The sequence below is a fragment of the Neorhizobium turbinariae genome (assembly GCF_023223505.1).
In the GTDB taxonomy this organism is placed as follows: domain Bacteria; phylum Pseudomonadota; class Alphaproteobacteria; order Rhizobiales; family Rhizobiaceae; genus Neorhizobium; species Neorhizobium turbinariae.
Map to the genome: position 1 here is coordinate 1 of NZ_JALPRY010000023.1, position 56,773 is coordinate 56,773.

The following is a 56,773-nucleotide window of genomic DNA, read 5'->3' on the forward strand; positions in this document are numbered from 1 at the left end:
ATCCTAAAAACATAAATCCCGGACACCTCATAAGCCCCTGGCGGGGCTTTTTGCGTTGCGGCTAGCGCTTCTCGGTATCCAGGACGGGTTCTAGGCGCGGCGCCTGACGCACCGAATCCATCTTAAGATCATCACCGTGCTGCGCCCCCCGTCGCATCGAGTTTTTAGGGCTCGGTCGTCAGACCCAACGGTAGTTCAAGCCGGCGGCCGGGTGCCCGCGGAAAAGGTTGCTGCCGGCGCGCGCGCGTTGCTGCAAGGCAGCCGATGTTGTCGCGATAGAACAGATGATCCGCAGCGCGCCGGTCATACCGGTAACCAGCTTCGATATCACGTAAGGCTAAACGACGTCGTCACCTTGAGCCGAATGCTTCGCCTCGTTAGGCTGCCACCTCCGCCAGCGGACTTGGGAGGAGCAAGGCATTGAACGGGTTCATCTTCAACACCACGAAAAGCATCATCTTTCGCGCAGGCGCGGCTGGGGAGATCGGGGCCCTCTGCCGGCAGGTGCTTGGCGCTCGCGTGCTTGTTGTCACGGATGCGGGAATTCGGCGGCTAGGGCTGCTTGATCCGGTGCTCGACTCGATGAGGAAGCAAGGTGCTGAGGTCACGGTGTTCGATGCGGTAGAAGCCGATCCTTCCCTGCAGACGCTGATGAACGCGGTGGCGGCAGGACGCGAGTTTCGCGCAACGGCCGTCGTTGGTTTCGGCGGCGGGTCATCCATGGACGTAGCCAAGCTCGTGGCGCTGCTGCTCGGCTCGGGTGAGGCGCTGGATGATGCCTGGGGTGTGGGAAATGCCAAGGGCCCGCGACTTCCGCTGGTTCTCGTGCCGACGACCGCCGGAACTGGATCGGAAGTAACCCCGGTCGCGATCATCACCGTGGGGGAAGAAGAAAAACGCGGCGTCTCCAGTCCTCTCCTGCTGCCTGATGTCGCGCTGCTTGATCCTGAGCTGACGCTTGGCCTGCCGCCGGCAATCACCGCGGCAACGGGCGTTGATGCCATGGTCCATGCGATCGAGGCTTTTGCCTCGATTAACCCCAACAATAACCCCCTGTCCAAGATGCTGGCCCTTGAGGCGTTGCGGCTTCTCGGCGCCCACCTCGAAAAGGCCGTCCTTGATGGCCGGGACCGGCACGCGCGCGGCGCGATGCTTCTCGGTTCGATGCTGGCAGGCCGGGCCTTTGCGAATTCGCCCGTGGCGGCCGTGCATGCGCTTGCTTACCCGATCGGCGGCAGCTTCCACATTCCGCATGGGTTGTCGAACGCGCTTGTGCTGCCGCATGTGCTACGCTTTAATGCCGAAGTCGCATCGCAAGTCTATGCGCAGATCGCGGCAGACGCCTTCCCGTCGCTCGGAGATATTCCCGTAGGCGCCCGTTGCGGCGCCTTCATCAACGAACTTCAGCAACTCGGTAGCCGGCTTGGACTGCCGCCGCGGCTGCGGGATGTTGGTATCCCTGAAGACGCGCTTCCCAAGATGGCGACCGATGCGATGAAGCAGCAGCGCCTGCTCGTCAACAATCCCCGGCCGGTCGGTGAAGAGGACGCGCTGGCGATCTATCGCGCCGCCTGGTGAGAGGAAGACCCGGCTCCGTCTCGTAAATTGGTCTATGTTGGCGTTCTTTGGTTTCCTCCGCAGCCTTCAGGCGCTAGATAAACCTCAAGCGAGCACCGGGAGTGATCATGCGCGCAGTTCTGGGTGAAGTAGAAAAGCGTCGTGCCGAGGCGCGGCTTGGCGGCGGCAAGCGCCGGATTGATGCACAACATGCCAAGGGCAAGCTGACGGCGCGCGAGCGCATTGAGGTGCTGCTGGACGAAGGCTCCTTCGAAGAGTTCGACATGTATGTCACCCACCGTGCGGTGGACTTTGGCATGGCTGAACAGAAGGTCGCTGGCGATGGCGTGGTGACCGGATGGGGCACGATCAACGGCCGCCAGGTCTATGTCTTCTCACAGGATTTCACTGTGCTTGGCGGCTCGCTGTCTGAGACCCACGCGCAGAAGATCTGCAAGATCATGGACATGGCGGTGCGGGTCGGGGCACCGGTGATCGGGCTCAACGATTCCGGTGGCGCGCGCATCCAGGAAGGTGTCGCCTCGCTTGCCGGTTATGCCGAAGTGTTCCGGCGCAATGCCGAAGCCTCGGGGGTCATCCCGCAGATCTCGGTGATCATGGGACCTTGCGCCGGCGGCGCGGTTTATTCGCCCGCCATGACCGACTTCATCTTCATGGTGCGTGACAGCTCCTACATGTTCGTGACCGGTCCGGATGTGGTGAAGACGGTCACCAATGAAGTGGTTACCGCGGAAGAGCTGGGGGGTGCGCGCACGCATACCCAGAAATCCTCGGTTGCCGATGCTGCCTTCGAAAATGATATCGAAGCACTGGAAGCGGTGCGCCAGCTTTTCGATTTCCTGCCGGCAAACAACCGGGCCAAGGCCCCTGTGCGTCCCTTCTACGATGATCCGGCGCGGGTCGAGAACCGTCTCGACAGCCTGATCCCGGACAGCGCCGCCAAGCCCTACGACATGAAGGAACTGATCCTGGCAATCGCCGACGAAGGTGACTTCTTCGAGATCCAGGAAGCCTATGCCAGGAACATCATTACCGGCTTCATCCGTCTCGAGGGCGAAACGATCGGTGTCGTCGCCAACCAGCCGATGGTACTGGCTGGCTGCCTCGACATCGATTCCTCGCGCAAAGCGGCCCGCTTCGTGCGCTTCTGCGATGCCTTCTCGATCCCGATCCTGACGCTCGTCGATGTCCCCGGCTTCCTGCCGGGCGTGGCGCAGGAATATGGAGGCGTCATCAAGCACGGTGCCAAACTGCTTTTCGCCTATTCGGAAGCGACCGTGCCGATGGTGACGCTGATCACCCGCAAGGCCTATGGCGGCGCGTATGACGTCATGGCGTCGAAGCATATCGGCGCCGACATCAACTATGCCTGGCCGACGGCCGAGATCGCCGTGATGGGGGCCAAGGGCGCAACCGAGATTCTGTACCGCTCTGAACTTGGTGATCCGGAAAAGATCGCCGCGCGCACCAAGGAATATGAGGAGCGGTTCGCTAATCCGTTTGTCGCCGCTGAGCGTGGCTTCATCGATGAAGTCATCATGCCGCATTCCTCGCGCCGCCGCATTGCCCGCGCCTTTGCTTCGCTCCGCAACAAGCAGGTGACGACGCACTGGAAGAAACACGATACGATTCCCTTGTAAGGGATGGAGAAGCATTCATGGCCAATCTTCCTGAGATGACCAAGCATCGCGGCTTTCCGGGCGGCATGCCGGGCACGGGCATCCAGTTCACCATCCGCCGCGCCAATCCCAAAGGTGTGACGCCACTCAAGGCCCTGCCGCGCCGTTCACGTCCCGGCTCCAAGGAACATCTGGTCGATACGGCATTCCTGCATGCGCTCTGGCATCATTTCGGTGACGAGCCCTTCGAGCGAGGCAATCTGGATGCCGCACGGCTGAACCTTCTTTTCGGACGTGAGGTCATTCCGGCGGAGAAGGATTTCGATCCGCTGTCCTACCAGGCGCTGCTGGTCATCAACGAAAAGGTTGCGCGCCAAAGCTTCCCGGAAGCCTTTGAAGACGTGCTGGAGGTCTGAGCATGGCGATCCGCAAAATCCTCATTGCCAATCGTGGCGAAATCGCCTGCCGGGTGATCAAGACGGCAAAGAAGATGGGGATCGCAACCGTTGCGGTCTATTCGGATGCGGACCGTGACGCACTGCATGTGCGCATGGCCGACGAGGCGGTGCATATAGGTCCCGCGCCGTCGAACCAGTCCTATATCGTCATCGACAAGATCCTGGACGCCATTCGCCGGACGGGCGCGGATGCGGTGCATCCCGGTTACGGCTTCCTGTCGGAGAATGCAGCCTTTGCGCAGGCGCTGGAGAAGGAAGGCGTCGCCTTCATTGGTCCTCCGGTCAAGGCGATCGAGGCGATGGGTGACAAGATCACTTCGAAGAAGCTTGCCGCGGAAGCCGGTGTCAGCACCGTGCCGGGGCATATGGGGCTGATCGAAGATGCCGAGGAGGCGGTCAGGATTTCCGCCTCCATCGGTTATCCGGTGATGATCAAGGCGTCGGCAGGCGGCGGCGGCAAGGGCATGCGCATTGCCTGGAACGACGAGGAAGCCCGCGAAGGTTTCCAGTCGTCGCGCAATGAAGCCAAGAGCTCCTTTGGTGACGACCGTATCTTCATCGAAAAATTCGTCACGCAGCCGCGCCATATCGAAATCCAGGTGCTGGGCGACCAGCACGGCAACACGTTCTATCTCGGCGAGCGCGAATGTTCGATCCAGCGGCGGAACCAGAAGGTTATTGAAGAAGCGCCGTCGCCGTTCCTGGATGAGGCGACCCGCAAGGCGATGGGTGAACAGGCCGTCGCGCTTGCGAAAGCCGTTGGTTACTTCTCCGCCGGCACGGTGGAATTTATCGTTGATGGCGAGCGCAACTTCTACTTCCTCGAAATGAACACCCGCCTGCAGGTGGAGCATCCGGTCACCGAACTCATCACCGGCATCGATCTTGTCGAACAGATGATCCGGGTTGCCGCCGGCGAGACGCTGTCGTTCGGCCAGGCGGATGTGAAGCTCAACGGCTGGGCGATCGAAAGCCGGCTTTATGCCGAAGATCCCTATCGCAGCTTCCTGCCGTCGATCGGGCGGCTCACGCGATATCGCCCGCCGAAGGAAGGCAACCGTCCCGACGGCCAAGGGGGAGAGGTCATCGTTCGCAACGACACCGGCGTCTTTGAGGGCGGCGAGATCTCGATGTATTACGACCCGATGATCGCCAAGCTCTGCACCTGGGCCGAAAACCGCACGGCGGCGATCGATGCCATGGGCCGGGCGCTTGATGATTTCGAAGTCGAAGGCATCGGCCATAACCTGCCGTTCCTGTCGGCGGTCATGCACCAGGAACGCTTCCGCTCCGGAAAGCTTACCACCGCCTATATCGCCGAAGAGTTTCCGGACGGCTTTTCCGGTATTTCGGTGGACGAGGCGGCGGGGCGCAAGCTGGCGGCCATCGCCGTGTTCACTAACCAGGCGATCCAGGAACGGGCGGTGCAGATCTCCGGCACCATCGGCAACCACCGTCGGGACGTGGGCAAGGATTGGGTGGTAACGCTCGCAGGCTCCGAGCATGCTGTTTCGCTGGAACGCGGGCCTGCCGGCGCTGATGCCGTGTTTGCCGACGGAACGCGGATCTCGATTGGCAGCGGCTGGTTGCCGGGCCAAAGCCATGCCTCCTTCCGTGTCGGCGACGAAACGATCGGCGTGAAGATCGACCTGATCAGCTCTGCCATCCGGCTCCGCTGGCGCGGCATGGATGTGACTGCACGTGTCCGCTCGCCGCGTGTCGCCGAACTGGCGCGCCTGATGCCGGTGAAGCTGCCGCCGGATACGTCGAAGATGCTGCTTTGCCCGATGCCGGGCGTCATCACCTCGGTCGCCGTCAAGGCAGGCGACCGTGTCGAAGCGGGCCAGACGCTGGCGACCGTCGAAGCGATGAAGATGGAAAACGTGCTGAAGGCGGAAAAGCAGGGCGTGGTGAAGCACGTGGCGGCCGCAGCCGGCCAGAGCCTGGCGGTCGACGAACTGATCATGGAGTTCGAATAAGGGCGGGAAGACGCGGGAGATGCAAGGCAGCTTCCGCGCTCCGCTAACGTGAATTCCAAGCACCGCGGAGCAATTCGCGTGTGAACAGAGGCGTATCGAGGAGCGACCGATGTCGGAGAAGACCCTGAAGGATTGGGAACAACTGGCCGAGAAGGAACTCAAGGCCTCTCCCGGGACGCTGACCTGGCACACGGCGGAAGGGATAGACATCAAGCCGCTCTATACGGCGGCCGATCTCGAAGGCGTTGACCATCTCGATTCGTTACCGGGCATGAAGCCTTTCGTGCGCGGCCCGCGCGCCACGATGTATGCGGGCCGGCCCTGGACGATCCGCCAATATGCCGGCTTCTCCACGGCACAGGAATCAAACGCCTTTTACCGGCGGAACCTCGCAGCCGGGCAAAAGGGCCTTTCGGTCGCCTTCGACCTTGCGACCCATCGCGGTTATGATTCCGACCATCCCCGCGTCGAAGGTGATGTCGGCAAGGCCGGCGTGGCAATCGATTCGGTCGAGGACATGAAGATCCTGTTCGACGGCATCCCGCTGAAGGAGATGTCGGTGTCGATGACCATGAATGGCGCAGTCATCCCGATCCTCGCCTCCTTCATCGTTGCCGGTGAGGAACAAGGCTGTTCGCGGGCCGAGCTTTCCGGCACCATCCAGAACGACATCCTCAAGGAGTTCATGGTCCGCAACACCTATATCTATCCGCCCGAGCCTTCGATGCGGATCGTCGCCGACATCATCGAATATACGGCAAAGGAAATGCCTCGCTTCAACTCCATCTCGATCTCCGGCTACCATATGCAGGAGGCAGGTGCGACGCTGGTTCAGGAACTGGCTTTCACGCTGGCGGACGGACGCGAGTACGTGCGCGCGGCGCTCGCCAAGGGGCTGAATGTTGATGACTTCGCCGGCCGGCTGTCCTTCTTCTTTGCGATCGGCATGAACTTCTTCATGGAAGCGGCAAAGCTGCGGGCTGCGCGCCTTCTTTGGGCGCGGATCATGGAGGAGTTCAAGCCGCAGAAGCCTGGCTCGCTGATGCTGCGCACGCACTGCCAGACCTCCGGTGTCTCGCTGCAGGAGCAGGATCCCTACAACAACGTCATACGCACCGCTTATGAAGCGATGTCCGCGGTACTCGGCGGCACGCAGTCGCTGCATACCAATGCGCTCGACGAAGCCATGGCCCTGCCAACTGACTTCTCGGCTCGTATCGCCCGCAACACGCAGCTCATCCTGCAGCACGAGACAGGTGTCACAAAGGTCGTGGATCCGCTTGCTGGATCCTATTACGTCGAGAGCCTCACAAAGGAGCTCGCCGACAAGGCCTGGGCTCTAATCCAGGAAGTGGAAGCCATGGGCGGCATGACCAACGCCGTGGCCGAAGGCTTGCCGAAACGGTTGATCGAAGAGGCCGCGACGCTGCGCCAGGCGAAGGTCGACCGCGGCGAGGAGATCATTGTCGGCGTCAACAAGTACCGACTGGAAAACGAGGAGCCGATCGACATCCTTGCGATCGACAACACCGCGGTCCGCAATGCCCAGATCAAGCGGCTCGAGGAAGTTCGCAGGCAGCGTGATCCGAAGCGCGTCGCGGCAGCACTCTCCGTTCTTGAACAGGCAGCGGAAACCGGCGAGGGCAATCTGCTGGAAGTCGCAATCGAGGCAGCACGCGCCCGCGCCACGGTCGGGGAGATTTCGGATGCCATGCGTCAGGCCTTCGGCAGTCACTCCGCCCAGCCGACGGTGGTGGGCGATATCTACGGCACGGCTTACGAGGACGATCCGGAATACCAGACGATCGTGAGCCGGCTGAAGACTTACAGCGCGGCGTCCAGCAAGCCGAAGGTCATGGTCGCCAAGCTCGGCCAGGACGGCCACGACCGCGGCGCCAAGGTCATTGCCTCGGCTTTCGGTGATATCGGATTTGAGGTTCTGGCCGGTCCCCTGTTCCAGACGCCGGAAGAGGCGGCTGACCTTGCCATCCGCGAACAGGTGCAGGTGGTCGGCATGTCATCGCTCGCCGCTGGCCACAAGACGCTGGCACCCCAGCTTGTCGAGGCACTGAAGGCCCGTGGCGCCGGCCACATCATTGTCGTGGTCGGTGGTGTCATCCCGCGACAGGATTACGATTACCTGCTGCAAAATGGCGTCGCCGCCGTTTTCGGTCCCGGCACCAATGTGCTTGATGCCGCAAACTCGATCATCGATATCCTCGAAGGCAAGCGACGCAATATCTGAGCGTTGGCGCCCGCAGCTAGATCTTGAGCAGCCTGCGGGCGTTTTCCTTGAGGATCAGCGGGCGAACCTCGTCCTTGATTGCGATGCCAGCAAAGTCTGAGAGCCAGCGATCCGGCGTGATCGCCGGCCAGTCGGAGCCGAACAGCATTTTATGCTTCAGCAGCGAATTGGCGTACTGGACGAGGATCGGCGGGAAATATTTCGGCGACCAGCCGGACATGTCGATATAGACGTTCGGTTTGTGGGTGGCGACCGATAGCGCCTCTTCCTGCCAAGGGAAGGAGGGATGCGCCAGGATGATCGGCATGTCGGGGAAGTCAGCCGCGACATCGTCCAGGTAGATCGGGTTTGAATATTTAAGGCGCATGTTCATTCCGCCGCGCATGCCGGCACCGACCCCTGTCTGGCCGGTGTGGAAGAGCGTGATCGCGCCTTCTTCGGCAATCGCTTCGTAAAGCGGGTAGGCCATCCTGTCGTTCGGGTAGAAGGCCTGCATGGTCGGGTGGAACTTGAAGCCCTTGACGCCAAACTCCCGCACCAGACGGCGCGCCTCGCGGGCACCCATCTTGCCCTTGGCCGGATCGATCGAGGCAAAGGGGATCATGATGTCGCTGTTTTCAGCGGCGATCATCGCCACTTCTTCATTGTTGTAGCGACGAAAGCCGGTCTCGCGTTCGGCATCGACCGGGAAGATCACGCAGCCGATCTTGCGTTCCCGGTAGTAGACGGCTGTCTCGTTTACCGTCGGCAGCATGCCCTTGTGGCCGGCCGGGTTCTTGAAATATTTGGCCATGCCGGCCTGGAAGTCGTCATAACCATCGTCGCGCGGCCCGCAGCACGGCTCCTCGGCATGGGTATGTATGTCGATCGCGATCAGCTCGTCGATGTTCAAGATGGCTCCTCCCGGCTGGTTTCAGTTCAGTCCGACAATCTTCCTGAGCAGCAAGGTCAGCTGCTTCTGTTCGGCCGATGACAGGTTGTTGCCGACAGCATCCTCGAAATCGAAGAACCATTCTGCCGCTTTTTCCACCCGCGCCGCCGCTTCCGGCGTCAGCGTGATCTCGACCGCGCGACGGTCTTCATCCGGCACACGTCGCGTCACCAGGCCCCTGTCCTCAAAACCGCGGATCAGCTTGGTCATGTGGGCCCGCTTGATCATCAGGCGCTGGCCGAGCACGCTCTGGCGGATGCCGGGATTGCGGGAGATGACCCAAAGCACTGAAAACTCGCCGGGCTTCAGGTCCTTGTCGCCAAGCGTCTCGAAGAAGCGCTCGTAGACCTTCAACTGGGCCATGCGCAGAAGGAAACCAAGCGCCGAGTCCAATCGTCCCAGATCTACGTCATCTGCCACTCGGACCGGCATATCCATCTTCGAATGCTCCTCAACTTGAACCAGGCGCCTTCAGGCGCGCAGCGCGCTTCTCGAGGAAGGCGCGCAGGCGCTCTTCTGCCTCAGGGCTCGTCGCAGTGAAAGAGGAGATGAAAGATTCGACGAACAGGCCGTCCTCCTTCGCCATGTCCTGGATGCGCGGCAGCGCATTGATGACAGCGTAGTTCGAGATTTCGGCGTTGCTGGCCGCAGCTTCCGCCAGCTGGTGCGCCTTTTCGCGCGCCTGGCCGGCATCGACGATGTACTGCACCAGGTTCCAGCGCTCCGCCTCTTCGGCGGAAGCAACGCGGCCGGTCAGCATCATGTCGGTCATGCGGGCCGTGCCAGTGAGGCGTGCCACGCGCACGGAGCCGCCACCGCCGACAAAGATGCCGCGCTGGCCCTCGGGAAGCGCAAAGAAAGCAGACTTTTCCGCAACGCGGATATGGGTGGATGCCGCAAGCTCGAGGCCACCGCCGACAACAGCGCCATGCAGCGCGGAAATCCACGGGATCGTGCCATGCTCGATGCCGGCAAACACTGCATGCCAGCGCCGTGAGCCGCGAACACCTTCGATCGGTGTCTTCTTCACGTGTTCGGCAAGGTCGAGCCCGGCGCAAAAGTGGTCGCCGTGGCCAAACAGGACAACGGCTTTTGCCTCGGCTTCCGCACGTGTCACGGCTTCGGCGATCATCTCGATGAAGCGGTCGCTGATCGCGTTGCGCTTTTCCGGACGGTTGAGGCCGATATGCGCGATCTTGCCGCGGAGTTCATAGGTGACGAAGCTGGTTGCCGCCTGATCGGCCATGGTTTGTGTCTCCTCCGAAAAGAGCAGGCGTCGAGAAAGAAGCGGTTTACCCGCCTTCTTGGTCCTTTGGCGGCCGCTCCCATCGGCTACCTGAAGTGATTGATCGTTTACAGAGAGATTGTTTCTTTGTAAACAAAATTTGGGAGCTGAGGATGCTGCATCTGGGAGGATGGTATGGCTGGCAAAGCCGTGCGTGATGTAAAGCTATGGTCGCCAACCGTGCGATGGGAGGAGCGGCCGAATGGCGAATTCGTCATCTGGCGCGAAGATCCGTTGGGGCCTTACCCCGACAAGATGAACGAGCGCCTCCTGCATTGGGCAAGGGTGGCGCCAGACCGAACCTGGATGGCAGACCGCGAGGGTACCGGCGAGTGGCGCAAGGTGAGCTACCGCGAAGCGGTCGATGCCGTCGAACGGATTGCACAATTCCTGCTCGATCTCGGCCTGTCACCGGAAAATCCTCTGGTCATCCTCTCCGAAAACTCGATCGAACACGCCTTGATGGCGCTGGGCGCCCAGCATGTCGGCGTTCCTTCCGCAGCGGTGGCCCCGACCTATGCCACGATCTCCGCAGACTTCGGCAAACTCCACGACATTGCGCGTCAGATCACGCCTGGTCTTGTCTTCGCGGACGACGCGGCCGCCTTCCGCAAGGCAGTGGATACGGCATTTGGTGCTGACATGCCGTTTGCGGCGATGCGCAACATCCCGGACGACCGCGCGCAGATGTTCAGCTTCGATGAAATCCTGAAGACCAAGCCCACGGATGCCGTGACTGCCGCCTTCGATGCCGTTGGGCCCGACACCGTCGCGAAATTTCTCTTCACCTCCGGCACGACGGGTTCGCCGAAGGCGGTCATCCAGACGCAACGCATGCTATGTTCGAACCAGGAACAGGTGGCGGATTGTTACGCCTATTTCCGCGACGAGCCGCCGATCCTGGTGGATTGGGCGCCCTGGAACCACACGGCGGCAGGCAGCAAGTGCTTCAACCTCGTCATCTACAACGGCGGCACCTACTATATCGACCGCGGCAAGCCATCGCCGGCGTTGATCGGCCAGACCATCGCCAACCTGCGCGATGTAGCCCCCACTTGGTACTTCAACGTGCCGGCCGGCTACGAGATGCTGATCCAGGCGATGCGCGAGGATGAAGCGCTCCGCAAGAACTTCTTCAAGGACCTGAAGATGCTGATGTATGCCGGTGCCGGCATGGCCCAGCATACGTGGGATGCGTTGCTCGACCTCTCGGAGATGACGATCGGCGAGCATGTGCCACTTGCAACCGGCATCGGATCGACGGAAACCGCGCCTTTTGCGCTGTTCTGCACCGATCCGCAGGACAAGCCGGGCAATATCGGTATTCCGGGCCAGGGCGTCATCATGAAGCTCGTGCCGATCGACGAAAAATATGAGCTGCGCCTGAAGGGACCAAACGTCACCCCCGGTTACTGGCGCAACGAAAAGCTGACGCGCGAAGCCTTCGATGACGAAGGGTTCTATCGCATCGGGGACGCGGTAAAGTTCGCCGTGCCTTACGACCCACGCAAGGGCTTTTACTTCGACGGCCGCATTGCCGAGAATTTCAAGCTGCAGACAGGCACCTGGGTCGCGGTCGGCGTATTGCGCGCCCAGATCGTCAACCAGTTCGGCGGACTGATCCGCGACGCGGTGATCACAGGCGAAAACCGCGCCGAGCTCGGGGCACTGGCGGTGCCGTTCATGCCGGCGCTGCGCAAGCTCTTGGGCGGTGCGGATGACCTGACGGACGAGCAGGTCGTTGCTCATCCCCAGGTTCGCGCCGCAATCGCCGAGCGCCTGAAGGAACACCAGGCGCAGGCGAGTGGCTCGGCAACGCGCGTCATGCGCATCATGCTGATGACCGATCCACTGCGTTTCGAAAAGGGCGAGGTCACGGACAAGGGGTCCATCAACCAGCGGGCGGTTCTGGCGCATCGTGGGGATCTGGTGGAGGCGCTTTATGCCGATGTGCAGGGCGTGATCAAGGTTGGAAAGGAACTGGCGGCATGAAGATAGAAGGTTCGAGCGCGCTCGTGACCGGTGGCGGATCCGGGCTGGGAGAGGCGACAGCACGGCTCCTGGCCAGTCGCGGCGCCGTCGTCCATATCTTCGACAGGAACAAGGAGGCGGCCGAAAAGGTGGCGGCCGAGATCGGCGGCGTGGCACTCGCGGGTGACGTGGCGAGTGAAGACGATGCATCGTCTGCTTTGGATGTCGCGGTAAAGGCCGGCGACGGCCTGCGGATTCTCGTCAATTGCGCCGGCATCGCCACCGCCGGCCGCATCCTCGGTCGCGAAGGGCCACTGCCGCTCGCGGAGTTCGAGAAGGCGATCCGCGTCAACCTGATCGGCACCTTCAACATGATGCGGCTTGGCGCGGAGCGCATGGCGCAGGCTCCGGAGCGCGAAGACAAGGCGCGCGGCGTCATCATCAACACGGCATCGGTAGCGGCCTTCGAAGGCCAGATCGGCCAGGCTGCCTATTCGGCGTCCAAGGGCGGCATCGTCTCGCTCGGGCTGCCGGCCGCACGTGAGTTCTCCCGCTTCGGCATCCGGGTCAACACCATCGCGCCGGGCCTGTTCTTTACGCCATTGCTCAAGGCCCTGCCCCAGGAGGCGCAGGACAGTCTGGCAGTTGCAATCCCCTATCCGGCCCGGCTCGGGGATCCGGCGGAGTTTGCCGAAACGGTGCGCTTCCTGGTCGAGAACAGTTACGTGAACGGCGAGGTTATCCGGCTCGACGGGGCGCTCCGGATGCAGCCGAAGTAGTCCATGTCGTTTGCAGATCAGGCACGGCGGACGCTTGATATCCTGGCTCTGACGCCAGGATGGCAGGCGTTGAAGACGCTCCGAAGCGATTGCGACGACGAAACGGTTGCGGCGATCCTCGAAGAGGCGGCGTTCTTTGCCGAAGGTGTACTGGCGCCGCTGAACACGGTCGGCGATCGCATCGGCGCGAGCGTCGTGGATGGTCGGGTCAGGACACCGGATGGGTTCGCAGACGCATTCCGGCGTTATGGCGAAGCTGGCTGGCTTGGCATGGATGTCGCCGATCATCTGGGCGGCCAGGCCTTACCACTGACGCTGCATGCCGCCTGTGCTCCACTTTTCGAACGTGCCTGCGTGGCGCTGATGATGGCTGCTGGGTCCACGCGCGCGGCGGCGCATCTTCTCACCGAAGCGGCCGACGAGGCGGTGGCGGGCGAGTGGGTGCCGAAACTTGCATCCGGCGAATGGGCGGCGACGATCTGCATCTCCGAGCCCGACGCCGGTTCCGATGTCGGGCGTCTGCGCACCCGGGCAAAAAGGCAGAGCGACCAGTGGCTGGTCTGCGGCCAGAAGATCTGGATCTCGTTTGGTGACCACGACATGGCAGGCCGCATCGGCCATTGCCTCTTGGCGCGCACCGATGATGCGCCGGGCACCCGCGGGATCAGCCTGTTCCTCGTGCCGAACCATATCGACGGTGTAGCGAACGGCATCACACTGGAGCGCATCGAGGGGAAGATGGGCTTGCACGGTTCGCCTACCTGCGCGCTCCGGTTCGAAAACGCTCGCGGCATCCTGATCGGGCAGGAGGGGCGCGGGTTGCCGCAACTCTTCACGATGATCGAACTGATGCGGCTCCTGACCGGTTGCCAGGGCCTGGGACTTGCATCGGCAGCTATCGATATTGCCGAAGCCTATGCCGCTGACCGCAAGCAGGGTGGCCGGCCGGACCAGCCGCCGGTGCCGATCAACAGCCATCCGGACGTGAAGCGCCAGCTTTGGGAAATGCGGGTGGCGACGGAAGTGGTGCGCGCGGCGGTGCTTGAGATCGCTACCGCCATGGATCTTGCGAAGCTCAAACAGGATGAGGAGCTCAAGCACTTCATCGGCTGGATGCTGCCGCTCATCAAGAACTTCGGCGCTGATCTTGGCTTCACGGTCGCGAGTGGCGCCATGCAGGTGCTGGGCGGGGCGGGCTACACGCGTGACTGGCCGCTCGAACAATATCTGCGCGATGCGCGGATCATGACGATCTATGAGGGCACGACGGGCATGCAGGCGCTCGACCTTCTGACGCGTCGGCTCTGGCGCGACGACGGCAAGGGGCTTTCGGTCTTTCTAAAACGGGCGCGGGCCGAGGTTGCATCAGCCGGGGAGGACAAGGCTGCGCAGGACGTGTTGGCGTTGCTCGGTGAGTTCGAACAGCTGAGCGGGCGAATGAAGGCTATGCAGTCCGATGCCGATGCCGCGCTTTGGCGGGCCGACGCCTACATGCGCGCTGTCTGGGCGGCGGCCTCGGCCTGGATGGCGCTGCGCCTCGGCTTGCGGGAGGCGGTGCCGTTCTACACCGCCCAGTTCACCTACCAGAGCCTGCGCTGCCGCTGATCAGGCAGCCTTCACGAAGCGCTCGGAGAGCGGTTTGCGATGGTAAAGCGGGACGCGCTTGAGCATCTCCAGCGCAAACAGCCGGGCGTTCTGGCGGGCCTTGTCAAGATTGCTGACGCGCGCTTCGTCCATCGTGTAGAGCGTGCCGCCAATATCGAAGATGTCGCGGAAGGCGGCGCGTTCGATGATCGGCGTGTTGAGCACGTCGACATTGCGCTCGGCGAGCAGCATCTTGACGGCAAGCAGCGCACGGGTCGTCACCATCGAATTGACGCGGGTCAGCACGACGGAATGCGGAACCCGCAGGTTCGCCTTGTCTTCCAGGTAACGCAGCAGTTCCAGCACGTTCGCGCCACCCTGGGCATCCATGGCGCAACCCTGGATGGGGATCAGCACATGGTCGGACATCCCGATTGCCTTGGCGAGCAGCGGGCTCTGGGCACCTGGCAGGTCGAGCACGAAATAATCCGTCCGATGCCGGTTCTCAGAAATATGGCGATCGATGGAGCTCGCGGTGACATAGGAGATGACGTGGAGGTTCGGGTTCGGCGGCGAGAGCATATGCCAGCGGCTGATCCAGTATTGAGGATCAGCGTCGAGAATGGTGACGCGATACCCCTGCTCAACGAGTTCCGTTGCAAGCAGAAGCACGGCAGTGGTCTTGCCTGCTCCGCCCTTGGTGTTGGCAAAGGTAATGACTGGCATCTTGGTTTCCTGTCCGGCTGCGAGCAATGATCGCTCTCACCGCACCCTCATGATGCGTCGGGGCGGATTTTTGCCAGACAGGGTTAATGGGCGGTAAAGATACCGGTGGCAGATCTTACCGACGACGATCTGCCGCAAGGATTTCCCGGGCAATCTGTTCGAGCGGTACGATCTTGTCGACGCCGCCGTGGGCGATTGCTTCCTTCGGCATGCCGAAGACGACCGAGGTCGCCTCGTCCTGCGCCACGGTATAGGCGCCGGCCTGGTGCATCTCGTTCATGCCGCGCGCGCCGTCATCACCCATGCCGGTCATGATGACGCCCATGGCATTGGCGCCAGCAGAGCGGGCGGCAGAACGGAACAGCACGTCGACAGAGGGTCGGTGGCGGCTGACCAATGGGCCGGCACGGACGGACACTTCGTAGCGTGCGCCGCGGCGCTCCAGCAGCATGTGCTTGTCGCCCGGCGCGATCAGCACGTGGCCGCGCAGAACCGGATCGCCGTCTTGTGCTTCCTTCACTTCCACCTCACAAAGCCCGTTGAGGCGCTTGGCGAAGGCGGCGGTGAACTTTTCCGGCATGTGCTGGACGATGACGATGCCGGGGGAGTTCGCGGGAAGCGCCTCCAGCATTTCGCGAAGCGCCTCGGTGCCGCCGGTCGACGCGCCGACGCAGACCACCATCTCGGTGGTCTTGGCCATCGCGCCGATCTTCGGCGGAGGCAGCACGGCGTCGCCCGTCAGCTTGGTGTTGATGGTGCCGTCCGCGACGCGGGACGCGCGCAGCTTGCTCACCCGTGCCCGGGCGGCGGACTTGACTACCGTACGGATACGTTCCCCAGACTCGGCAAGATGGTCGGCGGCGCCGATCTTCGGCTTGAGGATGATATCGACCGCCCCCGCTTCGAGCGCCTGCATCAGCGTTTCCGATCCGCTTTCGGTCAGCGACGAGCACATCACCACCGGAATTGGATGCTGCACCATCAGCTTGCGCAGGAAGGTGATCCCATCCATCTGCGGCATCTCGACATCAAGCGTGATGACGTCCGGGATCTGCTCCTTGATCTTGCGGGCAGCCATGAAGGGATCGGTCGCGGCCCCCATGACTTCGATCTCGGGATCGGCCGAAAGGACCGCCGTCAATGTCTGCCGTACGCTGGCAGAATCGTCGATGATGAGGACGCGAATTTTCTGAGACATGATATCAGATCCGTTTGAACACGGTGTTCGCGACCTGCTTGATCGGGAGATCAAAGCCGGTCGCGGTTTCGGAATGCCCGATGAACAGGTAACCGCCGGGCAGGAGGTTGTCGCAAAGCCTTGAAAGCACATGGTTCTGCGTCGGCTTGTCGAAGTAGATGAGCACGTTGCGGCAGAAGATCAGGTGCTGCGGCTCACCGACCGGATACTTGTCATCCATCAGGTTGAGCCGCGCAAAACCGACCTTCGACCGCAGTGTCGGGTGGATGCGCATTTCGCTGCGCCGCTTGTCGGCCGGCTGCATCACATATTTGCGCATCATCTCGGTGGGCACCGGGGCCAGGATATCGCTCTGGTAGATGCCGCGCTGCGCCTTCTGCAGCACGTCGATCGAGAGATCAGTGGCGAGAATGAAATAATCCCGGTCCGGCGCATGCGCGCCCATATATTCGTTCAGCACCATCGCCATCGTATAGGGCTCTGCGCCGGTGGAGCAGGCCGAACTCCAGGTGCGGATGCGGCGATCACCGAAATTCGCCACGATATCCGGCAGGGCCGACTGGATCATGTATTCGAAATGCTTCGGCTCGCGGAAGAAGTCGGTCTTGTTGGTGGTGACGGCATCGATCAGGAAGATCGACTCGCTTTCCAGCCCACCTTGCTTGAACAGGTAGTCGCAGTAGCTGTCGAAGCTCGGCAGCCCCGTGACCCTCAGGCGGCGCCGCAGCCGACCCTCGAGCATCGTCATCTTCGTGTGCGGCATCTTGATGCCACTGTAATCATAGATGTATTTTGCAAGCAGGTCGAAATTGCGCTTGCTCAGCTGGTCATCCAGCGCCTGGCTTCTGACTGCCATGTTCATGGGGCACCCCGTACGGAAGACTTGTCGGTTGGGCGATGGCTCATGGAGGCGTCACGCAACGCGCGCCGGCGTTTCAAGGCTCACCAATGCAGAGCCTGAATCGGAGAAGAGCCGCGCGAGATCGATGATGACAACAAAACCGCTTTCCCGCCGCACCACGCCGGCGATGTAGTCCGAGCGCCAGCGGACGCCGATATCCGGCGCCGTCTCAACCTGGCTGCGGTTGAACGGCACGACCTCGTAAACCCGATCTGCGACAAGGCCTAAGGCCAGCACGCGATCGGCCACCGGAACGTCGAGCACCAGGATGCGTGTATGCGGCGTCTTTTCGGTCCCCGTCATGCCGAGCCGCAGCCGAAGGTCGATCACTGGAACACCATGTCCACGCACGTCGCGCAGGCCGAGCAGGTAGTCCGGTCCGTGCGGGATCTTGAACGGCTCTTCATGGTCGAGGATTTCGCGCACCACCTCGACAGGCACGGCGAAGATTTCCTCTCCAAGGCTGAAGGTCACGAACTGTGCTTCGGAAGATGAACTTGCCATCACGCGGCCTCCTCGGGCATCCGGTATCTAGGTTGGGCTGGCAGCGCCGAGCTTAACGAAGCCAGCGCCGCCATGGCCGATTCAGGCACTTTCGCGGAAGTCCGCGTCGTCTGCATCCGGGCCACCCATCGAAAGGTCGAGCGCAAAGCCTTTGACGCGTTGCTGCTGTGCCGCAACCGAATTGGAGTTCGAGCGCGGTGCCGTCGGGCGCTGGGCCGGCCTGGCGGTAGGCTGGTAGCTGAATGTTGCCGGAGCACGCTTTGCCTGCTTCTTGGCGCTGGACTGGTCGACCCGGAAAAAGGCGATCGACGCCTGCAGTTCTTCCGCCTGGGATGCCAGCTCTTCCGAGGTGGACGACATTTCCTCCGAGGCGCTGGCGTTCTGCTGGGTCACCTTGTCGAGCTGCTGGATCGCTTCGTTGATCTGGCTCGCACCGATATCCTGCTCGCGGCAGGCGGCCGAGATTTCCGAGACAAGTTCTGCCGTCTTCTGGATGTCAGGCACCAGCCGGTTCAGCATTTCGCCGGCTTCGGTGGCAACCTGGACAGTGTCGCCCGAGAGCGCGCTGATTTCGGCAGCGGCGGCCTGTGAGCGCTCGGCGAGCTTGCGAACTTCCGATGCGACGACCGCAAAGCCCTTGCCATGCTCACCGGCGCGTGCGGCTTCAACCGCAGCATTGAGCGCCAAGAGGTCGGTCTGGCGGGCAATTTCCTGCACGATCGAGATCTTCTCGGCGATCACGCGCATCGCGGTAACGGCGCGGCTAACGGCTTCGCCGGAAGCTTCAGCATCCTTGGAAGACTGGCGGGCGATCTTCTCGGTCTGGGCGGCGTTGTCGGCGTTCTGCTTGATGTTGGCGGCCATCTCTTCCATCGAGGCAGAGGCTTCCTCGGCGGCAGACGCCTGTTCGGTTGCACCCTGCGACAGGGTTTCCGAGCTTGCCGAAAGTTCCTGGCTGCCCGAAGACACGTTGTCGGAGGCCGACAGGGCATCCGTGACGACGCCGCGCAGGCGCTCGATCATGGTGTTCACGTAACCCAAGAGTTCGCCGATCTCGTCCTTGCTGGTGATCGTCGCAAAGCGCGTCAAATCGCCTTCGGCAACATTCTGGACGGCCGCGACGGCATTGCGCAGGCCACGGTTGATCGACAACGCGATCCAGAACGCCGCAATGATGGCAACCAGAACGGCGACGCCGGCAACCGCGATCATGATCATGCGGGTCTGCTCGTAGGCAATGTCTCCAGTCTCTTCGGCTTCGACCAGACGCGTTTCTTCAAGCTTAACGATCTCGGACAGGAGGGCGTCGATGTCGTTGGTGACGACACGCGCCTCATTGTTGGAGATGTTGATCGCGGACGAGGTGTCGCCGGAAAGCATGTAGGCGCGGATGCGGTCGTCCTGCTTGCGGAACTCGGCGGTCAGGCCGGCGAGACGTGCCCAGTTCTTCTTGCCCTCCTCGGTGGCAAGCGCCTCAACCGACTTGAACATCTGGTCGAAGTTGACGCGGGCGTTGTCGCTCTTGGCGATATATTCCTGCTTTTCCTGGCCGGTGGTGGACATCAGCAGGTTCTTCTGCTGGCGTGTCTGCTGCAGCTGCTCGCTGTTCAGGCTCTGTGCAAACTTCAGCCGCTCGACAGGCCCTGTGAGCACATGCTCGAGCGTGTCGTTGATCTGGCTCAGGCTGAGAATGCCGTAGCCGGCCGTTCCCACCAGCATGAGAATGACGAAGCCGAAGGCGAGGGCCAGCTTCATTTTGATCGAGGCGCGCATTTTACGTCTCCAATAAATGGCTAATCAACCGTGCGTGTTCGCGGTCGCGGAACGGTCATGTTGTGCAGAAAATATGACCTGGAGATTGGGGATGATGATGAACTCACTTCCCCGCTTGACCAGGCAGTCGATAAAGTCGGGCCGCCATCGCATGCCGACACTGGGAGGCGGTTCGCCTGCAGCGCGTGACAGCGTGGTGACCTCGTGCACCTTGTCGGTGCGGATTCCGGCGAGCACGGGCTCGCCGTCGATCGGGATTTCGATGACGATGATCCGGCTATCAATCGTCGGTTTGGTCGCATCCATGCCAAAGGCGAGCCGGATGTCGGCAAGCGGAATGACCTTGCCGCGGAAGTTGATGACGCTGCCGACGAAGGCCTTCGCACCCGGCACCGTCGTTTCCGGCAGGAGATCGAGGATTTCCTGCACGATGAAGGCTTCCAGTGCGAACATCTCGCCGGCGATGTCGAAGGTGAGGACTTCGAGTTCCTCGCGGCCGTTCCAGATATTCTCGGAGATCTTGCTGACCGCTTCCATCATCCCGCCGCGCGCAGATGCGCCTCCTGTTGTTGTCCCTCGGCCACCAGGTGTCCGACGTCGAGGATCAACGCCACGTCACCATCGCCGAGGATGGTCGCACCCGAGAAGGTCGCCACGTCGTGATGCAGCTTCGACATGGCCTTGATGACGGTCTGATGGTCACCAATGATCTGGTCGACCACGAGGCCAACGCGTTCCGAACCGGTCGATATGACGACAACCTTCTGGAAGGGGTCCGGCTTGGTGCCGGTGCGGAAGAGATCTCGCAGGCGCAGGAAGGGCACGAGGCTGTCTCGCAGCGAGATGAAGCTGCGGCCGCGCGAACGCATGTCTTCCTCGATTGAAAGCTCGAGGCATTCTTCGACCGCCGAAAGCGGGATCACGTAGCGGCCGGTGCCGACACGCACGAGCAGACCATCGATGATGGCAAGCGTCAGCGGGATCGCCAGCGAGATCTCCGAACCCTCGCCCGGATGGCTGACGACGTTGATCGTGCCGCGAAGCGCGTCGATCGTCCGCTTCACCACATCCATGCCAACACCACGGCCGGAGAGGTTGGTCACGGTCTGGGCGGTGGAGAAGCCTGGTTGGAAGATCAGCTGGTAGAGTTCCTGATCGGTCAGGTTGGCATTCGGCTGGATAAGTCCGGAGGATTCGGCCTTGGCGCGAACGCGATCCTTGTTGATACCGCGGCCGTCGTCCTTGATGGTGATGATGACTTCGCCGGCCTGCTGGCGTGCCGAAAGCAGGATGTGCCCGGCCTGCGTCTTGCCGGCGGCGAGCCGCTCTTCCGGCGTCTCCAGGCCGTGGTCGCAGGAGTTGCGGACCAGGTGCACGAGCGGATCGGCCAGGCGCTCGATGACGCTCTTGTCGACTTCCGTCGTTTCACCCTCGGTGATGAGTTCGATCGTCTTGCCGGTCTCGTTTGCAAGGTCGTGTACCAGGCGGCGGAAGCGGCTGAAGAGATGTGCCACCGGCACCATCCGAAGAACCATCATCGTGTCGCGCAACTCGCCCGAAAGGCGCTCGACGTCTTCGGAAACGGCGCGCAGTTGCAGGTCGCCGCTGCCGCCTGCAAGCTGTGAGAGCCGCGACTGGGCAATCACCAGTTCGCCGACGCGGTCCATCAGTTCGTCTAGCTTCTCGGCCGGCACGCGAACGTTTTCAGCAGCCTTGTTCGGCTTGTTATCGGCCGGTGCCGCCGGGGCAGGGACGGCCACCTTTGGGGCAACTGCTTCCGGTTGGGCAGCTTTGGGAGCCTCTACAGGTGCTTGAGCGACGGCCTTAGGTGCTTCCGGGTTTATTTCCGTCACCTCGAGCTGCATCTCGTCCATGACAAAGATGAAGACGTCATCGATGGCCGAGCGCGGCTGCGTCGTCAGGAGTTCGACCTCCCAGGAAAGGTAAAGGTCAGTCGGCGCCAGAAGATCGAGCGCCGGAATGGCGGAGCGGTCGGCCACGATCCGGCACTCGCCGAGGTCGCGCAATTCGTCCAGCAGCGGCAGCGGGTTGGTGCCGTTCGCCATCGCGTTCTGCGGCAGGCTGAAGCGGATCTTGAAGAGGGTGCGATTATCTGGCTTCGCGGCGCCAGGGGCGGCGGCAGGCACGCCTGTTCCGTCAACGGCTGCGCGAAGGTTGGTCAGGAGACGTTCGCTCTGCGCCTCGTGATCACCGTTCGGCGTCTCCACCAGCGCGCGCATGTGGTCCTTGGCTTCAAGGACGGCGGTGACGAGCGCATGGGTTGCTGGGACCTCGCCCTTGCGCACGCGGTCAAAAGCGGTTTCGCAATGGTGGGTAAAGGCCGCGAGGGCCTCGAAGCCGAACATGGCACCGGAGCCCTTGAGGGTGTGAAGGCCGCGGAAAACTGCGTCCACCTGATCCTTGTCGCCAAGGTTTACATTGAGGTCGAGAAGACCCGCCTCGATCTGTTCCAGAAGCTCTGCCGCTTCCGTTCTGAAAACCGCGATAGGATCAGGAAAGCTCATCTACCGAGAACCTTCCGGACGATCTTTACCAGGCTTTCCGGGTCGAAGGGCTTGGTGAGCCAGCCCGTGGCGCCGGCAGCCTTCGCCTGCTGCTTGATCTCGTTGTCCGACTCGGTTGTGAGAAAGATTACCGGCACGCCCATGTGCGCCGGCATCTTGCGCAGTTCGCGGATCATCGTCAGGCCGTCCATGTTAGGCATGTTGAGATCGGTGACGATCAGGTCGAACTGGCCGGCGTTGAGCTTGGCAATGCCATCCATGCCATCGACAGCTTCTGTGACCTGATAGCCGGCATTGCTCAGCGCCACGCGGGTGGTGAGACGAATGCTGGCGGAATCGTCGACGGTAAGGATCGTGGCGCTCATTGTATTACCTCTTGGTGGAGCCAGAACTGCTGGTCGGCAGCGGAAAAGCCTTCCAGGAGGCCGCTGCGTTGCAAGACATCGAGCGTCGGACCACTGGCGGGGCTGGCGAGCGCAAGATGTTTTCCGGCTGTGTTTGCGTAGATTCGGGCCGCTTCCATGACCTGCAGGAAGCTGATGTCCACCTGGCCGTCTTCCGGCAGTTCGATAGTGGTGGACGTGTTCTTGTCGATGAATTGCAGCATCTCCTGCTGCACAGCTGAAATTGCCCGCACTGTCAGGTTCTGCGGCAGTTGCAGCACGGCATCTTGATTGTCGGAAACTGGCATTAACTGCTCTCGAGCAAATTCGAAAAGGCTGAAATAGCTATGTGAATCTCGGCTTTGCGTGCTTAACGAGGGGTTAAGTAGTCCCAGCCACTTTTCGTGAAGCAGTAATGACATGCGGATTCTCACAGTCTCCGCGCATCCGAAAATTAACTACGAGTTTCATTTTAGCAGGGGTGTTCGGCAGCCATTAACGTCTGCGCCCGCAGTTTCCTCCTCGCGTGTGACAGAGCCGGGAAACCTCCAGCTCCCAGCTGTCACGATCCAGAAGAAGAGGCGAGGTCATCGCCGTCGCGAGCAGGAAGAAGGCCCACCGGGCTGAAAGGTGATACGAAGTGGCTCTCAGGGCACCCATTTTTGAATTTGCGGAAGCAGCCGCGGATGTCTCTCCCTTTGTCGATCGTCTCGAGACGGCACGGTCGCGCATCGAAGAACGGTTTCTTGACGGGGGTGCAGCCCTTCTTTCCATCCTGGACGTCCTGAACAAGCTTACCAATGCACTAGACCAGCTCACCGGGTCGCTGGACGAGACCACTGCCAATGCCACCATGGCGGAGCTGAAAAGCACGGTCGAAAGCCTGTCGCAGCTGACAACCTTCGAATCTGACCGCCAGGCTGGCTTCGCCGAAATCGCCAAGACCGAGCGCAAGCTGCAACCGCATATCGAGGTGATGCAGGAAACGCTGCGCTACCTGCGCACGTTTGCGGTGACGGCGAAGATCACCGGCGCCGGCATCTCCGACTTTGCCGGTTTTGCCGAGGAAATCCTGGAGCGCATCCAGGAAGGAAGCCGCCAGGTCAACGAGTTCGCCCGCAAGCTCTCGACGCTGGGACAGGGGCTCGGGCCGGTGATGAGCAAGGGCAAGACGATCCTTGCAAGCTACGAGGAGACGGTCCCGCAGATCGTTGAAGGCCTGTCGACGGGTGCCGCCGAGATCGGCAACCATCGCAAGCTTCTGGTGGAGCGGGCGGCCCGCGTTCGTGGCGTCGCAGGCGGTATCCAGTCCAAGCTCGCCGCAACCCTTTCGGCCATGCAGGTGGGCGACATCACACGCCAGCGCATCGAGCACTGCCAGTCGAGCTTCCAGCTCCTGGAGGAATATCTTGCCTCACCCGCCGGTGCCGAGTTGACGCCGGAACAGGCAAACAGCCTCTCGAACATCATTCGCAACCTGGTGTTCCTGCAGCTCGACGCAACGATCGTGGACTTCGAACGCGATACGGCGAAAATTGTCTCCACCGTCGCGAGCTTCAAGGCCGACCTTGCCGAGATCGAAGTCCTGCGCGCCGACATGGCGAGCGGCGGCGACACGCAGAACGACAATGCCATCCGTCAGCTCGAACACGGCGTTGCCGCCGGCCGAGGTGCCGTGCGCGAGATCGAGGAAGTCGCTCGGGAAGCAGGTGTCTTGAGCCGCTCCACGGCCGAAACCGCCGTCGACCTGTTGAACGGTATCGGCATCATCCGCGCCGTGCGCACCGACATTCATTACATGGCGCTCAACACCAACCTTCGCTGCGGCAAGATCGGCGAAGAAGGCAGGGCGATCAACGTCGTCACCGCCGAGCTGCGGAACTTCGCCGCTCAGCTGGATGAGACCGCAGAAAAGATCCTCACCGAGCTGCAGGCGCTGGAAACCGCGTCCAACAAGCTCGTTGCCGCTCAATCGGGGCAGGTTGAGGGTTCACTCGACGGCCGCCTTGAAAAGGCAATCAACAACATCCGTGCCGTGGGCGACCGCATGGATGCGCAGATGCTGGAGCTTGGCGAACAAAGTTCAGTCGCCGTGCGGGAAATGGACGTTTCGCTCGCCCGGCTGAACTTCAAGGCCGAACTCGGCGAGGTCCTGCGCCACTGTGCCGACAAGATGATGCTCGATGATGAGCCGGTCCAGGTGCCGGGCATCGAGGATGCGCTGGCGGACCTCGGTGGCCAGATCGTCAAGCTTTACACCATGGTATCCGAACGCGAACTTCATTCCGCCGTTCTGGGGACACCTGCGCCGGTTGAAACCGCGGTCGTGGCCGCCGTGATGACGGACGACGATATCGAAGACGCCCTGTTCTAAAGCCCGCAGTCGCCTGACGCCGGGCTTCCGCTCGCTCGGCTCAGACCGGTGACGTCAGCCCGTATCTTTGGGCAAGCCTTGCGAACGCATCCTGGGTGGCCGGGTCGAGCGGGATGCCTTGTCGGTCTCGTTCTTCCGCCACAAGCCATTCCCGATCACCGGGTGCCATCACCTTCGAGCCTTCGCGGGCGGGCGACGAGCGCAGCACCTCGAGATACCGCCGCATGCCGGCCTCGAACACATCGTCCGGCACGAAGGCCCCGGGCTTCATCGCCATCACGAAGGCGCCAAGCCCGCGGGGTGTCGCAAAATCCGGGCCGTTCATCGGCAAGAGGTCGAAGCTGAGCTGCATGCCGGACAGGACCGCGCTCAGGATCTCCACGAGCCCCGCCAGTCCCGCGCCCTTGAAGCCGAACTCGCCCCCGAGCGGCGCGAGCATCTCTACCAGTGCCGGATCCTTGATGTCCTTGCCATTCGCATCCGAGGCGACACCATCCGGCAGTTCCCGACCAAGGCTCTGGTAAAGCTTGACGCGGTTATAGGGGATGGCGCTTGTCGCCATGTCGAACAGCCATGGGGGCTGGCCCGACACGGGTGCCGCAAAGGAGATCGGGTTGGTGCCATGGAAGCGCATCGCCCCATCGTGCAGCCGCACGAAGCTGTCGGAATTGCAGAACGCCAGCCCGATGTAGCCGTGCTGCGAGGCATGCAGCGCATAGGCGCCGGCCGCCCCGAAATGCGAACTGTTGCGGATTGAAACGGCGCCGATGCCGCATGTCTCGGCAAGCTCCATCGCCCGGTCCATGGCACGATAGGCCGCAAGCGCTCCATGACCGTGGTCGGCGTCGAGCGACGCCACCGCACCAAAGGACTGGCTGATCCTCATGTCGGGGTGGCCATTGACCCGCCCGCCGGAGATCGCGGCGATGTAGTGGTCAAGCAGCCGAACCCCGTGGCTGTCAACGCCGAGCCGCGACCCATGCATCATCGCCTTGGTTGCCGCATCGGCCGTCGCCTCATCGGCGCCGGCGGCGACAAAAACATCGCGGCAGAATTGTTCCACTTCGCCCGCCGGGGCATAGGCCACATCATCGTCGGCCTGCATCGCAGTCATGGTGTTGCGCCTCCCTCGCCAGACCGTACGACAGGGTTTCTACGCTAACCGGAAAATAGGGTTTGGCAAGCGGTTGCAGCGGTGCGAAATCGACCCGAACTGCGCGTCTTTCGACGCGTTTGCTGTCGCTTGCGGCCGGTCCGGGCGGCATTTCCGCCTTGACCTTTGAGGCCGGCTGAGCCATTTGGACCGCCTTTACTTGATGTGGCACCTGGTCCGGGACGAACCCCGACGGCGCCCTGGAAGAGAAACACGATGACCAAGGCTACCTCCTCGGCGCCCTCCCAGCGCATGCTTCGCGTTGGCGAACAGGTTCGCGCCGCCATCACCCAGGTCCTGCAGCGTGGCGAAGTGCGCGACGACCTGATCGAAAAGACCGTGATCTCCGTGTCCGAAGTGCGCATGTCGCCGGACCTGAAGATCGCCACCGCTTACGTCACGCCGCTCGGCTTGTCGGACCACACAGCGGTCATAGAGGCGCTGAACCGCAATGCGAAATTCATCCGCGGCCGCCTCGGCGGCCAGCTCCGGCAGATGAAATACATGCCGGAAGTGCGCTTCCGCGACGATACGAGCTTCGACAACTACAAGAAGATCGACGATCTGCTCCGCTCGCCCGAGGTTCAGCGGGATATCGCCGCAGACGACCAGACTGAAGAATAACAAGAGATAGCATGTCCAAACCACGCAAACCCAAGGGCCGGCCGGTTTCCGGCTGGCTGATCCTCGACAAGCCGTTGGATTTCGGCTCAACGGAAGCCGTGTCGAAGATCAAGTGGCTCTTCAACGCACAAAAGGCCGGACACGCCGGCACGCTCGACCCGCTCGCCTCCGGCATGCTGCCGATCGCGCTGGGTGACGCCACCAAGACAGTCCCCTACGTCATGGACGGTCGCAAGATCTATGAATTTGCTGTCACCTGGGGCGAAGAGCGCTCCACCGACGACCTTGAAGGCGAAGTGACCGCAAGCTCCGAGAAGCGCCCGACGGAAGACGACATCCGTGCGCTGCTTCCGAACTATACCGGCACAATCAACCAGATTCCTCCGCAGTTCTCCGCGATCAAGATCGCCGGCGAACGCGCCTATGATCTTGCCCGCGATGGCGAGACGGTCGAGATCCCCTCACGTGAGGTGGAGATCTTCCGGCTGACGTTGCTCGGCGTTGATGCCGACAAGGCACATTTCGAAGTCGAATGCGGTAAGGGCACCTATGTCCGCGCACTTGCCCGCGATTTTGGCCGCGACCTCGGTTGCTACGGCCACATATCGGAGCTTCGCCGCACCTTCGTGGCGCCGTTTGCGGAAGAAAAGATGGTGCCGCTCGCGGATCTCGTTGCTCTCGAAGAGATCGAGGATCGTGATGAACGGCTTGCTGCACTCGACGAGTTCCTGATCGATACGGCCGAGGCCCTGTCCAGCCTGCCGCATCTGCCGGTCACGGAAGATCAGGCTCACCGCATCCGGATGGGCAATCCGGTCATCGTGCGGGGTCGCGACGCGCTCGTGGCAGAGTCGGAAGCCTATGCCACCTCGCGCGGCAAGCTGATAGCGATCGGCGAAATCGGCCAAGGCGAGTTCCGTCCAAAGCGCGTCTTCGCCTGAATACTGGGCCCGCGCTTTGCCTTGGCGAAGCGGCGGGCCTTTCCTTTTGGCGAAAACTCGTTTATACGCCGCGCCAGCACTCGCTCCCGAAATGGGGCACGTTGCTTTCATGGCCTAAGCTGGACGACATCCCGGCTTGAGGCGTCCCTTACTCCTCTTCCATAGAAAGGATCGTCCGATGTCGATCACTGCAGAGCGCAAGGCAGCTCTTATCAAGGAATACGCGACCGCCGAAGGCGACACCGGTTCCCCCGAAGTTCAGGTTGCAATCCTCACGGAGCGCATCAACAACCTGACCGAACACTTCAAGGACCACAAGAAGGACAATCACTCCCGTCGTGGTCTTCTGACGCTGGTTTCGAGCCGCCGCTCGCTTCTTGACTACCTCAAGAAGAAGGACGAAGGCCGTTACACGAAGCTGATCACCAGCCTCGGTATTCGCCGCTAACAAATTCCGGCGGGCCTGGAAACAGCGCCCGCCGGTCTCTTTCCGGGTGTCATGAATTTGATCGCCCACGACATGCTTCTGCCGCGTATCTCTGATGAAACATGGCGGAAAAGGGCGGGACCGGATGGGCCGGCGCCGTCAACAACCACTGGCCTCTCATGGGGCAGGATTGCTGGATGCTTTAGACCTTAGCCTGGATTCTCAGGCTTTGGTCAGGTTCTCGAAAGAGGGCCTTATCGAAGAAGAAGCCTCTCGTTGTCTTGCCCGTGATTGAGTCACAAATCGCGTGCCCCGCGCCTGCGCCGCAACCGGCGACGCGCGAGTGCCGCATCGAAGGACAAGATATGTTCAATACTCATTCCGTTGAAATCGAATGGGCCGGCCGCCCGTTGAAGCTGGAAACGGGCAAGATCGCCCGTCAGGCTGACGGCGCCGTGCTCGCGACCTATGGTGAAACCGTTGTTCTCGCCACCGTTGTTTCGGCCAAGTCGCCGAAGCCGGGCCAGGACTTCTTCCCGCTCACCGTCAACTACCAGGAAAAGACCTACGCAGCCGGCAAGATCCCCGGCGGCTACTTCAAGCGCGAAGGCCGTCCGTCGGAAAACGAAACGCTCGTTTCCCGCCTGATCGACCGCCCGATCCGCCCGCTTTTCCCGGAAGGCTACAAGAACGACACGCAGGTTGTCGTGACCGTTGTCCAGCATGACCTGGAAAACAACCCGGATGTTCTGGCCATGGTTGCCACCTCGGCAGCACTGACTCTCTCCGGCGTTCCGTTCATGGGCCCGGTTGGCGGCGCACGCGTCGGCTACATCAATGGCGAATACGTCCTCAACCCGCATCTCGACGAGATGGACGAGTCGACGCTCGACTTGGTTGTTGCCGGCACCCAGGACGCCGTCCTGATGGTTGAGTCCGAAGCCAAGGAACTCAACGAAGACGTCATGCTCGGCGCCGTCATGTTCGGCCATCGCGGCTTCCAGCCGGTGATCGACGCGATCATCAAGCTCGCGGAAGTGGCTGCCAAGGAGCCGCGCGAATTCCAGCCGGAAGATTATTCCGAACTTGAAGCCGAAATGCTCAAGCATTTCGAAGCTGAACTGCGCGAAGCCTACAAGATCACCCAGAAGGCTGATCGTTACGCTGCCGTTGACGCCGTCAAGGCGAAGGTCAAGGCTCACTTCCTGCCGGAAGAAGGCGAAGCCAAGTACACCGCTGAAGAAGTTGGTGCGATCTTCAAGCACCTGCAGGCCAAGATCGTTCGCTGGAACATCCTCGACACCAAGAGCCGCATCGACGGCCGTGATCTCGAAACCGTTCGCCCGATCGTTGCTGAAGTTGGTATCCTGCCGCGCACGCACGGTTCGGCGCTGTTTACCCGCGGCGAAACGCAGGCGATCGTCGTTGCCACCCTCGGCACCGGCGAAGACGAACAGTATGTCGACAGCCTGACGGGCATGTACAAGGAGCAGTTCATGCTCCACTACAACTTCCCGCCTTACTCTGTCGGCGAAACCGGCCGCATGGGTTCCCCGGGCCGTCGCGAAATCGGTCACGGCAAGCTCGCTTGGCGTGCGATCCACCCGATGCTGCCGACGCCTGAGCAGTTCCCCTACACGCTGCGCGTGGTCTCGGAAATCACCGAGTCGAATGGCTCGTCCTCGATGGCAACGGTTTGCGGCACTTCGCTCGCTCTCATGGACGCTGGCGTTCCGCTCGCAAAGCCGGTTGCCGGTATCGCCATGGGTCTTATCCTCGAAGGTGACCGTTTCGCGGTTCTCTCCGACATCCTCGGCGATGAAGACCACCTCGGCGACATGGACTTCAAGGTAGCAGGTACGGCCGACGGCATCACTTCGCTGCAGATGGACATCAAGATCGCCGGTATCACCGAAGAGATCATGAAGGTCGCGCTCAGCCAGGCACAGGGCGGTCGCAAGCACATCCTCGGTGAGATGGCCAATGCCATCACCGAAAGCCGCGGCCAGCTCGGCGAGTTCGCTCCTCGCATCGAAGTGATGAACATCCCGGTCGACAAGATCCGTGAAGTCATCGGTTCGGGCGGCAAGGTTATCCGCGAAATCGTCGAAAAGACCGGCGCCAAGATCAACATCGAAGACGACGGCACCGTGAAGATCGCCTCCTCGTCCGGCAAGGAAATCGAAGCGGCCCGCAAGTGGATCCATTCGATCGTTGCCGAGCCGGAAGTTGGTGCCATCTACGAAGGTACCGTTGTGAAGACCGCCGACTTCGGCGCCTTCGTCAACTTCTTCGGCGCCCGCGACGGCCTCGTCCACATCTCGCAGCTTGCTTCCGAGCGCGTGGCCAAGACCTCGGACGTGGTCAAGGAAGGCGACAAGGTTTGGGTCAAGCTGATGGGCTTCGATGAGCGTGGCAAGGTTCGCCTGTCCATGAAGGTTGTTGACCAGGCCACCGGCCAGGAAATCCCGCAGGAAAAGAAAGAGAAGAAGGCTGACGGCGAAGCCGCCGAGTAAGCTTCCTTCCTCCTTCGAGAGTAACGAGGCGCGGGAGCTTTATTCCCGCGCCTTTTCTGTATCCGCCAAGATTGCTCGATACCGCCACAAGCCCGCTACCAGTCCGCAAGAGAGACACCATGAGCCGCGACGCGCTGAAAACCCTCTTCCACCCCTTTGCCATCGATGCCGTGCCTGTGCCTGGGGCTGGTGAGCGGGTTCTTTTCCTGGGCGCAGAAGGTGGCCAGGCGCTTCCCGAAGGGTTTGAGGCCGAGCTTACCGCCGTCCAGCCGTTCCGGCCGCTGTTTCGCACGCTGCGCGACGGCGCGTTTCCTCAGGTCGAGGGCCGCGACTATGACGCAGCGCTCGTGCTCTGCGGCAAGCATCGTGGCGCCAACGAGAACCGTATCGCCGAGGCACTGGAGCGAGTTCGCGTTGGCGGTCTGATCGTGATTGCAGGCGGCAAGGAAGATGGCATCCAGACGCTGCGCACGGCGCTCCTGAAGCTCAATGTCCAGCTCGACTACACGCCGAAATACCATGGCGTCGCCATCTGGTTCGCGCGGCCGGAAGCGGCGGATGAACTGATCAAGGCTTTCCGAAAGCCGACTGTTACCGTCGAAGGCCGCTTCACCGCGGCTCCGGGCATGTTCTCGCATGACCGTATCGACGCTGGCTCCGAGCTTCTCGCAAGCCGCCTGCCGACCGATTTCGATGGCAACGCTGCAGACTTCGGCGCTGGCTGGGGTTACCTCTCGGTGATGCTTGCCCAAAAGTCGCCGCGGGTGAACCGCATCGACCTGTTCGAGGCCGATTACGAGGCGCTGGAGTTCGCCAAGAAGAACCTTGCCGAGAACTGCCCGGACCTCAACGCCCGCTTCTTCTGGCAGGACCTCGGCAGCGAGCCGCCGAAGGAAAAATACGACCTCGTCATCATGAACCCGCCCTTCCATGAGGCGCAGGCGGCCGATCCGGAACTCGGCAAGGCGATGATCAAGGCGGCAGCCGGCGCGATCCGCAGCGGCGGGCGGTTGATGCTTGTCGCCAACCGCGGGCTGCCTTACGAGCCGGTTCTGGCCGAAGGTTTCCGCGAGCACGGCGAAACCTGCCGCAATGCCCGCTTCAAGGTGCTCTGGGCTCGTAAGTAAACGCGTCCCGCTGGAATATAAAAAAGCCCGCCGCTCGACCTCACGGAGGCAAGCGGTGGGCTTTTTTGTTTGAGCCTTTGGCCGACTATTCGGTGTCGGCGTTGCGCAGCCGTTCCAAAGTCGGCAGGGACGTGATGTTGTAGCCCGCATCCACATAGTGGATTTCGCCGGTGACGCCGCGCGACAGGTCCGACAGAAGGTACAGTGCCGATCCGCCGATGTCCTCAATGGTGGCGGTGCGGCGCAGCGGTGCGTTCTTCTGGTTCCACGAATAGATCGCGCGTGCGTCGGAAATACCGGCGCCGGCAAGCGTGCGCACGGGACCGGCGGAGATCGCGTTGACGCGAATATCCTTCGGACCATAGTCGGCCGCCAGGTAACGAACCGAGCTTTCGAGAGCCGCCTTGGCAACGCCCATGACATTGTAGTTCGGGATCACCCGAACCGAACCGCCATAGGTCAGCGTCAGCATCGCGCCGCCATGCGGCATCAGGTCTGCAGCGCGCTTGGCAATCTCCGTGAAGGAGAAGCAGGAAATCACCATGGTGCGGCTGAAGTTGTCGCGCGTCGTGTCCGCGTAAAGGCCCTTCAGCTCGTTCTTGTCCGAGAAGCCGATCGCATGGACAACGAAGTCCAGCGTGCCCCAGCGCTCCTTAATGGAGGCGAAGGCCGCGTCGACCGATTCGATGTCTTCCACGTCGCACGGCAGGACGAAGTCGGAATTGACTTCGGCGGCCAGTGGCTTCACCCGCTTGCCAAGTGCCTCGCCCTGGTAGGTGAAGGCCAGTTCCGCGCCCTGCGCTGCAACCGCCTTGGAGATACCCCAGGCGATCGAGTGGTTGTTGGCGACCCCCATGATCAGGCCGCGTTTCCCCTGCATGATACCGGTCATGGATTTATCCGTTATAGCGCTGGAAGACGAGCGTGGCGTTGGTGCCGCCGAACCCGAAGGAGTTGGAAAGAACTGTGTCGATCTTGGCGTCGTCGATGCGCTTGCGGACGATCGGCACGCCTTCGAATTCAGGGTCGAGATTGTCGATATGGGCGCTTTCGCCGATGAAGCGTTCCTGCATCATCAGAAGGCCGTAAATCGACTCCTGCACGCCGGCAGCGCCAAGCGAGTGCCCGGTAAGCGACTTGGTCGACTGGATATGCGGGATCTTGTCACCGAAGACGGTGCGGATCGCGCCGATTTCCTTGGAGTCGCCAACCGGCGTCGAGGTGCCGTGGGTGTTGATGTAGTCGACATCGCCCTTAACGGTGGACAGCGCCTGGCGCATGCAGCGGACAGCACCTTCGCCGGACGGGGCGACCATGTCGTAGCCGTCCGAGGTCGCGCCGTAGCCGACGATTTCGGCATAGATCTTGGCGCCGCGCGCCTTGGCATGCTCGAGTTCTTCGAGAACCAGCACGCCCGCACCACCGGCGATCACGAAACCGTCACGATCGGCGTCATAGGCGCGCGAGGCGCGGCCCGGATTGTCGTTGTTGTACTTGGTGGACATGGCGCCCATGGCGTCGAACAGGTTCGACATGGTCCAGTCGAGATCCTCGTGGCCGCCGGCGAACATCATGTCCTGCTTGCCCCACTGGATCATTTCAGCAGCATTGCCGATGCAGTGTGCCGAGGTCGAGCAGGCCGACGAGATGGAGTAGTTGACGCCGTGGATCTTGAACCAGGTCGCAAGCGTGGCAGATGCCGTCGAGGACATCGCCTTCGGCACGGCAAACGGGCCGATGCGCTTCGGGCTGTTGTTCTTGATGGTGATCTCGGCAGCCTCAATCAGCGTGCGGGTGGAGGGGCCACCCGAACCCATGATGATGCCTGTACGCTCGTTCTCGGCGTAGTCCTTTTCCTCAAGGCCGGAATCGGCAATCGCCTGCTTCATCGCCACATGGTTCCATGCGCCGCCCTGGCTCAGGAAGCGCATTGCCCGACGGTCGACAAGGTCGGTCGGATCGAGATCGGGTTTCCCCCAGACCTGGCACTTGAACCCGTGCTCGGCGAAGTCCGGCGAAAAGGAAACACCCGTCTTCGCCTGTCGCAACGATTCGGTCACTTCAGTTGCATCGTTACCGATCGAAGACACGATACCGAGGCCCGTGACAACTACCCGTCTCATCTGATCAAACCCTTGTTGTTTCCACCAGTCACCTGAATTGGCTTCAGGCCGTCTTTTCCTTGGACAGACCGACGCGTAGGTCAGTCGCCTGGTAAATGGTTTCGCCGTCGGCCTTCAGCCAGCCGTCGGCCGTGCCGAGCACCAGCCGGCCGCGCATCACGCGCTTGAAGTCGATGCCGTATTCAATGAGCTTGGTATGCGGCCGAACCATGCCCTTGAACTTCACCTCGCCGGTGGACAGGGCCATGCCGCGGCCTTCCTCACCAAGCCAGCCGAGGAAGAATCCGGTCAGCTGCCACATGCCGTCCAGGCCGAGGCAGCCCGGCATGATCGGGTTGCCTTCGAAGTGGCAGGGGAAATACCAGTCATCCGGACGCACGTCATATTCCGCCCGCAGGTAACCCTTGTCGAAAGCGCCGCCGGTTTCGGAAATTTCGGTGATGCGATGCACCATCAGCATCGGCGGCAGGGGCAGCTGTGCGTTGCCGGGGCCGAAGAGCTCTCCATGAGCGCAAGCAATGAGTTCGTCATACGAGAAGCTGGACTGTCTGGGTGCCATTAGTTTCCGGTTCCCCCGCGTGTTTAAACCTATCTGTCCGACGCTGCAGCTTTAGTGCAAGACCAGCCGGATTTGAAGCTTTGGGATGCTCCTCGTGCCTTGCCTGGGGACGGCAAGGCGCTGGAACATCACGATGATCAGGTTCGCATATAGGAAGCCTAGGGCGCAAACCAGAGGCAAATGCCTGGAACATGCTATTTTACCGGCCCTGAAAGCGGGCTTCCATGAGAAACTATTGAAAGTCCTTGCAGTAAAAGTTATATCGCGCAGTCAAGATACCGAAGGCGGTTCGAGACCGCAGGAGCTGCAGTACACATGGCGCAAGCCGCAAGGGACATCGAGACGAGACTGCGCGACTTTGGTCTGCGCCCTACGCGTCAGCGCGTTGCCCTGGCCGACCTGCTATTCGCCAAGGGCGACAGGCACCTCACCGTGGAAGAACTGCACGAGGAAGCGGAAGCTGCCGGCGTGCCGGTTTCGCTGGCAACGGTCTACAACACGCTTCACCAGTTCACCGAAGCAGGGCTGATCCGGGTTCTCGCGGTCGAAAGCGCCAAGACTTACTTCGACACGAACATCTCCGATCATCACCATTTCTTTGTCGAAGGGCGCAACGAAGTCCTCGACATCCCGGTCAGCAATCTGCAGATCGGCAACCTGCCGGAAGCGCCGGAAGGAATGGAAATCGCCCATGTGGACGTCATCATCCGCCTGCGCGAAAAGAAGAAGTCCTGAGCTCTCAGTCCTCCCGCTTCTTTCCCCTTAACGCCTCTTCTGCGTCCCGGCCGGGCCGCGGACGATAGCGCGGCAGCGTCCAGCCATAATGGATCGCGCCACCACGCAGCGCAAAGGCAATGGAGACGCCAAGCGCCGAACTCGTCCATAGGCCGAATTCCAGTGAGTAGGCCGCGGTATAACCGGCAGCGCCCGCCAGCGCCGAAGTGATGTAGATCTCCGGCCGCAACAGCACCGAAGCCTCGTTGGCGAGAAGATCACGCAGGATACCGCCGAAGGTCGCCGTCATCGCTCCGGTGACGATTGCGATGGTCGCAGAACCGGTCGCGTCAAAACCCTTGGCGGCGCCCAGCACGCTATAGGCGGCAAGACCGATCGCATCGAGCCAGATCAGCAATCGATAGCGCCATTCGATGCGATGGGCGGTAAAGAAGACGATGACGCCGACCATCGTCGCGACCAGGATATAGGTCGGGTCGAGCACCCAGAAGACCGGGGTGCGGCCGAGTACGAGATCGCGCAGCGTACCGCCGCCAAGCCCGGTCGCGGCCGCAAAGAACAGAAAGCCGATCAGGTCGAGCTGCTTGCGCGAGGCCGCAAGCGCACCGGTTGCCGCAAACAGCGCGACACCCACGTAATCCAGCATCATCATCAAGGTCATTGGCCGCTCCCGCCCTGCGCGCCCGTTCCAGCGTCGCGCAAGTGCCCGTTGTTAGCATAGCCCTTGATGATTGCGCGCGTCATCTGCAGCCGTGCGCAGGACATGATGATTCTAAGAAGGTGAGACCGTGAACAAGCTGCTGATCATTCTCCTGCAGGTCGTTGCGCTGCTGGCCGTGTCGAGCCAGGCGTTTTCGCAAGCCAAACTGATCAGCGACCCGGAGATCTACGAGAAGAACCACTTCCGCAGCGAATGCAAGATCGCCCAGTTCGATCCGGATTTCATCAAGCGCTTCGACATCAACAACGACGGCATCATCGATCTGGTCTCCGACCACAGCAAGCTCGTCTGTGATGGCAAACGTGGTCCTGCCTGCGATGCGGAAGGCTGCGTCAACAACTTCTATGTGCAGGTGAAGGAAGGCGGCTACATCATGGTCGCTACCGCCAAGCTCTACAGCTACGAGTTCGTCCAGTATTTCGGCAACATGGTCTTCAACCTGACCATGCACCCGCGATATTGCGGCCGTACGGATGCCAAGCCTTGCGAGATGCGGGCGCGGGTGCGTGGGCTCGACTTCAACATCCTGTCGAAGAAGTGATGCAGCCCGCTTACCGCGGGAACCATGTGTCGATCCGGCCGGCAAGGTAGTAGGCCGTGAGGCTCAGCCATTCGCGAACGGCCGTCGTCGTCAGCTGTGCATTCAGCGCCGGCTGGGTGAAATCGAACGACAGCCTGGCGATGCCGCTGGTCCTGTAGTCCACCGGCCACGGCGTGACCTTGATTCCTGCCTTGGTGAACAACCCAACCGAGCGGGGCATGTGGAAGGCCGAGGTGATCAGCAGGCAGTCCTGGAAGCCGTGGGAGCTCAGGAGTTCGGCCGTGTTGCGGCTGTTTTCATAGGTTGTGCGCGACGTGTTTTCCTTCACGAGACGCTCGGCCGGAATGCCGAAGGCGGTAAAGAAGCGCTCGGCCGTCACTGCCTCGCCCTCGTAATCGGAGCTGATCGAGCCATCGCCGCCCGATACCAGGATGCGCGCTTCCGGGTAATTGCGCGCCAGCCGCAAGGCTTCGACGAAACGATCGGCTGCCTGGTTGAGCTCAATGCCGCCTCGCGCCGTGTTGATCTCGTTGTCGAAGGCGCCACCGAGAATGATCATGCAGGAGATTTCGGCGGGGTCAGACGCAGGCTTCGGGATGCGTTCCTCAAGCACCTGCAGTGCGACCGTTCCCGTGGAGGTGAACAGCGTGACGAACAGCAGGAGCGCCGCGACGAAAGCCGAGGACGCGGCTAGCCGATGCCATCCGCCAAGCCCAAGCAGTGCGGCCAAGAGCGACAGGACGAACGCGATCGACAGCGGTTGCGCAAATACCCAGAACAGCTTTGAGAGCAGAAACATGCCTTCTCCGGATCGTCAGGCGCACCGTCCTCGGTGAATGGGCTGCTGGAAATGCAGATGGAGCGGACGCGGCAGGAGGGCGGTTGCAAGTGCAACTGCCAGTGACAAGCCAGATACAGCCCAGAGCGCCCGATCGCCAGCATAATTCGTGAGGAAAGCGCCCGAGACAGCGCCGCAGGCCATGCCGGTCCAGGGCACGGTCTGGATGATCCAGCCTGTCGGGTTGCGGTCTCCCATCAGCCAGCGGCCGATACCGCGCCCGAACCGCGAAAGTGCGCCGGTGACATAGGTGAGGCCGATCGGTAGCCCTTCGATATGCTCGACGGTGGCGTTGATCATGCCCATCGCAAACACGATCAGGTAAAACTGCACGCGGGCGTGGCTGCTATCCGGGAGCAATGCCGCCACGGCGAGAATGGTGGCGACCGCCGTCAGCACCACGAAGGAGCGCCGGGCCGAAAGGCTATGGGCAAGCACGATGCCGGCAGCGTTGCCGAAGATGAAGACCCAGAGCGCGCCAAACAGGATAATGGCGTGCGAATAGTCGCCGCCGGCAAAGGCAAGTGCGGCCTGTGTCGTGTTGCCCGTCATGAAGGATACGAAGTCGCCGCAGAGCATCAGCCCCACGGCATCGGCCATGCCCGCGATAAAGGAAATCGCAGCCACCAAAGTCAGGCCCGTGAAAGTGCGCCGCTTCTTGACCAGGCGCCGTCGTCTAATCCAAGTCATCTACCGTCACCTCAAGCGGGTGCTCTAGGCGAAACAGCCGGAGCATGCCTTGATCAGGAACAATGACCGAGATTGGCAAATAAGTGGCTAAGAGGAATTTTTCGTGCCGGTACCTACAAAGGCCTGCACGCCCTGTGCGGCAGCCCGCCCGGTGGCAAAACAGGCGGTGAGGAGATAACCGCCGGTCGGCGCTTCCCAGTCGAGCATTTCGCCGGCCACGAACAAACCCGGTAGCGTGCGGATCATGAAGCCTTCGTCCAGCGCATCCAGAGCCACGCCGCCCGCCGAGGAAATGGCTTCCTCGATCGGCCGCGGCCGCAGGACAGCGAGCGGAAGCGCCTTGATGGTCCGGGCAAGCTCTTCCGGCGTCAGGCGGTTGGCAGCAGGCACGAGTTCACGCAATAGCGCCGCCTTGACGCCCTCAAGGCCAACACCCTTGCGCAGCCGGTTCGAGAAGCTCGCCTTCGCATCCTGCCGCGCGAGATCCCGGGTAAGCCGCTCCTCAGTCCGCCCCGGTGCCAAGTCGAGCACCAGCACCGCCCGGCCTTCAGCCTCAAGCTGGTCGCGCAATGCTGCCGAATGGGCATAGACAAGGCTACCCTCGATCCCATGCCGGGAAATCACAAACTCGCCCTGGTGGCTGCCGGCGTCCGACGTGGTCAGCACAGACTTCACCGGATGGCCCGCGAAGCGTTCGCGAAAACTCTCGCTCCAATCGACATCAAAGCCGCAGTTCGCCGGGCGGAAGGGGTTGATTGCGACGCCCTTGTCCTTGAGCCACGGGACCCAGGCGGCGTCGGAGCCCAGCCGCGGCCAACTGGCGCCGCCAAGCGCCAGCAACGTCGCATCGGGTTGAACCATGGTCTCGCTTGCAGGCGTCGTGAAAAGCAAGCTGTTGCCATCGATACCGGTCCAGCGGTGCCGTGTCTTGATCTCGACGCCCTGTGCTTCCAGCCGCTTCAGCCAGGCGCGCAGAAGCGGCGACGCCTTCATCGCGGTCGGAAAGACACGGCCCGAGCTTCCGACAAAGGTTTCCGTGCCGAGTCCTGCCGCCCAGGACCGAATATCGGACGGAGTGAAAGCTTTGATGGCGTCCGATAGCGCGCCCGAGGCCGCGCCGTAGCGGGTCAGGAACCGGTCGAACTCTTCCGAATGGGTGATGTTGAGGCCCGACTTGCCTGCGAGCAGGAACTTGCGGCCGCAGGTCGGCATCGCTTCATAGACCGTTACGCGGTGGTCGCCGGTGGAAAGCACCTCCGCCGCCATCAGTCCCGCGGGTCCGCCGCCAATGATCGCTATCGTCTTCTGGGCCATGAGCCGCCTCCATCGCGGGCGGCTCATAACACGGCCGGAGCCATTACGTCAGCCGTGTTGGGTTAACCGGCGCCGCCGACGGGTGTCACCACCTTGCCGGTGCCATCGCAGTCCGGGCAGGCCTCCCCATCCACCCTGCCGGTGCCGGCACAGTGTCGGCAGAGGTTTTCGCCCGCATTGGGAGTTCCCGGCGGAACGGCATCCGGGTTATGTGTCGCATTGCCTTTGCCGGCATCGTCTGTGGCCATGTCCGATCTCCTCTCATTTGCTGCAAGAGGAACCGGACACGGCATCACCATGTTCCCTCAAGCCGCTCCGAAACCACCGGCCGTTGGCGTCTGCACGGTGACCGCTTCGCCGGCATCGATGATTGTGTGGTCGCAGCCAGCCAGTTCTTCGATCGTGCCGTCCAGGCGGCGTACGGTTGTGCGACCCATTTCGCCCGCTTCGCCGCCGGCCAGTCCGTGCGGCCGGATCGTCCGGTGCGAGGAAAGGATCGCGCAATCCATTTTCTCAAGGAATCGGATCGTCCGCTTGGTACCGTTGCCGGCGCTGAACTTGCCCTTGCCGCCGGAATTGTCGCGGATGTGGAAGTCTTCCAGCAGTACCGGATAGCGCGTTTCCAGGATTTCCGGGTCCGTCAGGCGCGAATTGGTCATGTGCACATGCACCGCATCCGTGCCGTCAAAACCGCTGCCGTCGTTGAACTGCCCCGCCGGCGAACCTGAGCACAGCGTTTCGTAGTACTGGTAGGTGTCGTTGCCGAAGGTGAGGTTGTTCATCGTGCCCTGGCTTGCGGCGAGCGCGCCGAGCGCACCGAAGAGCGCGTTCGTCACATGCTGCGACGTTTCCACGTTGCCGGCAACGACCGCGGCCGGGTACTGCGGCTTCAGCATCGAACCCTCCGGAACGATGATGCGGATCGGCTTCAAGCAGCCGGCATTCATCGGGATCGAGCTTTCCACCATCACCCGGAAGACATAAAGCACGGCCGCACGCGTCACCGGTTCCGGCGCATTGAAGTTGTTCTTCTTCTGCTCGCTCGTGCCGGTGAAATCGACGGTCGCTTCACGCTTTTCCTTGTCGACGGTGATCTTCACCTTGATCACGCCGCCCTGGTCGGTCGGGTAGGTGAATTCGGCGTCGTTCAGCTTTTCCAGAACCCGGCGCACGCTTTCTTCGGCGTTGTCCTGCACATGGCCCATATAGGCCTGCACCACATCGAGCCCGAACTGCGCGATCATCTTGCGCATCTCGTGCACGCCCTTTTCGTTGGCGGCGATCTGGGCACGCAGGTCGGCGACATTCTGCGCCACGTTGCGGGCAGGGTAGGGATGCTCGGAGAGGAGCTTGGTGATGCCGACTTCATCGAAGCGGCCGCGGTCGACGAGCAGCACGTTGTCGAACAGCACGCCTTCTTCATCCACGGTCGTCGCAAGCGGCGTCATGGAACCCGGAGCCGTGCCGCCCACGTCAGCATGGTGGCCGCGCGAAGCGACGTAGAAGAGGATGTTCTCGCCCTTCTCGTCAAAAACCGGCGTCACGACGGTGATGTCCGGCAAATGTGTGCCGCCATTGTAAGGCGCGTTCAGCGCAAAAACGTCGCCGGGGCGGATCTTGCCCTTGTTCGCTGCAATCACCGTTTCGACCGAGCGGTCCATTGAGCCGAGATGCACCGGCATATGCGGTGCGTTCGCCACAAGCGCGCCGTTTTCGTCAAAGACCGCGCAGGAGAAGTCCAGCCGCTCCTTGATGTTGACGGAGGAAGCGGTGTTCTGCAGCGTCACGCCCATCTGCTCCGCAATCGACATGAAAAGGTTGTTGAACACTTCCAGCAGCACCGGATCGGCCTGCGTGCCGACAGCCTTGGCGCGCGACAGTTCGGCAACGCGCTTCAGCACGACATGGTTGAGGCGGGTGATCTCGAAGGCCCAGCCTTCTTCGACCACGATCGTCTGGTGCGGCTCGACGATCAGGCAGGGGCCGTTCGCACGCGCACCCGGGCCGATGTCGGATCGGCGGTGGACGGGGGCATCGCGCCACGCACCGCCCGAGAAGAATTTTGTCTGTTCCCCAGCCTGGGGAATTGCGACATCGAGATCGAATTCGGGTTCGGAAGAATCGGCTCCGCCACCGATCGCCTCGACCTCGTAGGCTTCGAAGATGATGTCGCGGTTTTCGAAGATGAAGCCGAACTGCTTCTTGTGGGCTGCCTCGAAGGCGGCGGTCATGTCTGCAGCATCAGTGACCGCGACGGAAAGCGTCGTGTCAGTGCCCTGATAGCGGAGGTGGGCGCGATGCAGCACGTCGGCATGCTCACCGGTGACGCCTTGCGACGCCATTTCTTCCAGCACGCTCGCCGTCAGCTCATCGCGCACCGGCGCAAGCTCCGCCAGGGCGGCCGCGAGCGGTGCCGAAACGGTGCGCTGGCGTGTGGCGCGAATATCGGCAAGCCCCATGCCATAGGCCGAAAGGATCCCCGAGAAGGGGTGAATGAGCACGGTGGAGATGCCGAGCGCATCGGCTGTGAGGCAGGCATGCTGGCCGCCTGCGCCGCCGAAGCAGGTCAGCGCATAATGCGTCACGTCATACCCGCGCTGCACGCTGATCTTCTTCACGGCGTTTGCCATGTTCTCGACCGCGATCGCCAGGAAACCGTCGGCCACGTCTTCCGGCGTGCGGCCGTCGCCCACCACCTTCGCCATTTCTTCAAAGGCGGCACGCACGGCATCGGCATCGAGCGGCTGGTCGCGGTTTGGGCCAAAGATCTTCGGGAAGAGCTCGGGCGACAGCTTGCCGAGCATGACGTTCGCGTCTGTCACCGTCAGCGGCCCGCCACGACGATAGGCCTTGGGGCCCGGATTGGCCCCTGCCGAATCAGGCCCAACCCGGAAACGACCGTTCTCGAAATGCAGGATCGAGCCGCCACCGGCCGCCACCGTGTGGATCGACATCATCGGTGCGCGCATCCGCACACCCGCGACCTCGGTTTCAAACGAGCGCTCGAGTTCGCCGTCATAGTGAGAGACGTCGGTCGAGGTTCCGCCCATGTCGAAGCCGACCATGCGGTCGAAGCCGGCGAGACGGGAGGTTTCCACCGCGCCAACGACGCCGCCGGCGGGGCCGGAAAGGATCGCGTCCTTGCCCTGGAACAGCCGTGCGGCCGTCAAGCCGCCAGAGGACTGCATGAACATCAACTGAGGACCACCTTCGCCATCGGCGCCAAGTTCGCTCGCCACCTGGTCGACGTAACGGCGCAGGATCGGCGAAAGATAGGCATCGACCACCGTCGTGTCGCCGCGGCCGACGAGCTTGATCAACGGCGAAACTTCATGGCTGACGGAGACCTGAGTAAAGCCGATCTCGCGGGCAATGGTGGCCACTGCCTGCTCGTGGGCCGGATAACGATAGGCATGCATGAAGACGATCGCGACAGCGCGGAAGCCCGCATCATACTCAGCCTGCAGGTCGGCGCGAACGGCTGCCTCGTCGGGTGTGGCTTCGACCGTGCCGTCGGCGCGAACGCGCTCATCCACCTCGACCACGCCGCTGTAGAGCAGTTCCGGCTTGATGATCTTCTTGGCGAAGATATCGGTACGCGCCTGGTAGCCGATCGCCAGTGCATCGCGGAAACCGCGCGTCGTGACGAGCAGGGTGCGTTCGCCCTTGCGCTCCAGGAGCGCGTTGGTCGCAACCGTGGTGCCCATCTTTACTGCGCCGATGAGGTCGGAGGGGATGGGCTCGCCAGCGTTCAGCCCCAGAAGCTCGCGAATGCCCTGCACGGCGGCATCACGATAGGCTTCCGGATTTTCCGAAAGAACCTTGTGCGCCACAAGCGTCCCGTCCGGCCGGCGGCCGACGATATCGGTGAATGTGCCGCCGCGATCGATCCAGAAATCCCACTTGCCGTTCGTCATGTTCCGCCCCTTCAGGATGTGCTTTGCGCCAACGAAAACATTTCGTCGATAAAACGTCAATGATAAGTTGACAGGAAATTGCCTGTTGCTGCATCATGCTCAAACGAAGGGCACCGGCCGCCAAGAGCCTGGCCCCAGCTGGCAACCGAGGGGAGCCAAATGACGCTTATCCGCACCTCAGCGCGGAGGACCTGCCATGTCCACGGCTGATCCTCGCCACAGTGTTTTTCCCGAATGGCTTCGCAAGGGCCTGGATGCCCTTTACCTCGGAGCCGGATATCTCGGCGGCATCTTCCTTGTCGCGATCTTCGTCATCATGCTGTCGCTCTCGGCAGGTCGCCCGTTGGGCATCGATATCCCCGCCGGTGATGACTTCACGGCCTGGTGCATGGCCGCCTGCGCCTTCCTGGCACTCGCCCACACCTTCCGCTCTGCGGAGCTCATCCGCATGGGGCTGGTGATCGACCGCCTGAACGGTCGCGCCCGGCACATCGTCGAGATCGCCTGCACCGCCATCGGCACCGTCGCTGTCTCCTATTTTGCCTGGTACGCGATCGACATGACCTGGACGTCGTGGAAGTTCAACGATGTCTCGCAGGGCGTGATCGCGGTGAAGCTCTGGATCCCGCAGATGGCCATGGCGGTGGGGCTTGCCCTGCTCGCGTTGGCCTTTGCCGATGAACTCATCCATGTCCTCTTCGGCGGCAGCCCGCGCTACGAGAAGCCTCCCGTCAGCAACGATGAGGAACTCATCGAGCGCATCATGGAAAGCGGGGCCTGACCATGGACGCGAGCCACCTTGTCGAAGTCTCCGGCCTGATTCTCGGTTCCCTGCTTCTCCTCCTTGTCGGAGGTGTCTGGATCGGCGCAGCGCTGCTGATCTGCGGCTTTATCGCCATGCAATTCGCACCGGCGGGCATCCAGCTTGGTGCGGCACTTGCCACCAATGCCTGGAGTGGCGCCGCCTCCTGGAGCCTTGCCGCGCTACCGCTCTTCATCTGGATGGGCGAGATCCTGTTCCGCACGCGCCTGTCGGACGAGATGTTCCGGGGCCTCGCACCATGGCTCAACTGGTTGCCCGGTCGCCTCGTGCATGTCAACGTGCTGGGCTGCGGTCTGTTTGGCGCCGTCTCCGGCTCGTCGGCCGCGACCACGGCCATGGTCGCCAAGATCACCCTGCCGGAACTGAAGAAGCGAGGTTATAACGAACGCATTGCGCTCGGCTCGCTCGCAGGCGCTGGCACGCTCGGCTTCCTCGTCCCGCCATCGATCCCGATGATCGTGTATGCCGTGGCGGCCAATGTCTCAATCATCCAGATGTTCATGGCGGGGCTCCTTCCAGCAGTGATTGTCATGGGGCTTTACATGGGCGCCATCGTCGTCTGGCACCTGATGAACAAGGACCAGAGCCCGCCGCCAGAGCCGCGCATGCCTTTCCGTGCCAAGCTCAAGGAAACGCTCAACCTCATTCCGCTGGCGCTTTTGATCCTCACCGTCTTCGGCGCGCTGCTGCTCGGCTGGGCAACAGCAACCGAATGTGCGGCCTGGGGTGTGCTGGGCGCGCTTGTCATCGCGCTTTGGCAGCGGGCACTCACCTGGAAGACCTTCATCGACAGTATCATGGGCGCCACCCGCATGACGTCGATGATCATGCTGATCCTGACCGGCGCTGGCTATATGTCGATCGCCATGGGCTATACCGGCATTCCGAACGCGCTTGCCTCCTGGGTCGACAGCTTCCAGCTCAGCCCCTACGCGCTGATTGCGGTCCTGACGATCATGTATGTGTTGCTCGGCTGCGCCATCGATGGACTGTCGATGATCGTCCTGACAACGGTGGTGGTCCTGCCGATGATCCAGCAGGCGGGTTTCGACCTGGTCTGGTTCGGTATCTTCCTCGTCCTGATGGTCGAGATGGCGCAGATCACGCCGCCGGTCGGCTTCAACCTCTTTGTTCTCCAGACGATGAGCGGGCGCGACAGCCTCACCGTTGCCAAGGCCGCGCTTCCGTTCTTCTTCCTGCTTCTGGCAGCAGTTGCAGTCCTCACGATCTTCCCGGACATCGTGTTGGTTCTGCCACGAATGGTTTATCCGGGTTAATGTTCACAACAAGGGGAATGGAAATGCATAAAACGATATCCCGCCTCACACGAATGGGCATTGCCGCCGCCGCCATTCTGGCGGCTTCGGGGACCGCTTGGGCGCAGACAGCCTGGGTTCTGCCTTCTGCCTATCCGCCGGCGAACTACCATGTCGAAAACCTGATGCAGTTCGCAAAGGACGTCGACACTGCTTCCGGTGGTAAGCTGAAGATTACCGTTCACCCGAACGCGGCGCTCTTCAAGGCCCCGGACATCAAGCGTGCTGTCCAGACCGGCCAAGCCCAGGCCGGCGAAGTGCTGATCTCGCTGCACGAAAATGAAAACCCGGTCTTCGGCATCGACGTCGTGCCGTTCCTCGCAACAAGCTTCGAGCAGTCGAAGAAGCTTTACGAAGCGTCCAAGCCGGCAATCGAGAAGGCGCTCGATGAGCAGGGCCTCAAGCTGCTTTACGCAACGCCGTGGCCGCCGCAGGGTGTCTTCACCAAGAAGGACGTCAACAGCGTTGCCGATCTCAAGGGCCTGAAATGGCGCGCCTATAACGTCGGCACCTCGCGCATCGCGGAACTCGTCGGCGCCCAGCCGGTCACCGTCCAGGCCGCCGAACTGCCGCAGGCGCTGGCAACCGGCGTCGTCGAAAGCCTGATGACCTCGAGCGCCACCGGCGTTGATTCCAAGATCTGGGAATCGCTGACCCACTACTACGACACCCAGGCCTGGATTCCGAAGAACATCACCTTCGTCAACAAAGCTGCTTTCGAAGCGCTCGATCCGGAAATCCAGAAAGCCGTCACCGATTCTGCTGCTGCCGCTGAAGCGCGTGGTTGGGAGCTCGGCGTTGAAAAGACCAAGGCCTACATGGAGACGCTCCAGAAAAACGGCATGCAGGTCGTTGAGCCGAGCGAAGAGCTGAAGAAGGGCCTGGCTGACGTTGGCGCAAAGCTGACCGAAGACTGGTTGAAAAAGGCTGGCGCAGACGGTGCTGCCATCCTTGACGCCTACAAGAAGATGTAAGACCAGCATGCGCCGCGAGCTTCATAGCTTGCGGCGCATTGTTTTCGGAGGGAACGCCATGTCATCGGACAAGAACGAGTTCGGGCCGATCGTCTCATCGGGTCATCTTGCAACCGGTGCCTTGCCGGCGCTTTCCGAAATCGAATTTGGCATGATCATGCTGCATCATGCCTTCAATCGCTGGATGGTCCGCTGCATGGCAGCCTCCGGCGTGCCGGATCTGTCGCCGATTGACGTTCTGGTGTTGCACCACATCAACAGCCGCAACAAGCCGAAGACGCTGGCGGACATCGCGCTCGTTCTCAACATCGAGGACACCCATGTCGTCACCTATGCGTTGAAGAAGCTGGAGCGGCTGAAGCTCATCAAGTCAGGCCGGCGCGGCAAGGAAAAGCTGGTGATGATCACCCCAATGGGCGCCGAATCCTGCGCAAAATACGCTGCCATGCGTGAGGCGCTTCTGGTGAAGTCGGTCCTGGCAACGGAAGTCTCCGGCGAGACACTGTCGGCCATGGCATCGCGCCTGCGTGCCCTGTCTGGCCACTACGACCAGGCTGCCCGCGCCGCTGCCTCGCTTTGAGCGCTCGACGCGCTCCCATCGTCGTTGCCGCCGCCGGACGCGCGTAAGCCGGAACGAAAATATTACAAACTTAAAGTTTCTCTCTTGCAACCGTGAACGAGCGGTGCTTTTCTGCGCGAAAGGCACAAAGCCGCATAGAATAAAAAACACTTGGGAACGAAAAGCATGTTGGGACCCTCAGGCCACCAGGACACGTTTGCTCGCGACAATCTTCCGCCCTTTGACCAGTGGCCGGAGATCAAGCTGGGAGACTTCCAGTATCCGGAATGGCTGAATGCCGGGGTCGAGCTCACAGACCGCATGGTCGAAAAGGGCTTCGGCGATCATACCGCGCTTATCGGCAACGGCCGCCGCCGCACCTACAAGGAACTGGCCGACTGGACAAACCGCATTGCCCGCGCGCTCACCGAAGACTACGGCCTCAAGCCGGGCAACCGCGTCCTGATTCGCTCCGCAAACAACCCGGCCATGGTGGCGTGCTGGCTTGCCGCGACGAAGGCTGGCCTCGTGGTGGTCAACACCATGCCTATGCTGCGCGCTGGCGAACTGGTGAAGGCGATCGAAAAGGCTGAAATCCAGCTCTGCCTCTGCGACACCCGCCTCATGGAGGAGATGGTCGCGGCCGCCAAGGAGAGCAAATACCCGACGCTCGTCGTCGGCTTCGATGGCACCGCCAACCACGATGCAGAACTTGATCGCGCTGCGCTGAACAAGCCGGTGCGCTACGAGGCCGTAAAGACCGGTCGCGACGATGTTGCACTGCTCGGCTTCACCTCCGGTTCGACCGGTGTGCCGAAAGCAACGATGCATTTCCATCGCGACCTGCTGATCATCGCCGATGCCTTCGCCAAGGAAGTCTTGAACGTCACGCCCGACGACGTCTTCGTCGGTTCGCCGCCGCTTGCCTTCACCTTTGGCCTCGGCGGCCTGGCAATCTTCCCGTTGCGTTTCGGTGCGGCCGCAACCTTGCTCGAGCAGGCAACGCCGCCAAAGATGATCGAGATCATCGAGACCTACAAGGCGACGATCAGCTTCACCGCCCCGACCGCGTACCGTGCGATGCTGGCGGCCATGGACGGCGGTGCCGACCTTTCCTCGTTGCGGGTTGCGGTGTCGGCCGGTGAAACGCTTCCCGCGCCCGTGTTCGAGGAGTGGGTGAAGAAGACCGGCAAGCCGATCATCGATGGTATCGGCGCAACCGAGATGCTGCACATCTTCATCTCCAACCGGATGGACGACTTCAAGGCCGGCTGCACCGGCAAGCCGCTCGCCGGCTACGAAGCGATTGTCGTCGACGACAACATGAACGAAGTGCCGCGCGGTACGGTTGGGCGGCTCGCGGTCAAGGGACCGATCGGCTGCCGTTACCTCGCCGACGAGCGGCAGAAGGACTACGTGAAGGACGGCTGGAACCTCACCGGCGACAGCTTCGTGCAGGATGAGGACGGCTACTTCCATTTCGCGGCCCGCTCCGACGACATGATCGTGTCGGCTGGCTACAATATTGCAGGTCCCGAAGTCGAAGCCGCGCTCCTCAAGCATGATGGCGTGCTCGAATGCGCCGTGATCGGCGTGCCGGACGAGGAGCGCGGGACGATCGTCCAGGCGCATGTCGTGCTGGCCAAGGGACACGAGCCGAGCGACCTGATGGTCAAGATCCTCCAGGATCACGTCAAGTCAGTGATCGCGCCCTACAAGTATCCGCGCTCGATCATCTTCACCGACGCCTTGCCGAAGACTGAATCCGGCAAGATCCAGCGTTTCCGGCTGAAGCAGAAGCTGTCGGCGTAACCATAGTTCGCATTGAATAGCCTCCGGCATCGGGCCGGAGTGGAAGTTTCCACGCAAATGTGGAAGACAGAAAGAGACCACGGCGGAACACCTCCGCCGCCGGCATCTGGGAACGATACAAACAACAACAATTGGGAGCTTGTTAGATGAAGAAAATGCTCGCTGCGGCCACGCTCGCGCTTAGCCTGAGCGCCTCCGGCCTTGCCTTCGCCGATCCGGTGAAGATCGGCATGATCACCACCCTTTCGGGCGGTGGCGCTGGTCTCGGTATCGATACGCGTGACGGCTTCATGCTGGCCATCAAGAATGCCGGCAACAAGGACATCACCGTCGTTACCGAAGACGATGCACAGAAGCCGGAACTGGCCGTGCAGATCGCCGACAAGATGATCCAGTCCGACAAGGTGGACATCCTCACCGGCATCGTCTGGTCGAACCTTCTGATGGCGGTTGCGCCGAGCGCGGTTGCCCAGGGCAAGTTCTACGTCTCGACCAACGCGGCTCCCGCACAGCTTGCTGGCGCGAACTGCCACAAGCTTTATTTCAACGCCGCCTACCAGAACGACAACCTGCATGAAGCCATGGGCGAATACGCCAACAAGGGCTTCAAGAAGATGTTCATCCTGGCCCCGAACTATCCGGCCGGCAAGGATTCGCTCACCGGCTTCAAGCGCTACTACAAGGGCGAGCTGGCAGCCGAAGTCTACACCCAGGTCGGCCAGACCGACTACGCCGCTGAAATCGCCCAGATGCGTGCATCCGGTGCCGATGGCATCTTCGTCTTCCTGCCGGGCGGCATGGGCATCGCCTTCATGAAGCAGTTCGCACAGTCCGGCGTGAAGATCCCGGTCATGGGCCCCGGCTTCTCCTTCAGCCAGGACGTTCTGCCGGCAATCGGCGATGCGGCGCTCGGCGCCAAGGCTTCCGGCCAGTGGGCTCCGGACTTCGACAACGAGGCATCGAAGAAGTTCCTTGCCGACTTCCAGAAGGAATATAACCGCCTTCCGTCGATCTACGCCGTCCAGGCTTATGACGCAGCCCAGTTGATCCTCGCTGCCGCGTCGAAGGCCAGCGTTTCGGATGCCGATGCATTTGCAGCCGAACTGAAGAAGGCTGAGATCCAGTCGCCGCGTGGCAACTTCAAGTTCAACACCAACCAGCATCCGATCCAGGACATTTACCTGACGGAAGTCATCAAGAAGGATGGCGTGCTCACCAACAAGACCGTCGAGAAGATCTTCACCGACCACGGCGATGCCTACGCCAAAGACTGCAAGCTCTAAGGTCGCCACGTGACCATTGCACTTGCTCTGGAGCAGTTGCTGAACGGCATTCAGCTCGGCGTCATGTTGTTTCTCATGGCTGCCGGGCTGACGCTGATCTTTGGCGTCATGGGCCTCATCAACCTCGCTCACGGCTCGCTCTACATGGTCGGCGCATTCGCATGCGCCGCCGTGGCAGCCTGGACCGGCTCGTTCTGGATCGGCCTCGTCGCCAGCCTCGTTGCGGCGGCGGCCGCCGGCGCGATCGTCGAACTCGCCGTCATCCGCAGGCTTTACGACCGCGATCACCTCGACCAGGTGCTGGCGACCTTCGCGCTGATCCTGATGTTTTCCGAAGGTACCCGCTGGCTCTTCGGCTCATTCCCGCTTTATCTCGACATTCCGCCGCTGTTGCAGGGCGCCGTAGCGCTTCCCGGTGGTACGGAATATCCGGTCTACCGGCTGGCCATCATTGCCGCCGGCGCGCTTGTCGCCTTCGGACTCTACATGCTGATCTCCCGCACCCGGCTTGGCATGCGCATTCGCGCCGGCGAAAGCGACCGCGAAATGATCGGCGCGCTCGGCGTCGATATCCGCACGCTTTATACCGTCGTCTTCGCGCTTGGCGCAGCACTCGCTGGCTTTGCGGGCGCCATGGTCGGCGCCATCCAGTCCGTACAGGTCGGCATGGGCGAACCGGTGTTGATCCTCGCCTTCGTGGTCATCGTCATCGGCGGCATCGGCTCAATCAAGGGCGCGCTGCTCGGTGCTCTGCTGGTTGGCGTCACTGATACGATGGGACGTTTCCTGCTGCCCAAGCTGATGGTGCTCTTCGTGCCGCCGGCGCAGGCGGGTGCCATCGGCGGTGCCGTTGCATCCATGCTGATCTACATCGTCATGGCCATCATCCTGGCCGTCAAGCCGCGGGGCCTGTTCCCGCCGGCGCATGCGTGAGGCTTCCGGTTCGATCATGATCTTGACCCGCGAAAACCTCATCAACCTCATCCTGGCCGTCGCTTTGCTGGCGATACCGCTCATTGCCAATGCCGCCGGCCAGCCATTCTACATCACGCTTGCGACCCGCGTTGCGATTCTGGCGCTCGCGGCAACGGGCCTGAACCTGGCGCTCGGCGTCGGTGGTCTGGTTTCTTTCGGCCATGCGGCTTTCTTCGGCATCGGCGGTTATGTCGCCGGCATTCTCGCCTCGCACAGCTTTTCGGGTGAACCGGTGCTCTTTGGCCTGTCGGGCACGAACCAGATGTGGATCATCTGGCTGGTCGCCATGGCGCTCGCCGGCCTCGTCGGCCTTGCCATCGGCGCCATCAGCCTGCGCACCTCGGGCGTCTACTTTATCATGATCACGCTCGCCTTTGCGCAGATGGTCTACTACTTCGCGGTGTCCTGGCCGGCCTATGGCGGCGAGGATGGCCTGTCGATCCTGGTGCGCAACCAGTTCCCCGGCGTCATGACCATGGTGCCGATGAACTTCTTCCTCATCTGCTATGTCATCCTGCTGGTCGGCATCGCGCTTTTCGCGGTAATCCGCGCGTCCCGCTTCGGCGCGGCCCTGCAGGCAGCCCGGCAGAACGAGGTGCGCGTCGCGACGGTTGGCATCCAGCCTTACCGCATCCGGCTGACGGGCTTTGTGCTATCGGCCATGATCACGGGTCTTGCCGGCGCGCTGTTTGCCGATCTCAACCGCTTTGTCAGCCCTTCGATGCTCTCCTGGCACATGTCGGGCGAACTCATCGTGCTGATCATCCTCGGCGGTACTGGCCGGCTCTTCGGCCCGCTCGCAGGTGCAGCCCTTTATGTCGCGTTCGAATATGCGCTTGGCGGCATCACGGAACGCTGGCAGTTCTTCCTCGGCCTGATCCTGCTGCTCGTCGTGCTTTTTGCCCGCGGTGGCCTTGTGGGCCTGCTTGCCGGAAAGGCCAAACATGGTTGAGCCGATCCTTCAGATCTCGAACCTCGTCAAGAATTTTGGTGCCCTGCGGGCGACCGATGGCGTGACGCTTGATCTTCGCCCGGGTGAAATCCACGCGCTGATCGGCCCGAACGGGGCTGGCAAGTCGACGCTCATCCACCAGATCTGCGGCACGTTGCGGCAGGATTCCGGCAGCATCCGCTTTGCGGGCCAAGATGTCGGAGGCTTGAGTGTCGCCGAACGGGCAAGGCTTGGGCTCGGCCGCACCTTCCAGGTGTCGTCGATTGCGCCGGAGTTCTCGGCACTGCGCAATGTCATGCTGGCCGCCCAGGCCAAGGAAGGTTCAAGCTTCCGCTTCTTCAAGCCGGTGATGCGCGACCAGGGCCTGATCGACAAGGCGATGGCCATGCTGGAGCGCGTCGGGTTGACCGAGCGCGCCCGCATTCCCGCTGCTGAGCTCTCGCATGGCGAACGGCGCCAGCTGGAGATCGCCATGGCGCTGGCGCTCCAGTCGAAGGCCTTCCTTCTGGATGAGCCGATGGCGGGCATGGGCCCGGAAGGCTCGAAGGCGCTCACCGGTTTCCTCGATACGCTTCGCCAGGAGGCGCCGATCCTGCTGGTCGAGCACGACATGGACGCCGTCTTCGCGCTTGCCGACAGAATTTCGGTGCTGGTCTATGGCCGCGTCATCGCCACCGGCACGGTCGACGAGATCCGGCGCGATCCGACCGTCCGCAGCGCCTATCTCGGAGACCACGACTGATGTTGCTCCAGGTCGAAAATATCGCCACCTTCTACGGCAGCAGCCAGGCGCTGTTCGGCGTCGATTTTTTCATGCAGGAAGGCGAGGCGGTCGCGCTGATGGGCCGCAACGGCATGGGCAAGTCGACAACGATCAAGTCGATCTGCAACCTCATGCCGCCACGCTCCGGCCGGATTGTGTTCGGCGGCAAGCCGACCGATCGCCAGCCGCCGCACAAGGTGGCAAGGCTCGGCATCGGCCTGGTGCCGGAAGGCCGTCGCTGCTTCCCGAACCTCACCGTGCACGAAAACCTGGTTGCCGCTGCGCGCCCTGGGCAGTGGACGCTCGAGCGCGTCAACGATCTCTTCCCGCGGCTCAAGGAACGGCATGCGCAGATGGCGCGTTCCTTGTCCGGTGGCGAACAGCAGATGCTGGCGATCGGCCGCGCACTGATGACGAACCCGCGCCTTCTCATTCTTGACGAAGCAACGGAGGGCTTGGCCCCGGTGATCCGCCAGGACATCTGGAGCGCCATCCGCAGGTTGAAAGATGAAGGCCTGTCCATTCTTGTAGTGGACAAGACGCTTTCGGAGCTTTTGCCGGTTGCAGACCGCTGCGTCATTCTGGAAAACGGAAAAAGCGCCTGGAGCGGCAAGCCGGCCGACCTGACGACCGAACTGCAGGATCGATTTCTCGGGGTGTAAAGCGATGGATGGGGAAGTGGCGAGCGCCGATCTGGAACTGATCGTCCATGGACCACATGGCAAGAACAAGCCGGAAACCCGGCTGTGGCTGCGCATGCTTTCCACGACAAAGCTCATCACCACGGAAATCCGGCGCCGTCTGCGCAGCGAGTTCGGCGCCACCTTGCCGCAGTTCGACCTGATGGCGCAGCTCTACCGCGAAAAGGACGGCCTGCGCCTCGGCGAATTGTCCAAGCGTACCATGGTCACCAACGGCAACGTCACCGGCCTCGTCGAAAGGCTGGAAGCGGACGGCCATGTCCAGCGCCTCACGCCGGAAGGCGATCGCCGCGTCACCGTTGCCATTCTCACGCCCGACGGCATCTCGCTCTTCGAGCGCATGGCAGCGGCGCATGAAGGCTGGCTGCGCGACATCATGGCCGATGTCGACCCTGCGATGATCGCCTCGCTCTGGACGGAAATCGGCGCCGTGAAAAGCTCCGCCAGAAACCATCTGTCCGGCAGCGCCTTCGAACAGTAGGCGCCCCAACGCCACGCTCAAGAGATCCCCATGCCAGACCTGCAGGCCATCGTCGACGAGATCCACGAGAAGCTTCAGCCGCGTCTGGGGGAGGGCAAGGTTGCCGATTACATCCCCCAGCTCGCGCATGTCGACCCGAAGAAGTTCGGCATTGCGATCATCGATGTCGACGGCCAGACCTACAAGGCCGGTGACGCCGACGTTCCCTTTTCCATTCAGAGCGTCTCAAAGGTCTTCACGCTGACGCTGGCGCTCGGCAAGCACGGCGAAACGACCTGGAACCGCGTCGGGCGCGAGCCTTCGGGTTCGGCCTTCAACTCCATCGTGCAGCTCGAGCATGAGGAGGGGAAGCCTCGAAACCCCTTCATCAATGCTGGCGCGATTGCCGTGAGCGACCTTGTGCTCGCCGGCCACACACCGCGCGAGGCGATTGGCGAGATCGTCCGCTTCGTGCGCTACCTCGCGGATGACGATACGATCGCGATTGATCCGGAAGTGGCAAAGTCGGAGCATGCCACAGGCTACCGGAACTTTGCGCTTGCGAACTTCATGCGCTCCTTCAACAAGCTTACCCATCCGGTGGAGCATGTGCTGGGCGTTTATTTCCACCACTGCGCGCTCGCCATGACCTGCACGCAGCTTGCCCGCTCCGGTCTCTTCCTCGCAGCCTCGGGCCGCAACCCGCTGACGGGCCACACGGTCGTGTCGCCCCAGCGGGCGCGCCGTATCAACGCGCTGATGCTGACCTGCGGCCATTACGATGGCTCTGGCGACTTCGCCTACCGCGTCGGCCTGCCCGGCAAGAGCGGCGTTGGTGGTGGCATCCTAGCGGTAGCGCCCGGCAAGGCGTCGGTCGCCGTCTGGTCACCCGGCCTCAACAACCACGGCAACTCGCTGCTCGGGTCGCTGGCGCTGGAAATGCTGGCGCATCGCACCGGGTGGTCCGTCTTCGGACCATGAGGAATTTCCCAACAGCCCAAACGAAAAAGCCCGGCGTCGAGCCGGGCCTTCCGTTTGATGTCCAAGCCTAACCTTAGTCTTCGCTGGCCGCCATCTGGGTCAGCACATTGCCACGTCCGCGCAGGCGAAGCACCAGCGGCAGGATCAGTGCGATGGCTGCCAGACCCAGGAGCACGGCTGCGATCGGCGACTGCACGAGTGTCGTCACGTCGCCCTGGCTGATCGACAGCGCCCGGCGAAGCTGCTGTTCTGCAAGCGGGCCGAGGATCAGGCCGACGATCACAGGCGCGATCGGGTAGTCGAACACGCGCATGACATAGGCGACGAGGCCGAAGACCAGGAGCATGCCAAGCTCGAAGACCGACGGGTTGGCGCCGATCGTGCCGAGCGTCGCAAACACCAGGATGCCGGAATAAAGCCATGACTTGGGGATGGTCAGCAGCCGGACCCAGAGGCCGACGAGCGGCAGGTTCAACACCAGCAGCATCAGGTTGGCGATGAGCAACGAGGCAATCAGGCCCCAGACGAGCTGCGGGTTGGTCGCAAACAGAAGCGGACCCGGCTGCAGGCCGTATTGCTGGAAGCCGGCGAGCATGATGGCAGCGGTCGCCGAGGTCGGTAGGCCAAGCGTCAGCAGCGGCACGAGCGTACCGGCAGCCGATGCGTTGTTGGCAGCTTCCGGACCTGCAACGCCCTCAATCGCACCATTGCCGAATTCTTCCGGGTGGTTCGAAAGGCGCTTTTCAGCGGCATAGGAAAGGAATGTGCCGATTTCGGCGCCGCCGGCCGGCATGGCGCCGATCGGGAAGCCGATCACGGTGCCGCGCAGCCAGGGCTTCCAGGAGCGGGCCCAGTCCTTCGCGGTCATCCAGACAGACCCACGGATGGCCTCGACCTTGTCGGGTGCCTGGGCGCCTTGGGCGGCGATAAACAGCGTCTCGCCGATCGCGAACATGGCAACCGCCATGGTCGTGACTTCGATGCCGTCGAGCAAGTCCGGGACGCCGAAGGAAAGGCGGTTCTGGCCGGTCAGCTGGTCGATGCCGACAAGCGAGAGGGCCAGGCCGATGAAGAGCGACGTCAACCCACGCAGGGCAGAATTCCCGAAGGCGGAGGAAACGGTGACGAAGGCCAGAACCATCAGCGCGAAATATTCACGCGGCCCGAAGACCAGCGCCAGCTTGACGATGTAGGGGGCAACGAAGGCAAGCGCGAGCGTCGCGATCAGGCCGGCCACGAACGAGCCGATGGCGGACGTCGCAAGAGCCGGACCGCCGCGCCCGGCGCGGGCCATCTTGTTGCCCTCAAGCGCGGTGATGATCGAGGCGCTTTCGCCCGGCGTGTTGAGCAGGATCGAGGTCGTCGAGCCGCCATACATGCCGCCGTAATAGATGCCGGCGAACATGATCAGCGATCCGGTCGGATCGAGCTGATAGGTCACGGGCAAGAGCAGCGCCACGGTCGTCGCCGGGCCGATGCCGGGCAGGACGCCGACCATGGTGCCCAGCGTCACGCCGATGAGGGCGTAAAGCAGGTTGATCGGCTCCATAGCCGAAACCAGACCCTGCATAAGGAAGTCGAATGTGCTCATGATCTCAATCTCGAAGCCCGATCAGTGGATCAGGTTTTCCAGGGGGCCTGCCGGCAGGGAAAGCTGCAAGACGACGGCGAAGAGCCAGTAAATGGCAAAACAGAGGACGATGCCGACCGGGATGCTGATCCAGATCCGGCGCGCACCGAAACCTGCTGCAGCAAGACCGAAAAGGACGCCCGTGGCAATCGAGAAGCCGACGAGGCGGATCAGCACCATCTGCGCCAGGAGACCTGCGACCACCCAGGCGACCGGTTTGATTTCCTGCCGTTCCCGCTGCGGGAAGTCACCCTTGAAGGAGGCAACGACGGTCCAGATGGCAAGGCCGATCAGGACGATGGCGATCCAGTCGGGAACCGTGGCCGGTCCTACTTGCGAATAGCCGCCCATGTCGCGCAGGCGGGCGACATCGAAGAAGATGATGGCCGCCATGATGGCAAGCACGGCGGCAATAGCAAGCGCCGCCCAATCAGGGCGGCGCTGCGAACGTGTCTGTTCGTTGTGGTCCAGGCTCATTTAACCAGTCCGATATCCTTCAGGATGG

Annotated in this window: 53 protein-coding genes (1 of these 53 cut by a window edge); 28 read left to right on the top strand and 25 right to left on the bottom strand. The window is 62.0% G+C overall.

Going from position 1 to position 56,773, the window contains the following annotated elements; genetic code table 11:
• Positions 1–420 precede the first annotated feature (420 nt).
• The 5 genes from M0654_RS18245 to scpA all read left to right on the top strand — a co-directional run bounded on the left by M0654_RS18245 (position 421) and on the right by scpA (position 7,879).
• Positions 421–1,578 (top strand): iron-containing alcohol dehydrogenase, encoded by a 1,158-nt coding sequence (locus M0654_RS18245; RefSeq protein WP_248684312.1) that lies wholly within the window; start codon positions 421–423, stop codon positions 1,576–1,578.
• Positions 1,579–1,685: 107 nt separating this feature from the next.
• Positions 1,686–3,218 (top strand): acyl-CoA carboxylase subunit beta, encoded by a 1,533-nt coding sequence (locus M0654_RS18250; protein ID WP_248684313.1) that lies wholly within the window; start codon positions 1,686–1,688, stop codon positions 3,216–3,218.
• Positions 3,219–3,235: 17 nt separating this feature from the next.
• Positions 3,236–3,613, top strand: a complete 378-nt coding sequence (locus tag M0654_RS18255) for a hypothetical protein (RefSeq protein WP_118851168.1) — start codon at positions 3,236–3,238, stop codon at positions 3,611–3,613.
• Between the two features lie 2 nt (positions 3,614–3,615).
• The gene (locus tag M0654_RS18260; RefSeq protein ID WP_248684314.1) at positions 3,616–5,634 is read left to right on the top strand and encodes an acetyl-CoA carboxylase biotin carboxylase subunit; all 2,019 of its coding nucleotides are present in this window, start codon (positions 3,616–3,618) and stop codon (positions 5,632–5,634) included.
• Between the two features lie 109 nt (positions 5,635–5,743).
• Positions 5,744–7,879: a methylmalonyl-CoA mutase gene (scpA, locus tag M0654_RS18265; protein ID WP_248684315.1), complete on the top strand. Its 2,136-nt coding sequence runs from the start codon at positions 5,744–5,746 to the stop codon at positions 7,877–7,879.
• A gap of 16 nt (positions 7,880–7,895) precedes the next feature.
• Here the strand turns inward: scpA and M0654_RS18270 are convergent, their stop codons facing one another.
• The 3 genes from M0654_RS18270 to M0654_RS18280 are packed head-to-tail and all read right to left on the bottom strand — an operon-like array spanning position 7,896 to position 10,056.
• On the bottom strand, positions 7,896–8,771 hold the full coding sequence (locus M0654_RS18270; protein ID WP_248684316.1) for an amidohydrolase family protein: 876 nt from the start codon (positions 8,769–8,771) through the stop codon (positions 7,896–7,898).
• Between the two features lie 21 nt (positions 8,772–8,792).
• Entirely contained in the window at positions 8,793–9,248 is a 456-nt protein-coding gene (locus M0654_RS18275) for a MarR family winged helix-turn-helix transcriptional regulator (protein ID WP_118851172.1), read from the bottom strand.
• 13 nt (positions 9,249–9,261) lie between these two features.
• On the bottom strand, positions 9,262–10,056 hold the full coding sequence (locus M0654_RS18280; RefSeq protein ID WP_248684317.1) for a crotonase/enoyl-CoA hydratase family protein: 795 nt from the start codon (positions 10,054–10,056) through the stop codon (positions 9,262–9,264).
• A gap of 174 nt (positions 10,057–10,230) precedes the next feature.
• On the opposite strand from M0654_RS18280, the gene M0654_RS18285 reads away from it, so the two are divergent.
• The 3 genes from M0654_RS18285 to M0654_RS18295 are packed head-to-tail and all read left to right on the top strand — an operon-like array spanning position 10,231 to position 14,450.
• The gene (locus M0654_RS18285) at positions 10,231–12,087 is read left to right on the top strand and encodes a feruloyl-CoA synthase (protein WP_248684318.1); all 1,857 of its coding nucleotides are present in this window, start codon (positions 10,231–10,233) and stop codon (positions 12,085–12,087) included.
• Entirely contained in the window at positions 12,084–12,845 is a 762-nt protein-coding gene (locus M0654_RS18290) for an SDR family NAD(P)-dependent oxidoreductase (protein ID WP_248684319.1), read from the top strand. Before M0654_RS18285 ends, M0654_RS18290 begins: the two co-directional genes overlap by 4 nt.
• A gap of 3 nt (positions 12,846–12,848) precedes the next feature.
• On the top strand, positions 12,849–14,450 hold the full coding sequence (locus M0654_RS18295; protein ID WP_248684320.1) for an acyl-CoA dehydrogenase family protein: 1,602 nt from the start codon (positions 12,849–12,851) through the stop codon (positions 14,448–14,450).
• On the opposite strand, the gene M0654_RS18300 is transcribed toward M0654_RS18295, so the two are convergent.
• From M0654_RS18300 to M0654_RS18340, 9 genes are all read right to left on the bottom strand, one after another.
• A complete protein-coding gene (locus M0654_RS18300) occupies positions 14,451–15,155 on the bottom strand; it encodes a ParA family protein (protein WP_118851699.1) in 705 nt (234 codons plus the stop codon).
• A gap of 115 nt (positions 15,156–15,270) precedes the next feature.
• Positions 15,271–16,353 (bottom strand): protein-glutamate methylesterase/protein-glutamine glutaminase, encoded by a 1,083-nt coding sequence (locus tag M0654_RS18305; RefSeq protein WP_248684321.1) that lies wholly within the window; start codon positions 16,351–16,353, stop codon positions 15,271–15,273.
• Positions 16,354–16,357: 4 nt separating this feature from the next.
• Positions 16,358–17,215: a CheR family methyltransferase gene (locus M0654_RS18310; RefSeq protein WP_248684322.1), complete on the bottom strand. Its 858-nt coding sequence runs from the start codon at positions 17,213–17,215 to the stop codon at positions 16,358–16,360.
• Positions 17,216–17,266: 51 nt separating this feature from the next.
• On the bottom strand, positions 17,267–17,758 hold the full coding sequence (locus tag M0654_RS18315) for a chemotaxis protein CheW (protein ID WP_248684323.1): 492 nt from the start codon (positions 17,756–17,758) through the stop codon (positions 17,267–17,269).
• A gap of 81 nt (positions 17,759–17,839) precedes the next feature.
• A complete protein-coding gene (locus M0654_RS18320; protein WP_248684324.1) occupies positions 17,840–19,531 on the bottom strand; it encodes a methyl-accepting chemotaxis protein in 1,692 nt (563 codons plus the stop codon).
• Positions 19,532–19,555: 24 nt separating this feature from the next.
• Positions 19,556–20,071 (bottom strand): chemotaxis protein CheW, encoded by a 516-nt coding sequence (locus M0654_RS18325; protein WP_248684325.1) that lies wholly within the window; start codon positions 20,069–20,071, stop codon positions 19,556–19,558.
• On the bottom strand, positions 20,068–22,056 hold the full coding sequence (locus M0654_RS18330) for a chemotaxis protein CheA (RefSeq protein ID WP_248684326.1): 1,989 nt from the start codon (positions 22,054–22,056) through the stop codon (positions 20,068–20,070). Before M0654_RS18330 ends, M0654_RS18325 begins: the two co-directional genes overlap by 4 nt.
• Entirely contained in the window at positions 22,053–22,421 is a 369-nt protein-coding gene (locus tag M0654_RS18335; RefSeq protein ID WP_118851183.1) for a response regulator, read from the bottom strand. The genes M0654_RS18330 and M0654_RS18335 overlap by 4 nt, the downstream gene beginning before the upstream one ends.
• A complete protein-coding gene (locus M0654_RS18340; RefSeq protein WP_248684327.1) occupies positions 22,418–22,861 on the bottom strand; it encodes a hypothetical protein in 444 nt (147 codons plus the stop codon). Before M0654_RS18340 ends, M0654_RS18335 begins: the two co-directional genes overlap by 4 nt.
• 218 nt (positions 22,862–23,079) lie before the next feature.
• Here M0654_RS18340 and M0654_RS18345 point away from each other — a divergent pair, with 218 nt between their 5' ends.
• Complete coding sequence (locus M0654_RS18345; RefSeq protein ID WP_248684328.1) at positions 23,080–24,813, top strand: chemotaxis protein; 1,734 nt, start codon at positions 23,080–23,082, stop codon at positions 24,811–24,813.
• Between the two features lie 40 nt (positions 24,814–24,853).
• Here M0654_RS18345 and M0654_RS18350 read toward each other — a convergent pair whose 3' ends face one another.
• Positions 24,854–25,918, bottom strand: a complete 1,065-nt coding sequence (locus tag M0654_RS18350) for an Ldh family oxidoreductase (protein WP_248684439.1) — start codon at positions 25,916–25,918, stop codon at positions 24,854–24,856.
• A 264-nt stretch (positions 25,919–26,182) separates the two neighbouring features.
• Between M0654_RS18350 and rbfA the strand changes: the two genes are divergently transcribed.
• From rbfA to M0654_RS18375, 5 genes are all read left to right on the top strand, one after another.
• Complete coding sequence (gene rbfA, locus M0654_RS18355; RefSeq protein ID WP_118851186.1) at positions 26,183–26,590, top strand: 30S ribosome-binding factor RbfA; 408 nt, start codon at positions 26,183–26,185, stop codon at positions 26,588–26,590.
• Between the two features lie 11 nt (positions 26,591–26,601).
• A complete protein-coding gene (gene truB, locus M0654_RS18360; RefSeq protein WP_248684329.1) occupies positions 26,602–27,531 on the top strand; it encodes a tRNA pseudouridine(55) synthase TruB in 930 nt (309 codons plus the stop codon).
• A 178-nt stretch (positions 27,532–27,709) separates the two neighbouring features.
• A complete protein-coding gene (rpsO, locus tag M0654_RS18365) occupies positions 27,710–27,979 on the top strand; it encodes a 30S ribosomal protein S15 (protein WP_118851188.1) in 270 nt (89 codons plus the stop codon).
• 344 nt (positions 27,980–28,323) lie between these two features.
• Complete coding sequence (gene pnp / locus M0654_RS18370; protein ID WP_248684330.1) at positions 28,324–30,474, top strand: polyribonucleotide nucleotidyltransferase; 2,151 nt, start codon at positions 28,324–28,326, stop codon at positions 30,472–30,474.
• Positions 30,475–30,593: 119 nt separating this feature from the next.
• Positions 30,594–31,601 (top strand): class I SAM-dependent methyltransferase, encoded by a 1,008-nt coding sequence (locus M0654_RS18375; protein ID WP_248684331.1) that lies wholly within the window; start codon positions 30,594–30,596, stop codon positions 31,599–31,601.
• Between the two features lie 85 nt (positions 31,602–31,686).
• Here the strand turns inward: M0654_RS18375 and fabI are convergent, their stop codons facing one another.
• Genes fabI through fabA form a run of 3 tightly spaced genes read right to left on the bottom strand, consistent with a single transcriptional unit; the run spans position 31,687 to position 34,283 of the window.
• Positions 31,687–32,493, bottom strand: a complete 807-nt coding sequence (gene fabI, locus M0654_RS18380; RefSeq protein ID WP_118851191.1) for an enoyl-ACP reductase FabI — start codon at positions 32,491–32,493, stop codon at positions 31,687–31,689.
• 4 nt (positions 32,494–32,497) lie between these two features.
• Entirely contained in the window at positions 32,498–33,724 is a 1,227-nt protein-coding gene (fabB, locus tag M0654_RS18385; protein ID WP_248684332.1) for a beta-ketoacyl-ACP synthase I, read from the bottom strand.
• Positions 33,725–33,767: 43 nt separating this feature from the next.
• On the bottom strand, positions 33,768–34,283 hold the full coding sequence (fabA, locus tag M0654_RS18390; protein ID WP_248684333.1) for a 3-hydroxyacyl-[acyl-carrier-protein] dehydratase FabA: 516 nt from the start codon (positions 34,281–34,283) through the stop codon (positions 33,768–33,770).
• A gap of 315 nt (positions 34,284–34,598) precedes the next feature.
• Here fabA and irrA point away from each other — a divergent pair, with 315 nt between their 5' ends.
• Entirely contained in the window at positions 34,599–35,018 is a 420-nt protein-coding gene (irrA, locus tag M0654_RS18395; protein WP_118851194.1) for an iron response transcriptional regulator IrrA, read from the top strand.
• Positions 35,019–35,022: 4 nt separating this feature from the next.
• On the opposite strand, the gene M0654_RS18400 is transcribed toward irrA, so the two are convergent.
• Positions 35,023–35,679, bottom strand: coding sequence for a trimeric intracellular cation channel family protein (locus M0654_RS18400; RefSeq protein ID WP_248684334.1), 657 nt, complete (start codon positions 35,677–35,679; stop codon positions 35,023–35,025).
• A 127-nt stretch (positions 35,680–35,806) separates the two neighbouring features.
• Between M0654_RS18400 and M0654_RS18405 the strand changes: the two genes are divergently transcribed.
• Positions 35,807–36,280: a hypothetical protein gene (locus tag M0654_RS18405; protein ID WP_248684335.1), complete on the top strand. Its 474-nt coding sequence runs from the start codon at positions 35,807–35,809 to the stop codon at positions 36,278–36,280.
• Between the two features lie 10 nt (positions 36,281–36,290).
• Here M0654_RS18405 and M0654_RS18410 read toward each other — a convergent pair whose 3' ends face one another.
• The 5 genes from M0654_RS18410 to M0654_RS18430 form a co-directional block, all read right to left on the bottom strand.
• Positions 36,291–37,079, bottom strand: coding sequence for a YdcF family protein (locus tag M0654_RS18410; RefSeq protein ID WP_248684336.1), 789 nt, complete (start codon positions 37,077–37,079; stop codon positions 36,291–36,293).
• Between the two features lie 15 nt (positions 37,080–37,094).
• Positions 37,095–37,808 (bottom strand): YoaK family protein, encoded by a 714-nt coding sequence (locus tag M0654_RS18415; protein ID WP_248684337.1) that lies wholly within the window; start codon positions 37,806–37,808, stop codon positions 37,095–37,097.
• Positions 37,809–37,895: 87 nt separating this feature from the next.
• Complete coding sequence (locus M0654_RS18420) at positions 37,896–39,122, bottom strand: TIGR03862 family flavoprotein (RefSeq protein ID WP_248684338.1); 1,227 nt, start codon at positions 39,120–39,122, stop codon at positions 37,896–37,898.
• Positions 39,123–39,184: 62 nt separating this feature from the next.
• Positions 39,185–39,370: a hypothetical protein gene (locus M0654_RS18425; RefSeq protein WP_248684339.1), complete on the bottom strand. Its 186-nt coding sequence runs from the start codon at positions 39,368–39,370 to the stop codon at positions 39,185–39,187.
• Between the two features lie 57 nt (positions 39,371–39,427).
• Positions 39,428–43,039: a hydantoinase B/oxoprolinase family protein gene (locus M0654_RS18430; protein ID WP_248684340.1), complete on the bottom strand. Its 3,612-nt coding sequence runs from the start codon at positions 43,037–43,039 to the stop codon at positions 39,428–39,430.
• 196 nt (positions 43,040–43,235) lie between these two features.
• Here M0654_RS18430 and M0654_RS18435 point away from each other — a divergent pair, with 196 nt between their 5' ends.
• The 12 genes from M0654_RS18435 (at position 43,236) to M0654_RS18490 (ending at position 54,638) form a co-directional block, all read left to right on the top strand.
• On the top strand, positions 43,236–43,820 hold the full coding sequence (locus tag M0654_RS18435; protein ID WP_248684341.1) for a TRAP transporter small permease: 585 nt from the start codon (positions 43,236–43,238) through the stop codon (positions 43,818–43,820).
• A 2-nt stretch (positions 43,821–43,822) separates the two neighbouring features.
• Complete coding sequence (locus M0654_RS18440; protein WP_118851203.1) at positions 43,823–45,139, top strand: TRAP transporter large permease; 1,317 nt, start codon at positions 43,823–43,825, stop codon at positions 45,137–45,139.
• Between the two features lie 23 nt (positions 45,140–45,162).
• Complete coding sequence (locus M0654_RS18445) at positions 45,163–46,152, top strand: TRAP transporter substrate-binding protein (protein ID WP_248684342.1); 990 nt, start codon at positions 45,163–45,165, stop codon at positions 46,150–46,152.
• Between the two features lie 58 nt (positions 46,153–46,210).
• The gene (locus M0654_RS18450; RefSeq protein ID WP_118851702.1) at positions 46,211–46,732 is read left to right on the top strand and encodes a winged helix DNA-binding protein; all 522 of its coding nucleotides are present in this window, start codon (positions 46,211–46,213) and stop codon (positions 46,730–46,732) included.
• 165 nt (positions 46,733–46,897) lie between these two features.
• A complete protein-coding gene (locus M0654_RS18455; protein ID WP_248684343.1) occupies positions 46,898–48,523 on the top strand; it encodes an AMP-binding protein in 1,626 nt (541 codons plus the stop codon).
• 146 nt (positions 48,524–48,669) lie between these two features.
• Complete coding sequence (locus M0654_RS18460; protein WP_118851205.1) at positions 48,670–49,806, top strand: ABC transporter substrate-binding protein; 1,137 nt, start codon at positions 48,670–48,672, stop codon at positions 49,804–49,806.
• A 9-nt stretch (positions 49,807–49,815) separates the two neighbouring features.
• Positions 49,816–50,739 (top strand): branched-chain amino acid ABC transporter permease, encoded by a 924-nt coding sequence (locus tag M0654_RS18465; protein ID WP_118851206.1) that lies wholly within the window; start codon positions 49,816–49,818, stop codon positions 50,737–50,739.
• Between the two features lie 16 nt (positions 50,740–50,755).
• Positions 50,756–51,733 carry a branched-chain amino acid ABC transporter permease gene (locus M0654_RS18470; RefSeq protein ID WP_248684344.1) on the top strand — a complete coding sequence of 326 codons (978 nt, stop codon included), beginning with the start codon at positions 50,756–50,758 and terminating at the stop codon, positions 51,731–51,733.
• On the top strand, positions 51,726–52,475 hold the full coding sequence (locus M0654_RS18475; protein ID WP_248684345.1) for an ABC transporter ATP-binding protein: 750 nt from the start codon (positions 51,726–51,728) through the stop codon (positions 52,473–52,475). Before M0654_RS18470 ends, M0654_RS18475 begins: the two co-directional genes overlap by 8 nt.
• Complete coding sequence (locus M0654_RS18480) at positions 52,475–53,158, top strand: ABC transporter ATP-binding protein (protein WP_390920762.1); 684 nt, start codon at positions 52,475–52,477, stop codon at positions 53,156–53,158. Before M0654_RS18475 ends, M0654_RS18480 begins: the two co-directional genes overlap by 1 nt.
• A 4-nt stretch (positions 53,159–53,162) precedes the next feature.
• Positions 53,163–53,678, top strand: a complete 516-nt coding sequence (locus M0654_RS18485) for a MarR family winged helix-turn-helix transcriptional regulator (RefSeq protein WP_118851210.1) — start codon at positions 53,163–53,165, stop codon at positions 53,676–53,678.
• A gap of 30 nt (positions 53,679–53,708) precedes the next feature.
• Complete coding sequence (locus M0654_RS18490) at positions 53,709–54,638, top strand: glutaminase (RefSeq protein ID WP_248684346.1); 930 nt, start codon at positions 53,709–53,711, stop codon at positions 54,636–54,638.
• Positions 54,639–54,711: 73 nt separating this feature from the next.
• On the opposite strand, the gene M0654_RS18495 is transcribed toward M0654_RS18490, so the two are convergent.
• The 3 genes in view from M0654_RS18495 to M0654_RS18505 are tightly spaced (at most 21 nt apart) and all read right to left on the bottom strand, a layout consistent with a single transcriptional unit that may run on beyond the window.
• Positions 54,712–56,229 (bottom strand): tripartite tricarboxylate transporter permease, encoded by a 1,518-nt coding sequence (locus tag M0654_RS18495; RefSeq protein ID WP_248684347.1) that lies wholly within the window; start codon positions 56,227–56,229, stop codon positions 54,712–54,714.
• Between the two features lie 21 nt (positions 56,230–56,250).
• Entirely contained in the window at positions 56,251–56,745 is a 495-nt protein-coding gene (locus M0654_RS18500) for a tripartite tricarboxylate transporter TctB family protein (RefSeq protein ID WP_248684348.1), read from the bottom strand.
• On the bottom strand, positions 56,742–56,773 hold the 3' end of the coding sequence (locus tag M0654_RS18505; RefSeq protein WP_248684349.1) for a Bug family tripartite tricarboxylate transporter substrate binding protein. The gene runs 913 nt beyond the window's last position; only the last 32 of its 945 coding nucleotides appear in the window; its start codon lies beyond the right edge, outside the window; the stop codon is at positions 56,742–56,744. The genes M0654_RS18500 and M0654_RS18505 overlap by 4 nt, the downstream gene beginning before the upstream one ends.

What these genes read in the sequence shown, in the direction of transcription:
- M0654_RS18440 (WP_118851203.1), top strand. Translation starts at nt 43,823, where the DNA reads ATGGACGCGAGCCACCTTGTCGAAGTCTCCGGCCTGATTCTCGGTTCC.
- M0654_RS18455 (WP_248684343.1), top strand. Translation starts at nt 46,898, where the DNA reads ATGTTGGGACCCTCAGGCCACCAGGACACGTTTGCTCGCGACAATCTT.
- M0654_RS18295 (WP_248684320.1), top strand. Translation starts at nt 12,849, where the DNA reads ATGTCGTTTGCAGATCAGGCACGGCGGACGCTTGATATCCTGGCTCTG.
- fabA (WP_248684333.1), bottom strand. Translation starts at nt 34,283, where the DNA reads ATGGCACCCAGACAGTCCAGCTTCTCGTATGACGAACTCATTGCTTGC.
- fabI (WP_118851191.1), bottom strand. Translation starts at nt 32,493, where the DNA reads ATGACCGGTATCATGCAGGGGAAACGCGGCCTGATCATGGGGGTCGCC.
- M0654_RS18470 (WP_248684344.1), top strand. Translation starts at nt 50,756, where the DNA reads ATGATCTTGACCCGCGAAAACCTCATCAACCTCATCCTGGCCGTCGCT.
- M0654_RS18280 (WP_248684317.1), bottom strand. Translation starts at nt 10,056, where the DNA reads ATGGCCGATCAGGCGGCAACCAGCTTCGTCACCTATGAACTCCGCGGC.
- M0654_RS18305 (WP_248684321.1), bottom strand. Translation starts at nt 16,353, where the DNA reads ATGTCTCAGAAAATTCGCGTCCTCATCATCGACGATTCTGCCAGCGTA.
- truB (WP_248684329.1), top strand. Translation starts at nt 26,602, where the DNA reads ATGTCCAAACCACGCAAACCCAAGGGCCGGCCGGTTTCCGGCTGGCTG.
- M0654_RS18445 (WP_248684342.1), top strand. Translation starts at nt 45,163, where the DNA reads ATGCATAAAACGATATCCCGCCTCACACGAATGGGCATTGCCGCCGCC.
- M0654_RS18430 (WP_248684340.1), bottom strand. Translation starts at nt 43,039, where the DNA reads ATGACGAACGGCAAGTGGGATTTCTGGATCGATCGCGGCGGCACATTC.
- M0654_RS18475 (WP_248684345.1), top strand. Translation starts at nt 51,726, where the DNA reads ATGGTTGAGCCGATCCTTCAGATCTCGAACCTCGTCAAGAATTTTGGT.
- M0654_RS18375 (WP_248684331.1), top strand. Translation starts at nt 30,594, where the DNA reads ATGAGCCGCGACGCGCTGAAAACCCTCTTCCACCCCTTTGCCATCGAT.
- M0654_RS18485 (WP_118851210.1), top strand. Translation starts at nt 53,163, where the DNA reads ATGGATGGGGAAGTGGCGAGCGCCGATCTGGAACTGATCGTCCATGGA.
- M0654_RS18275 (WP_118851172.1), bottom strand. Translation starts at nt 9,248, where the DNA reads ATGGATATGCCGGTCCGAGTGGCAGATGACGTAGATCTGGGACGATTG.
- M0654_RS18285 (WP_248684318.1), top strand. Translation starts at nt 10,231, where the DNA reads ATGGCTGGCAAAGCCGTGCGTGATGTAAAGCTATGGTCGCCAACCGTG.
- M0654_RS18495 (WP_248684347.1), bottom strand. Translation starts at nt 56,229, where the DNA reads ATGAGCACATTCGACTTCCTTATGCAGGGTCTGGTTTCGGCTATGGAG.
- M0654_RS18500 (WP_248684348.1), bottom strand. Translation starts at nt 56,745, where the DNA reads ATGAGCCTGGACCACAACGAACAGACACGTTCGCAGCGCCGCCCTGAT.
- M0654_RS18410 (WP_248684336.1), bottom strand. Translation starts at nt 37,079, where the DNA reads ATGTTTCTGCTCTCAAAGCTGTTCTGGGTATTTGCGCAACCGCTGTCG.
- M0654_RS18425 (WP_248684339.1), bottom strand. Translation starts at nt 39,370, where the DNA reads ATGGCCACAGACGATGCCGGCAAAGGCAATGCGACACATAACCCGGAT.
- pnp (WP_248684330.1), top strand. Translation starts at nt 28,324, where the DNA reads ATGTTCAATACTCATTCCGTTGAAATCGAATGGGCCGGCCGCCCGTTG.
- M0654_RS18400 (WP_248684334.1), bottom strand. Translation starts at nt 35,679, where the DNA reads ATGACCTTGATGATGATGCTGGATTACGTGGGTGTCGCGCTGTTTGCG.
- M0654_RS18325 (WP_248684325.1), bottom strand. Translation starts at nt 20,071, where the DNA reads ATGATGGAAGCGGTCAGCAAGATCTCCGAGAATATCTGGAACGGCCGC.
- fabB (WP_248684332.1), bottom strand. Translation starts at nt 33,724, where the DNA reads ATGAGACGGGTAGTTGTCACGGGCCTCGGTATCGTGTCTTCGATCGGT.
- M0654_RS18350 (WP_248684439.1), bottom strand. Translation starts at nt 25,918, where the DNA reads ATGCAGGCCGACGATGATGTGGCCTATGCCCCGGCGGGCGAAGTGGAA.
- rpsO (WP_118851188.1), top strand. Translation starts at nt 27,710, where the DNA reads ATGTCGATCACTGCAGAGCGCAAGGCAGCTCTTATCAAGGAATACGCG.
- M0654_RS18435 (WP_248684341.1), top strand. Translation starts at nt 43,236, where the DNA reads ATGTCCACGGCTGATCCTCGCCACAGTGTTTTTCCCGAATGGCTTCGC.
- M0654_RS18490 (WP_248684346.1), top strand. Translation starts at nt 53,709, where the DNA reads ATGCCAGACCTGCAGGCCATCGTCGACGAGATCCACGAGAAGCTTCAG.
- M0654_RS18480 (WP_390920762.1), top strand. Translation starts at nt 52,475, where the DNA reads ATGTTGCTCCAGGTCGAAAATATCGCCACCTTCTACGGCAGCAGCCAG.
- M0654_RS18450 (WP_118851702.1), top strand. Translation starts at nt 46,211, where the DNA reads ATGTCATCGGACAAGAACGAGTTCGGGCCGATCGTCTCATCGGGTCAT.
- rbfA (WP_118851186.1), top strand. Translation starts at nt 26,183, where the DNA reads ATGACCAAGGCTACCTCCTCGGCGCCCTCCCAGCGCATGCTTCGCGTT.
- M0654_RS18335 (WP_118851183.1), bottom strand. Translation starts at nt 22,421, where the DNA reads ATGAGCGCCACGATCCTTACCGTCGACGATTCCGCCAGCATTCGTCTC.
- scpA (WP_248684315.1), top strand. Translation starts at nt 5,744, where the DNA reads ATGTCGGAGAAGACCCTGAAGGATTGGGAACAACTGGCCGAGAAGGAA.
- M0654_RS18415 (WP_248684337.1), bottom strand. Translation starts at nt 37,808, where the DNA reads ATGACTTGGATTAGACGACGGCGCCTGGTCAAGAAGCGGCGCACTTTC.
- irrA (WP_118851194.1), top strand. Translation starts at nt 34,599, where the DNA reads ATGGCGCAAGCCGCAAGGGACATCGAGACGAGACTGCGCGACTTTGGT.
- M0654_RS18255 (WP_118851168.1), top strand. Translation starts at nt 3,236, where the DNA reads ATGGCCAATCTTCCTGAGATGACCAAGCATCGCGGCTTTCCGGGCGGC.
- M0654_RS18330 (WP_248684326.1), bottom strand. Translation starts at nt 22,056, where the DNA reads ATGAGCTTTCCTGATCCTATCGCGGTTTTCAGAACGGAAGCGGCAGAG.
- M0654_RS18310 (WP_248684322.1), bottom strand. Translation starts at nt 17,215, where the DNA reads ATGAACATGGCAGTCAGAAGCCAGGCGCTGGATGACCAGCTGAGCAAG.
- M0654_RS18460 (WP_118851205.1), top strand. Translation starts at nt 48,670, where the DNA reads ATGAAGAAAATGCTCGCTGCGGCCACGCTCGCGCTTAGCCTGAGCGCC.
- M0654_RS18320 (WP_248684324.1), bottom strand. Translation starts at nt 19,531, where the DNA reads ATGCGCGCCTCGATCAAAATGAAGCTGGCCCTCGCCTTCGGCTTCGTC.
- M0654_RS18420 (WP_248684338.1), bottom strand. Translation starts at nt 39,122, where the DNA reads ATGGCCCAGAAGACGATAGCGATCATTGGCGGCGGACCCGCGGGACTG.
- M0654_RS18260 (WP_248684314.1), top strand. Translation starts at nt 3,616, where the DNA reads ATGGCGATCCGCAAAATCCTCATTGCCAATCGTGGCGAAATCGCCTGC.
- M0654_RS18290 (WP_248684319.1), top strand. Translation starts at nt 12,084, where the DNA reads ATGAAGATAGAAGGTTCGAGCGCGCTCGTGACCGGTGGCGGATCCGGG.
- M0654_RS18300 (WP_118851699.1), bottom strand. Translation starts at nt 15,155, where the DNA reads ATGCCAGTCATTACCTTTGCCAACACCAAGGGCGGAGCAGGCAAGACC.
- M0654_RS18315 (WP_248684323.1), bottom strand. Translation starts at nt 17,758, where the DNA reads ATGGCAAGTTCATCTTCCGAAGCACAGTTCGTGACCTTCAGCCTTGGA.
- M0654_RS18250 (WP_248684313.1), top strand. Translation starts at nt 1,686, where the DNA reads ATGCGCGCAGTTCTGGGTGAAGTAGAAAAGCGTCGTGCCGAGGCGCGG.
- M0654_RS18340 (WP_248684327.1), bottom strand. Translation starts at nt 22,861, where the DNA reads ATGTCATTACTGCTTCACGAAAAGTGGCTGGGACTACTTAACCCCTCG.